Origin of the sequence: Pseudoalteromonas sp. MMG005 (assembly GCF_018101015.1) — a bacterium.
Lineage (GTDB): Bacteria > Pseudomonadota > Gammaproteobacteria > Enterobacterales > Alteromonadaceae > Pseudoalteromonas > Pseudoalteromonas aurantia.
Map to the genome: position 1 here is coordinate 1 of NZ_JAGJEK010000029.1, position 57,671 is coordinate 57,671.

The window sequence follows — 57,671 nt, forward strand, 5'->3', positions numbered from 1 at the left end:
AATTGCTAATAAAGTAAATTGCGACACGATTAAGAGAAGCCAAAATACTTTCATTTTTCTTAACTCCATATTTATATCTCTCACTTCAACTTATCCAAATCCACCCCAACTGAAATTTTTACAAAAACGGCTGTAACTTCTGTCTTAACTTTATTACCCTCAGCTGCCATTGAGCTATTACCATTGTGAACTTTTACTGCTAATTTCACCCCTGAACTACTATCTGAAGTTTCTTCTACCTTAACAACTTGAGCTTTTTCTTCAATAGATTGCCGATAGAATAACCTAGAGATGACACTGAATAACCTTACTGAGTTAGTTGTAACTTACCGAAATAGCGCGGTGTTTCATAATCGGCTCTATCACTGCAGGTTTGGGTAGATTCAACCCTTAATTTTAAGGTAGACGATTCAGCATGAAGCAAAGCGCGACATAAATCAGGGCCATTTTGAGTGTTTAAAGAAAGCGCCCAAACATTGCTATTGCCTTCTTCCACACATACTGCTGGGGTTTGATTTAAATACGTAAAATATACAATGTCATCGACAATTTTTACATTTGATATATTTGCCAAAGCAGTACTTGAAAAAAGCGCTTAAAATAAGCAATTTTGTAAGCATTACCGCTTTTACTATTGATTTAATAGGTATAATGTAGAGTGCTAAGTTAAAGGGGCCGCATTTTAATCAAAATATCGTTAGGTGTCAAAATAGGTAAATTCATATAACTCAGTCATTTCCAACAACAAAATGAAAAGCATAAAGCGATACAGTAAACTGTACAAATAGCGGAGTTAGCCCCTTTTTGGGCTGCGGGGGCACTGTGCAGCATAACCGCCATATAACCTTAACGTATGAATATATTGAATGTGTGCGCTCAAAACTTCAGCGGCTCAACAACGTTCCTCGATATTTCGCTATTTACCATTTTAGAGGTTTAAGGTGACCTACAGAAACTATTTCATAAAAAAACCCAGCTTATCGCTGGGCTTTTAATGTACATTAATCAACGCGTATTACTATATGCGTTTAGTTAAAATTTATAATTGAACTTAATATACGCTTGTCGTCCTAGTGCACTGTGGGTTTTATTATCTACTCCCATTGACTCTGATGGTGCTTGAGGCGCTTCTTCATTAAATAAGTTGGCTGCACCGACTGTCAGTACCAATTTATCAAAACCGACATAGCTGACTGTGGTATCAACGGTTGTCCATGAGTCAATTTCAAACTTATTGCCATCGCTGTCTTCCAAGTCTTTATATGAATCAATGTGGCTCACACTTAAGGTTGCCACCCAATCGTCACGATTCCAATCTACACCACTGGTCCAACGCAGCTCAGGGTGTTGGTATTCACCGTTACGGTCGTCAATCACGTTAATACGATTACCTGCGTCGTCACTTTCAAACGTTTGCTCTTCAAAATTAAGCGCATACGTTAGGTTATAATTGAATTTAAACTCACCTAAATTGTCGGTCATTAATTTATATTCTAAATTAACGTCAAAGCCATCTGTTTCACGGCCACCAATATTCACAAAGGTGTCGTTAATTTGTAAAATACGACCCAATGTACTGCCCTGATTTGGTGCGCGTACTACAAGGCTTGTATCACTGCCACAACAATCAACCAGTTTTTGTGCGCCAATTTTCTTGATCAGGTTTTCTTGGTCATAATTCCAGTAATCAACACCAATACTGAAGTTATCTGTTGCTTCCCACACCACGCCTAAGTTGAAGTTTTCAGACTCTTCTGGCTGCAAGTTTTTGTTACCCGCCACAACCGCAGTGTACTCTGTTGGTTCACAATCCACTTCAGCACCTGTTTGACGACAACGCTCTTTATCAATCACACTTGGGGATTCATCGGTACGGCCTAAGTGTAACTGAACCAGCGAAGGCGCTCTAAATGCGGTACCCCAAGAACCTCTCACAACAAGCTCATCAATCGGTGACCAACGAAATGCCACTTTTGGGTCGGTAGTTGTACCAAAGTCACTGTAATCTTCATGACGTACGGCCAATTGCAGCTCAAGGGTTTCAAGTACCGGAATACTAAATTCAGCGAACACAGCGGTATTGTCACGGTCGCCATTGGCTTGTGTTGCTTCTGTGCCAAATATCTCGCCACGTAGATACTGGCTATCTGGGTTATCTTCGATTTTCTCATAGCGATGCTCAAAACCAAATGCCGCAGCGATATAGCCCGCATCTAATTCATACAACTCGCCAGAAATAGTACCATCTAAAGATTGCATCGTAGATGATCCATAACGTGTTGTTGTGGTCTCGAAAAATGCTAACCCTTCCGCTGTATTTGTGCTGGGTTCAAACGGGTTCCATAAACCTGTATCGATTGCTTGCTGCGCCCTAACTTTATTCGGGAAACCGTCAAATCCGCGCTCTACCGCACTTGAACGGATCATGGAATAAGCCACTTCCCAATCCCACTCTTGAAAGTTACCACGGGCGCCTAGTACGCCTCGATAATATTCTGAGTCCACATCTTTCTTTCGGTTGCCAATATCAAACGTACGACGGCGCATTGAAATATCAACACCATGTAGGAAATGACTTGGGTCGTTTGCAAGAGGATGATTTGGGTTGGTCCCACTCATTGTTAATTCTGTAAAACTTGGGCTGCCAGCCCCTTGAATAAAAGTTGACGTATGCTGTGCCGAAAACTCTGCGAAGCCTTCAACATCATCCATTATTTCTTGCACACCATTATAGTTAAAGCTATAGCGCTCGGTTGATGGCACTAAACTCATGTGCGGTGCATAATCATATCGGCATATATCACCAATGATCAGCGAAGGGTCACATTTGTCATTCCCCCACACATCTGCAAAAATCGTTTGCCTAACTTGTGTGCCATCATCTTCAACGCGTACCACAGGCAATGCATTCCACTGAGCTTCAGTCAGCATGCTACGCACCACTTCAACGCTACCTGGAATACCTGAAGAACTTAGGGCATTGTTACCACCGCGAAAGCGCTGATCAGCGGTAGCCGCGTAGTCTCTATCTGAATAAAAGATATCGCCGCGTTTGAAATAGTCTAGCGAGAAGTTATGGTTGCCCTTGTCATTTGATGAGCCCCACAAAATAGTGAAATTGTGTTCTTCTCCGCCGCCATCGGCTGTATCAGACACTTTACCCGACACTTCAAACCCTTCAATATCGTCGCGTAAGATAATATTAATTACCCCAGCTACCGCGTCAGAGCCATACGTTGCCGACGCGCCATCTTTTAGAATATCGATACGTTTAACCGATGAAATAGGAATACTGTTTAAATCTACAAATGATGTTTCGATGTCTTTTGCAAACGGGCTCACAGCAACGCGGCGGCCATTAATTAAAACTAACGTAGAAGATGCACCTAAGCCACGCAAAGCAACACTTGATCCCCCATTGGCTGTATCATCACTTGAGTTACCTTGTGTACTAAATGTACCAGCGCCTGATACGGGTAACTTTTGCAGGGCACCGATTAAATCGGTTGAGCCCGTTGCCGCAAGATCCGACGCAGACAATGATTGAACCGGTGATGGGCCTTCCATATCTGTTCGCTTGATATGCGAACCGGTTACTTCAATTCGTTCCACTTGATTTTCTTCTGCAGCAAGCGCTGAACCAGAGTGTGCAAGCAAGATTGCTGCTGACAATGCACTGAACTTAAATGTTGTCTTCATTATGTTTGTCCCTGTTGTAGTGTAAGTTATTGTTTTAATTAATCACATAGAGTTTTATCACAATTTAAAAAGACAAACAAATCAACATATTTACAACAAAAACAAAAACCACGTACACAAAATGACAACAAAAAAACAGTAATTAGCCCTTATAACATGTACCTTTAGTTATTTTATTTAGCTTTACTGAATGGAATGATTAAAAAAACCACACCCCACACAGCATTAAAATTCGCATTTTTTTAACATTAAAGGTACATAGCCGCGCCTGGTGAGTCTCTTGTTACCTTATTTAAAGCACTCTACAGCCTACCTTTTGTCGTGTTTCACAAAACGACTTAAAATTATTTAGATAATTGTAAGTAAATGAGAATACATAATTAGAATCTATATTTGCATTAGATACATTAGCAATATTAATACAAATAGCATGCAATATACATTTCAGTATTGCATTTGATGAAACTCAATTCACTTAAACTCTGATCAAAAGAATAAATAACCCTTGATTTACGATATTTTATGAATAAAATCACCTTCGTTATAAAGTTGTAACTCTATAAACCAAAATAAACCTTAAGGATGAATTATGAAAAAGCTAATCGCTGCATTGATTGCAGCCACGACGTTAACCGTATCTGCGCAATCAGATGAAATTAACACACAATTATTGAGCCAAAAAATAAAAATTGTCGCAATAGGACAAAGTGGTTTTGACCCAAGGTGGCGGGAACCAACCTGCAGTATTACAAAAACAGATAAAGATGAGTTTGGTCAGTCTTATATGATAAGCCATTTTGATATGTGTACCTGCCAAAACAGCTTAAAAGCCAGTTATTTAATCGAAGATACTCAAGATAACCCAGATCAAAAAGCCGTTATTTGTTACATTCCCAACAACTAGCATTATTGTCGGTCGCTTTATTAAGCGGCTGATATAAAATCCCCCTAAACAACCTTATTATCTGTAAAACACTCACAGTTTACCGTATTACTGCATTTATTATTTCTCTTCTAAAATTAGAAATGAACTTCTCTTTGCCTTTTTGTAAACTTTCCCTGATAGAACCTTGTTCAAAAAAACACCTCAACGACTAAATAAAACACACCCGCATACGTTTAAGTAACGTTTTTTACAAAAAAAACATAACCGTTTAAAAATAGGAAAATGACTCTATATGAAATTATTTAAAGGACTAAGCTTTACCATTGCATTATTGCTGAGTGTCTTTGCATTACCGCACAAAAGCTATGCTCACGGATTTATGCTTTCCAACCTCGTGCTAACAGCAACTGTATCCTCAAATAGCAACTATAAAATTTACCCGCATCAATATAATAGTGCGTCGTGTAAAAAGGCCGAAGAGTGGAAGTTCAGTGTACACGATATACTTAATTACGACTGGCTCGAAAATGCCATGTTGATGACCAATGGAGAATGCTACATTAATGGGTTGACGACCAACGATGCTGCCATTGACGGTATGCTTCAAGACATCTATGAACCCGCGATGGACCAATTTTCACTTATTAGACAAAACTTTCAAGAAATAAATACGCAGATCGTGAATAACATCGCCTATGAATCTGATGGAAAAATATCAAAAATAGACACCACCATTGTGGGTGATATTGTCATCTCAATAGACGGTGTGGTTAATTCAAATGGCGATGTACCAGTCAAAATTCATGGCTTTGACGCAGTTACAGTAGGCAAAATCACGAAAAAAATACTTTTCTCTAATGTACACATTTACCCTAAAATCACCTATGCGAGCGTCAATTTAAAAGGTCGATACAACATACATAATCGAACTTTAAATATTGATTCTAATTTATCCAACTTCCGACCCGATGTAGCGGTAGATGTTGATATTCCCTCTTTCTTAGACCTACTTGACAGGCTGACACCTAAAATATTTGAAACACTACAAAGAGAGTTTGGTCGCATCGTTATCGACGTATTTAAATTCGTTGGTGTCGATGTCATAAACAAAGCACCACAAGCAGTACAACATAACGTAACGGTTAGCAACTCTTCAATTGTGCCTATTACACAATTAGATAGTTATCAAAGCGGTGACAGAGTGAAAATGGATATCATTTTATCATGGGGCCAAGTAAGACTGGTTGATGCTCAAAGTGATATTGCCTTACGAATATGGTTGACCTATATATTCTAGTGCGTATTTGGGGTTAAAAAGCGTGCTTTTTAACCCCACTCTTTATGTTAATATACATCAACTGAAATCGCAGCAATCCGCCACTTCTCGGCTTCCAAAAGAGACGCCGATTGCTCTTGAGTTAATATTTGTTCTTGCACTGCCAGCTCTACTTGCTCGATAAATGACAAACTAACAGTATCTACACGACCTTTAACCCATTTATTAAACAGCGCCCTATAATTAAAAGTAGCACGACTCAAGTTGTATGCATGCTCCATAGTATGAATAGCACCTTGATCTCCTATGCGGCATAAATGACTCACTCGCTCTCTAGATGCATCGCTTTGGCGCAATGCTGAACACACTTGTATCACCAATTTATCATTGGGTTGTTTGCAACCATGACCCACAATGTACATTAACCGTTTTAATACGAAGGCAATTGGCATATTGGCAAAGTTATCGATGAACTCATCTAATGCGGTAAATCCCTGCGCCAAATGGTATTCCACTGCGTAGCATACACTTGGCAGGTCACCTTGCTGGCGGCCATCATGTTCATACTTTTTCAATACGCATGACGCTAAGTATAAATGACTCAGCACATCTCCTAATCGCGCTGAAAGCATCTCTTTACGCTTTAACTCACCACCTAACCTCAGCATCGCGAGCTCTGCATTTATCGATAAACAGCTACTCAGCCAGTTTAATTTCTGATAGTACCTTTTTGTGGGCCCCGATACAGGTGAGGCCGAAAATAAAGCGCCGGTTAGTCCATAGCCAATACACTTTATTGCATTGACACCAGCATGCTGTAAATGCGCCATGAGTAGTTTATCAAATGGTTTAACCGCTTCATCTGCGGGTTTATTTTGAATCGTTTGTATCTCTTGAAAAATGTAAGGATGGCAACGTGTTGCACCTTGACCAAAAATCATCAGGTTGCGCGTCAAAATGTTAGCCCCTTCAACCGTAATTGAAATAGGAATGCCCATATAATTATTTGCTAAATAATTGCTTTGTCCTTTTTGGATGCCTTTTCCAGCATGAATGTCTAACGCGTCATTCATTACAACTCGCGACATCTCAGTGAGGTGATACTTGGCAATTGCCGTAATAACCGCCGGGCTTTTCTTCATATCAATAGCCTGCGCCGTTGTTTGCCTACACGCTTCAATACTATAAGTCAGCCCTGCCACTCGAGCTAAGCTTGCTTGAACGCCTTCAAAAGCCCCTATAGGTACACCAAATTGAGACCGAACTTGTGTATATGCAGAGGTCGTTCGCGTGCATAAGTGCGCCGTGCCGGCACTTAATGCCGGTAAAGAGATCCCTCTACCGGCGCTCAAACAAGACACTAACATACGCCACCCTTTGCCTACTCCTGCTTGCGAGCCAATGACCCAATCCAGAGGAATAAATACATCCTCTCCTTGCGTTGTGCCATTCATAAACCCTTGGTTAAGGGGATTATGCCTCTCACCCACTTTGACTCCTGGATGACAGGTTGGGATCAGCGCACATGTGATCCCTAAATCTTCAGTGTCTCCCAATAGCTTATTAGGATCATAGGCCTTAAAAGCCAAGCCTAATACTGTGGCGACCGGTGCTAACGTAATATACCGCTTTGACCATGTAAGACGTAAGCCAAGCGTGCTTTTTCCTTCATACTCTCCTTCACAAATAATGCCAAAATCTTGGATACTACCAGCATCTGAGCCTGCATCTAACGCCGTTAATGCAAAACAAGGTAACGCGTCGCCTGATGCCAGCTTTGGTAACCAATCGGCTTGCTGTGTCTGTGTACCGTAATGTAAAAGCAACTCCGCTGGACCCAAACTATTAGGTACCATAACAGTGACTGCTGTAGAGAGGCTTTTGCTGGCAATCATTGCGACAATGGTCGAGTTAGCTTGTGCACTAAACTCCAACCCCCCAAATTTTTCAGGGATAATAAATGCAAAAAATCCCTCTCTTTTTAAATACGCCCAAACTGCTTCAGGCAAATCTTTATCAGCTTGAATTTGTTCTTCATCGAGCATATCGAGTAGGTGAGCAAGTTTTGTATTAATGAAAGCTTGCTCTTTATCGCTCAGCTTAGGGGCATCTATTTGATGCCACTGTTGCCAGTTAGGCTTACCTGAAAACAACTCCGTATCCCACCAAGTATCTCCGGCTTCCATCGCTTCTTGCTCGGTCTGACTCAAAGTAGGCAGCGCCGATTTAAAGTATTTCATGGTAGGCAGGGTAACCAACTTATATCTAATTGAATGCACCATAAAAATCACACACATAGCGATAATAACCAATACAATAAAGCTCATTTTTGACCTCCTGTTCACAGTTTATGTATTGAATTAAAATATAGCGTAAACTCAATTTAACACTGCATTTATCGTACAGTAATTGTAGCTCATCATCTTCACTGTTATCATTTCCCTGCTTTTACAACAACAAGTGATAATTTCATGAAACCACAATTTAAACTTAGCTTTGGGGCATTGATTGTCGCAAGCACATTAGCTCTGACAGCTTGTAACAATACAGCACCTAAAAACAAACAAGTAACAGAGCAAGATGCTGAGCTATTTCTAGCTCAATCAGAAAAAACCTTAGTTGATTTGTCTGAACGCTCTGGCCGCGCAGAATGGATATACGCAAACTTTGTCACTGAAGATACAGCCAGCCTTGCCGCTGATGTGAACAGAGAACAAACCGATATCATCGTGAAGTTAGCCAGTGATGCAGCCCGGTTTGATAACGTAAAGCTCAGTGACGATAATCGTCGAAAAATGAATAAATTAAAATTAAACCTTACGCTGCCTGCGCCTCAAGACCCAGAAAAGTCAAGAAAGCTTGCCGCACTTAAAGCCGAGTTAGATGGCCTGTATGCAAAAGGTGCCTATTGTAAAACGCCAGACGAGTGTTTAAGTTTAGGTGACATGACGTCAAAAATGGCTTCTAGTCGGAACTATGAAGAATTACTCGATTTATGGCAAGGATGGCGACAAGTTTCACAACCTATGCGCCCTTTATATGCGCAACAAATAACCCTAACAAATGAAGGTGCTAATCAACTAGGTTACGCTGATACCGGCGCTATGTGGCGCAGCAAATATGATATGCCTGCCGACGACTTTGCCACTGAATTAGATCGTATCTGGGGCCAAGTTAAGCCTTTATATAATGCATTACACTGCCATGTTCGTGCAAAACTTGGTGAAAAGTACGGCGAAGACAAAGTACCTCAGAACCAGCCAATTCCTGCGCACTTGTTAGGCAATATGTGGGCGCAAACATGGGGTAATATTTACGATGTTGTTGCACCAGAAAATGCAGATCCCGGCTACGATGTAACTAAATTACTTGCCAAACATAATTATGATGAATTAAAAATGGTGCAAGGTGCAGAAACCTTCTTTACCTCGATGGGTTTTGAAAAGTTGCCAGACACATTTTGGACTCGCTCTTTATTTACCAAGCCAAAAGATCGTGACGTACAATGCCACGCTTCAGCTTGGAATTTAGATAACAAAGATGATTTACGTATCAAAATGTGTATTCAACGCACTGGTGAAGAGTTTTCAGTTATTCACCATGAACTAGGCCATAATTTTTATCAACGTGCCTACAACACCCTACCTTATTATTATCAAGAAAGTGCAAATGACGGTTTTCATGAAGCGATTGGCGATACGATTGCTTTATCCGTTACGCCTGGCTACTTGAAAGAGATTGGATTACTAGAACAGGTTCCTGACGAATCAAAAGACATTGGCTTATTGATGAAAATGGCACTCGACAAAGTCGCATTTATTCCATTTAGTTTATTGGTTGATCAATGGCGCTGGCAGGTATTTTCAGGGGAAATATCACCTGAGCAATACAACCAAGCTTGGTGGGATCTCCGTAAGAAATACCAAGGTGTACAAGCACCTATCGCACGTAACGAAACCCATTTTGATCCAGGTGCCAAATATCACGTACCAGGTAATGTACCCTACACTCGTTATTTCTTAGCCCATATTTTGCAGTTTGAATTTCATCGCTCATTGTGTGAAATTGCCGGAAGCAAAGAGTCAATTCACCGTTGTTCTGTTTACAACTCAAAAGAAGCGGGTAAGCGTTTAAACACCATGTTAGAAATGGGCAGTAGCCGTCCTTGGCAGGAAGCATTAGAAAGTGTCACTGGCAGCAAACAAATGGATGCAACCGCGATGCTTGATTACTTTGCACCACTACAAACTTACTTAGATGAACAAAATAAAGACCGCCAATGCGGGTGGTAATTTAAGTACTGTGAATTAATTTGTCACAATTGCCACACTCTGAAACAGTTTTCTGCTTTAAATTCAGTACACAACAGGGTACTGTTCAAAAAAAGGAGAAATTATGTCGCTATTTAGAGTGTGGCAACTTGCTCAGTTTGAGCTAACACGCCTCTTCGCTACCAAGCGTGGCCTACTTGCACTCAGTGCGTTTGCCATGGTTTGGTTTATGATCCTGAACTATCTAATTGCGCAAGCTGTGCCATTTATCAGTAGCCCTGAGTTTTCTGAGGTTGCACAAGAACTTGCTGGTAACATCGGGCTACAAGAGCTCGTGAGTTGGCCTCAAGCTGAATTAGCGGTATTTTGGTTAATTGCATTATATAGCTTTCCTGGCTTTTGCATTTTCGTCTGTTCAGACCAAACTGTCGGAGACAGGTTAAGAGGGACACTTCGCTTTATCAGCTTACGTTGTACACGTGATGAAATCTTACTGGGTCGCTTTCTCGGGCAATTACTCATTATCGCGATCCTTATCTCGCTCACCGTATTAGCCACATTTCTCGTAATGATTTATCGAGATATGAGCCTATTTGGTTCGGGGCTCGTACTTAGCCTACAGTTAATTCTTCAGCTTGTTATTATTGTTATGCCGTTTATCGCACTCATGTCGCTACTCAACCTTATATCCAGTTCTTCACGCTTAACTGTTGTGTTAGCCATTTTGTTATTCACCTTAGCGAATGCACTCATTGGATACCTAAGTTACTACCTGCCTATTATTTCAGGGTTATTATACGCTTTCCCTGGCGTGCAATTGTTGGATATCGCGCCACAAACCTCAACATCTATGGTCAACTGGCTATTACCTATAGGACAGAGCGCTGGTTTGTTAGCACTTAGTGCATTTACATTTAGAAGGCGCTCACTATGAACTCTTTAATTCAGGTTAATAACCTATCCAAACACTTTGGTGATAAATACGCTCTAAATGATGTCAGTTTTGAGGTGAAGCAAGGGCAAACGGTTGCATTGGTTGGGCCCAATGGCGCAGGTAAAACAACCCTATTCAGTATATTATGTGGGTATCTTCGACCAAGTTCAGGGTCAGTAAGCATTATGGGAAAACCGTTGGGTGATCCCTCACTGTTTGGTACACTCAGCGCCCTACCTCAGGATGCCACCTTAGATCCACGTTTCTCATTACAAAAACAGCTCAGTTTTTATGCTCGACTACAGGGCTTAAGCCTAGCTGATGCTACTAACGAAGCCAGCAGAGTGCTAGAGCTGGTTGGTTTAGCAGATAATCACCACGCTAAAATTAGTGAGCTGTCTCATGGCATGAAAAAACGTGTTTGTATCGCACAAGCGCTTATTGGTGAACCAAAAATAGTTCTGCTAGATGAAGCAACTGCTGGGCTCGATCCGTTAAATGCACGAGAGATACGTCACGTCATTGCCTCATTGAGTGAAGATATTACCTTTATATTAAGCTCTCATGACCTTGCAGAACTAGAAAAGCTATGTGATCACGTTCTATATTTAAATCAGGGACAGCTTACCACGCATGACCGTGATACCAGTACAGGCAGTAGCCAATACGTTACATTAACGCTTATTGATAGTCCCCGTAATGCCATTGAACAATTGAAGCAACTTAATGGTGTTTTACACGTTTCCCAGAGCCAAAACAAAGAATATATTATTGAGTATCAAGCCAACTTTGAACAATTTGATATACACTTGCTTAAATACTGTCACAAATTAAGCTGGCAGTATCGCCAATTAGTTAATGGGCATACTCTTGAAAACCAACTTTTTCAGAAGGATTAGTCATGGGATTATTAAGCGGATTACTCGGCAATGCCAGTGAAGTAGATAACGACAAACTTGATGAGTTGCTCGCTGACACATTAATTGAGTCAGAAGAAATTGAAAAAGCTTACCAAGTAATACGAGATATGTTTGTTTTTACCAACAAGCGTCTGTTACTTATTGATAAACAAGGTGTAACTGGCTCAAAAGTGGAAATACTCTCTATTCCATACAGTAAAATAACCAAGTTTAGCAAAGAAAGCGCCGGTCATTTTGACATGGACTCAGAACTCAAGATTTGGGTAGGCTCTGACGTAGAGCCGCTCACAAAAGAGTTTAAAGCCGGTGATAATATTAACGACGTATATAAGATCATGAGTAGCTATATACTATAGATATTATTTCGTTACAGTGTACGTGTATGAAGTTGTCATTGCTTCATACACGTACAAGTTTAACCAAACAGTGGTGTTACAGTCGCATTTTGTTGCTTTTTGACCATAATGAAATACCTAACCTTTCAATCATCACACTTAAATTAAGGCCTATTTTTTCAGCCAACGGCTTTTTAATTTTATAGCTCACCTTAAATAATTGAAAATGTTCATTGAATGACAGCAGCACATCATCACTGGTTTTTATTTCGTCAACTAGATTAAACGACTGAGCATGAGTTGCAAACCAATGCTCTCCAGTAGCAACCGCTGAAATATCTAATGTAGATCTATGCTCTGCAACGAATGCCTTAAATAACCCATGAGTATGTTCGATTTCTTCCTTAAACTTTTCACGACCTTTATCGGTGTTTTCACCAAACATAGTTAAAGTACGTTTATATTCTCCAGCTGTTATTTGCTCAAAATCTACATCATTCTTTTTTAAGATTTTGCTAAAATTAGGGACTTGGGCAATAACCCCTATCGAACCAACAATCGCAAAAGGTGCTGCAAATATTTTATCTGCTACGCAGGCCATCATATAACCACCGCTTGCCGCAACCTTATCAATACATACAGTCAGAGGTAAGCCATAATCTTTCACGCGGATCAGTTGTGATGCTGCAAGGCCATAACCATGCACCACTCCACCACCACTTTCTAAATTCACTAACACCTGATCTTTTTCTTTATCTGCGATTGTTAATATCGCACTGACTTCTTCACGTAAACTCTCTACTTCATGGGCATCCATACTGCCATTAAAATCGACCACAAAGACCTTTCCTTGCGGCGAAACCTCATCTTGCTTTTTAATGGCTTTTTTATGTGCCTTCAGCGCTTTTTTATCCAATGTTTGCTCAATAAATTGGTTTCGTGTTTCATCAATTTGTTTTGATAGGTCTTTCAGCTCGATTTCTCCAGCTTTTCCTTTTGGCTTTTGGCTTGCACCAATAATCATAACTAATATAACCCCTATTGCAGCAACAATGGTGACTGCCTTAGCTAAAAATAAGCCATACTCAAATAAAAATGCCAACTCGAACTCCTATAAACTTTGCCAATAAAAAAAGCCGCTAAATTTAGCGGCTTTTCATAGTGAACTAATTGTAATTAATTAGCAATAACTGCAGGATTAGTTACTTGTAAAAACAACCCTTTCGATTTTAAATACGACACAAGCTGAGTTTGCATTTCAACTGTTGCCATCGCATGACCTTGCGCTGTACCACCTGCTCCTTCACTGAATGCAGTGGTGATAATTGACCCATGATGACCTTGGCTGAAATTAACCACATAATTTCCTGCTGGTTGTGGTCCAGCTTCTGTCACGGTTTGTAATCCCATAAAGCGTGCCAACGGTGTTGAACCAGACAGTGGATTCGACGTTGTAGGTGGAATAACAGTATCCGGCTTATTACCATCAACACCGCCCGTCACAACATTCATATACACTGGTGTGTTCACCGCTTGCACAAGCCCAGCATAATTTAATGGGTCGGCACTATCTAATGCAGATTGAGCTGCAACCGCAAACTGCTGAATAATCCCATTGATCGCGGCTAATGATGCCGTGTCTCCGGTTTCGGTTAAGTGTTTAATATACGCAGCATAACCACATGGAACTATGTTTTCCGCGGTACAACCAGCTACGCCATCGCTGGCTAAGAATGCCAAGAATGCTTTAGAGGCAACGTTACCCGCTGCGCTCAACACTGAGCCTTGTACAAATGAACCAAATTGTTCTGATGCAATTAAGAAGCTAGCAATCCCGCTACCACCGCTGGCAAGTGCCGCACTTTGAATTTTAAACAACCCATCTACTTGTTCGTTCAAAGGGGAGTTTGTATGTGCAATAAAGCTTGGTGCTACAATAGAACCCAACGAGTGACCGACAAAACTCACATCTGTTGGATTTAAACCAATTGCTGGGGCACCAAAATTAAGTCCTAAACGCAGTGCAAGTAAGTCAGCTGTTGATTGACGTAAGTTATCACGTGCGACTAACAATGATGTTAAATTCATGTATGACAGGATTGACCCTGTCGTGGCATTAAAATCGTCAGAGCCATCGTTATCAACATCAATACCACGTTCACCGTGCATTGGGTGGTCAATAGCAACTGTGGCAAAGCCTTGCGCACTTAATGCTAAAGTTAAACCTAACATGGTCTCTTTATTGGTGGTTATACCATGTTGTAAAATAACAACTGGCCACCCTGTTGCTGGTTGCTCAATACCGAGTAGTTGCGGAATTGGTTTAGTAATTTGCACCGGCACATTAGCTAGCCATTGCTGCTTAGGAATACTGTTAAACTTTGTGACGTGACGGACTGTGTCTAGTCCAAAGTCCCTTAGTAAACCACTCGATAATGCTGCACAAGCCGCATCATTAGTGCCAGCTTCAGGCGCAGGTAACGTACCTCCAATAGCCGCTTTATAACCGGCAACCACTGCACCATTATCACATCTGGCTTGCCAATATGTATCAGCTAAACTCTCTATACCTGTGGCTTGTGGCATACCTGAGTACATAGGCAACTGAATACTGCCTTTCATGTATTGAATGGCTTGAAATGGTGCAACAGCTGCTGCATCTTGACCACCCATAACCAGCACATCTCTTACTGTAATTACAGGCTGTTCGGGTACTGCTAACTTCGGGTTCGATCCCGACGCTAAGCTCGCTGCTAATAAGCCTTTAACCGCACTCATTGCTGGGCCGACCGACTGAATAGTCGCAGCAGCAGAATAAATAATGTCTTCTTTGCTTAGTGCACCCAATGCGTCATCAAAACTCCCGCTGGTCACCGCCGCTTCATAACTATTAATCGCTCCTTGTAACGCAAGCTGAGCTGGTGTTACAAGTGGTGCTGATTGCCTAGCTAATGTATAGGTCGATGACGCTTTCACTGGCCGACCATCCGCCATTTCGATACCAGATGTTAATACCGTAATATAAGTTGAACCGGGTTTAAAAGGTTTTAACGGTTGAATCGCAATTCCATCACCAGAGCTGGTTAGCTGAGCGATAAAGTCCCCCGTCAGCCCATTACTTAACTCGGCAATAGACTTACATGCAGTCCCTACAGGTTTAGTTTCACACTCACTGTCGGCTGAACTGGTCCCCATTATCACTTCGAAAATACGGACTGAGCCAGGGGTTTTTACTGAGTCTCCATTCACACTCATTCCAGCGGCCATATTTAAATCAATAACATAAGGCATTTGTGAAGACCAACCATCCAAGGCCCCTAAAGCCAATGATGGGTTTGCGTAGTGTGCACGTGTGATTGCAGGGTTGCCTTCTGCATCCAGCTCACCGGGTAAATTGAGTGTGCCATCTTTGGTGCCACTCAATAATAAATCATTTGGTATAGATATAACCCCATTTGAGGGATCGAACTTAATTGAAACAGAAGGAAGTACTGGGGTTGTTTCATTTTTGACATCTTCTAATGTTTCACCACCACCACAGCCAGCTAGGACTGAAGTGACTGCGAGTGAGAGTAGCATTTTTTTCATTTTTTAGGCTCCGACAGAATCTTATTATTATTTTGCTGTAATTAGTTAAATTTTTGTAATCGTATTTTTAATAAGACATTAGACCAGTTAAAGTTAACGCAAAGTGTAGCCTTTCGCCACTTATATTTACAATAAATTCGATAACTTGAGTGATTGCTATGATAAAATGTCCAAAAGTTCTAATTTGGGGTCCACGATGCACAACTATCAAGCTGCGGCAAATGCCTTAGAAAATAAAACCATACTTATTACTGGCGCAGGCGACGGAATTGGCCGCGTAGCTGCTATTACTTACGCAAAACACGGCGCTACTGTAATCCTACTGGGCAAAACAACACAAAAACTCGAATGTGTTTACGATGAGATAGTCAATCTTGGCTATCCTAAGCCAGCTATTGTACCTTTAGATATGCGTGGCGCAACAAAACAAAACTACCGGGATCTTGCTGCTACGATTGAGCAGCAATTTGGACAATTAGATGGACTACTCAATAATGCCTCTATTTTAGGTTCACTTGGGCCCCTTGAGCATTTTTGCGTATCTACTTTTGAAAATATTATGAAAGTAAACGTCACTGCGCAAGCTATGATCACTAAATACATGTTCCCATTACTGAGAAAATCTGCTTCTGCATCTGTTGTATTCACTTCTTCTGGAGTTGGGCGTCAAGGTCGTGAATTTTGGGGACCTTATGCGATTTCTAAATTTGCCACTGAAGGCATGATGCAAACTTGGGCTGCTGAAGTCGGTAAAACCAATATCCGCATCAATTGCATTAACCCAGGCGCAACTCGAACCAGCATGCGTGCTTCTGCTTTTCCCGGAGAAGACAAAGACACATTGAAAACAGCTGAAGATTTAATGCCTACTTACCTCTACTTAATGAGTGAAGATTCAGCCACTGTAAATGGTCAATCAATTGATGCTCAACCAAAGTAGCATAAGTTCAATATTGATTCGATGTACAAGTCAGTGATGAAAAAAGCCGCTTAATTAGCGGCTTTTATATCATCTCGAACCATCTCGACTTACGATTGACGACGTTTTGGCTTTTGAGCCCGTTGATTATGTTTTTTAACGGCCTTACGAATTTGATTGATTTTCGCACGCTTATCTTTGCGTTTTTCAGGCATAACAGACAACTTCGTTTGCGTTTCATTAGGCAAACGAACTGACTTTCTTAAGTAATTTACATCCGCCAGCTCAAGCTCTTCCCAGCCACCTTGCGGTAATCGTTTATTTAGCTCTAGTTTTCCATACCGGATGCGGATCAAACGCGATACCTCAACATCTTGAGATTGCCATAAACGTCGTACTTCGCGATTTCGACCTTCGGTCAACATAACATTAAACCACTTATTTATTCCTTCGCCACCCATTGGCTTAATATTAAGGAATTTTGCATGGCCATCTTCTAGCTCTACGCCTTTCGTTAATGTACGTAATGTTTCATTCGTAACTTCACCAAAAACGCGTGCAGAGTATTCTCTTTCTACTTCATACTTGGGGTGCATTAACCGATTTGCTAATTCACCATCGTTCGTAAATAACAATAACCCTGATGTGTTAATATCCAAACGTCCGATCGCAATCCATCGTTCACCATCTATACGAGGGAGCCTATCAAATACAGTACGGCGCCCTTCAGGATCTTTTCGGGTACACAACTCGCCTTCCGGCTTATGATACATAACCACACGACAAATACGATCTACTTCTTGCTCTATTTTAACAATGTGGCCATCGACACGGATCAATGCATCCTCTTCAACTCGGTCACCTAGCTTTGCAACCTTGCCATCTACACTGACGCGGTTTGCGTCGATGTACTTTTCCATTTCACGGCGCGAACCCACACCAGCTCGGGCTAATACTTTTTGTAACTTCTCACTCATTCGGATGATTCTCTCACAGAAGGATCGCTTAATATCTGGTCAATTTTAACGTCATGCTGCTCAGGTAAATCAGGCAACATACTTAAACCAGACAACGAAAAATAATCTAAAAATTGGTTGGTCGTTGCGTATAGTGCAGGCTTACCCGGCACTTCTTTATAGCCCACAACTTTAATCCATTCCCGTTCCTGCAAGCTCTTCATTATATTTGAGCTTACTGAAACGCCTCGTACTTGCTCTATTTCACCACGTGTAATCGGCTGTCTATACGCAATTAACGCCAATGTTTCTAAGGTTGCACGTGAGTATTTTGGTGCTTTTTCTTGCCACAAATGACTCAACCAAGGTGTCAACCTTTTACACGCTTGAAAGCGATACCCGCTGCCAACTACTACAAGTTGAATACCGCGAACTTGATAATGCTCTGAAATAGAGTTAATAGCCTCATCAATTCTCATATTTGAGGCTGCAATATCTTTCAATACTGTTTCTTTTAATCGCTTTTTTGACAATGGTTTATCTGAAACAAAAATGGCAGCTTCTATTAGCTCTACTAACTGCTCATCACTAACACGCCGCATTCTTTACACCAAAAGCAAAACACAATCCCCTATTATGACAGAGGAAAGACTACTCTTGTAGTTGTAAACTTAAATAAATCTGACTTGAAGGTGAAACTTGCAAACAATCTATTAATTGTTCCTTAATCAACTCCAAAATTGCAATAAATGTGACAACAACCCCACTTCGCCCCTCGTCTATACTAAATAAATTAGTAAAAGCACACGGCCCGTCATGATCTGATAAATACTGTAAAATGTCACTCATTCGCTCTCTTGTAGAAAGCGACTCGGCACTCACTTGATGATGATCAAAAGTTCGTGCACGTGCCATGACCTCAGTTAATGCCAATAATAATTCCTTTACGTCAATATCAGGGCGCTCTGAAATCGACGCGTCACTGTCATCAAATAAAGCATGCGCAACAAAAATATCTCGCTCAACTCTGGGAAGTTCGTCTAAATTTTCTGCGGCAACTTTAAATTGCTCATACTCTTGTAACCTGCGTACCAACTCAGCCCTAGGATCTTCCTCCTCCTCAAGCTCTTCGTGTACAGGCAGCAGCATTCTCGATTTAATTTGGGCTAGCAAGGCTGCCATGACTAAATATTCACCAGCCAGCTCAAGTCGAAACTCTGTCATCAACTCAACATAAGCCACATATTGTTGCGTGATACTTAGAATCGGTAACTCTAAAATATCGAGTTTATGCCGCTTGATTAAATATAATAGTAAGTCCAGCGGACCTTCGAATGTCTCAAGAATAATCTCTAATGCATCGGGCGGAATATATAAATCTTCTGGCTTTTCAATAACCGCTTGCCCATTTAAAAAAGCAAACGGTTGGGGGGTGTCTGATACAACGGTCATTATTGAGTATCAAGAAAAGGGTGCGGTATCACCACACCCTACACGTAAAATATCGATTTCATCTTCCGATAAATCAATCACCGTGGTCGCTTGTTCGATCAGGTAGCCACCATGAATGATCAAGTCAACTTGCTTTTCAATTCGCAATCGAATTTCATCTGGATCTGACTCCGTGAACTGCTCGTCGGGTAAAATTAATGAACATGACATCATTGGTTCAGCCAGCTCTTCTAACAAAGCAGCAGTAATTGGATGATCGGTAACCCTAATACCTATCGTCTTTTTCTTATCATTTAACAAACGTTTAGGAACTTCTTTCGTACCTTTAAAAATAAAAGTATAAGGGCCTGGCGTATTATTTTTGATAAGTCTGAACATCTGATTATCCACTCGCGCATAAGTCGCAAGCTCAGATAAATCTCGGCACATTAAAGTAAAGTTATGGTGTTTTTCAATGCCACGAAGGCGCTCAATGCGCTCCTTTGCTTGCTTGTTACCAATACTACAGCCTATGGCGTACCCTGAATCAGTCGGATATACAACAACCCCACCTTGCTGAATAACCTCCACGGCCTGTTTTATTAGGCGAGCTTGGGGGTTATCTGGATGAATATGAAAAAATTGGCTCATACTAACATTCCTCGTTTTCTTCCCAAAACTGCCAAACACCTTGGCAATCTTTTGGTAAGTATAGGTTTTTCCCTAATTCTAGCCAAGGCATTGGATAATGAAAGTCTGAACCTTGGCTTGCAAGCAACCCATATTCACGACTCAATAGTCCCAAAAACTGCCGCTCGCTTGGCGCTTGTTGTGGTTGAGCCACTTCCATAGCCTGACCACCTGCGTCTGAAAATTCCTGCAACAATTTGCGTAACCATTTATTAGACATTTGATAACGAGCAGGATGGGCTACAACACTTATGCCACCAGCAGCTCTAATCGCCTTAATTGCTGTTGCCATATCACACCACGTACTTGGGACATACCCAGTTTTATTGCGCGCTAAAAACTTCTTAAACACACCTTGAATGTTATTTGCAACACCTCTTTCAACCAATGCTGCCGCAAAATGAGCGCGCGTTATCTCAGCATCACCAGCGAGGAGTTTTGCTTGCTCATAAACCCCTTCGTAGCCTCTTTTCGCCAGTCTAAAACCAATCTCTTTCGCCCGTTCTTCTCGTTTAGATTGTTGCTCGTTCAGTAACTCCATCAAGTCCGTTGAGCTTGTATCAACTGCAAGCCCCACTATATGAATTTCAAAACTTTCCCACCGCGTAGAAATTTCAACACCTGGGATGAGCTTTAATGGCAGTGCATGTTGCTCAATATAGGCCTGAGCTGGCAATATTGCTGCAGTTGTATCATGGTCGGTAATTGCCAATACATCTACGCCTTTTTCCGTTGCGCGCTCTAAAAGTTGTGGAACCGTTAAACGTCCATCAGAAAAAGTGGTATGGCTGTGTAAATCATATTTAATCAAACTAACTCTTTTATATCTGGTAGCTTTTTATTAGAAGCTAAGTATAACACCGCTTAGTGCTACGAACTTTGTATATTTTTTATATTTTTCTGTCACTATCGCTGTTTTGCCCTTGACAGTATTATACCTAGTAGGGTTTACTGTGTGCATTAAAGATACATAATGATGATTAACCACATGCTTAACTTAACAACAACAAAAAATTGGTGGTGGCGCTCGTAAAGTCGGGTGTTTCGTTGTATCTAACGAAAGTTTAAACCCGCATCTTACGCGGGTTTTTTTATATCTAAATAATTGTTAAAAGTTGGAATTATATATGTTAAATAACAATGCAATGACACATTCTTGGTGGTGGAGCTTAATATAGCGGGACGGCATTGTTATAAGTATTTAATCGCCCCGCTCAGTAAATTACTAGCGGGGTTTTTTGTTTTAGGGGAATGAGGTTTGATTTTTAGTCATATAACAACAACACCTGGTGAGGTGACCAGTATACGACAACGGCGCGACTATATAAGTAGCCCACTGTCGTTATATGCAACACTAGATAAAAGTAACTCGCTACTTTTAGAGTCAGCTGAAATTGATTCAAAAGACAATGTAAAAAGCCTGATCCTCGTTGATGCGGCATTACGGATTGAATGCCAGAGTAAGCAAGTTCAAGTCACTGCGTTATCAAATAATGGTAAGCAATTATTGGCACATTTGGCTGCTAATGTTCAGAACTGTAACGCCCAATTGGAGGGTCCATTACTTACCTTAGAGTATCGCTGCAATGATGCTCAGCTTGACGAATATAGTAAATTAAAAGCTGATAATGCATTTAGTGCGTTAAGAACCTGTATCAATGAAATAAAAAGTAACTCAGATACGCCGTTTTCTGTGTTTCTAGGAGGCGTTTTTGCTTATGATATGGTGGCTAATTTTGAACAGTTATCCGATGTAGATAACGATAAAAACACCTGCCCTGATTACGTTTTTTACCTAGCCGAAACATTGGTTGTTATTGATCACCAAGAAAAAACTACCGAACTGATTGGCAATGTATTTAATGGCCCTGACGTACATGCAAACTGCTTTGAGATCGGAAAACAATTAGAAACATTAAATGCACAGTGTGATGCAGCAATACCCTATACTCCTTCATTAATTTCAGGTGAGTCTAAAGTTGCAGTAAACATTGACGACAAAACTTTTTGTGACCAAGTTAGTAAGCTCAAACAGAACATTATTGACGGCGATATTTTTCAAGTTGTACCTTCACGTACTTTCTCATTGCCGTGCGAACAACCACTATCTGCATATCAACAGCTTAAAATTCAAAATCCCAGCCCATATATGTTTTATATGCGTGACCAAAACTTTATTCTATTCGGTGCTTCACCTGAGTCAGCATTAAAGTACAGTGTAGATAGTAACCAAGTTGAGGTATACCCAATTGCAGGCACAAGGCAACGCGGTAAATTTGCCGATGGTACGATTAACCCAGACTTAGATAGTCGCATAGAACTCGAATTGCGAGATGATAAAAAAGAACGCGCGGAACACCTAATGCTCGTTGATTTGGCACGAAACGATGTCGCTCGAATTAGTGTCGCGGGGACTCGTCATGCCAAAGAACTGTTAAAAGTTGATCGTTATTCTCAAGTGATGCACTTAGTTTCTCGTGTCGTTGGACAGCTAAAGCCTGACCTTGATGCATTACACGCCTATCAAGCATGTATGAACATGGGGACTTTGGTTGGTGCACCTAAAGTAAAAGCAGCAGAACTCGTACGTCAAACAGAACAGCATAGAAGAGGAAGCTATGGTGGAGCGGTAGGTTACCTAACTGGAGATGGCACTATGGATAGTTGTATAGTGATACGATCAGCATTTGTTAAAGATAATATCGCATACGTACAAGCGGGTGCAGGAGTTGTTTATGATTCTGTTCCGCAAGCTGAAGCGGATGAAACACGCGCAAAAGCTCAAGCAGTGATCAAAGCTGTGCAATCAACATATCAAGGAGATGCACATGCGTAATATTAAAGTCTATTTCCTCGACAACTTCGACTCGTTCAGTTACAACTTGGTCGATGAACTGACCTTGTTAGGCAACGAGCTGGTCATTTACCGAAATAATATCAGCGCACAAAGAATATTCTCTGAAATGAATAAAGAAACGCAGCCGGTAATGTTGGTGCTATCTCCTGGTCCTGGTAACCCAGCCCACGCTGGTTGTTTATTGGAATTAATAGCATTGTGTAAAGGTAAGTTCCCAATGCTTGGCATTTGTTTGGGCCAACAAGCATTAACGCAAAGCTACGGTGGCACCATTGGTCACGCCGGTGAAACGGTACATGGTAAGTCTTCTATTATTCAGGTAGAAGATCACCCTGTATTTGCGGGTTTGGGCGCACAATTCCCTGTAGCGCGTTATCACTCACTTATGGCAACATCAGTTCCTGACACACTCACAGTTATTGCCCAGTATGAAAATATTCCAATGGCTATTTATCATGTAGAAGATAGAGTGATCGGATATCAATTTCACCCTGAATCTATTTTAACCCCTGATGGTGCCAAATTGCTTAAGCAAACCATCGACTATCTCACTCGTTAGGAGCCAACATGGATAGTTTAAAAAAATTACTCGACCAACACTCTCTGAACTTTTCAGAAGCTCGTGCACTGTTTGATCAAATCATGTTAGGCAATATCTCTGACATCGAATTGACTGCCGCACTCGTGTCTTTAAAATTCAAAGGTGAAACAGTAGATGAAATTGCAGGTGCAGCACAATCTATGCGCAGTAACGCACTCGCATTTGATAACCAAGGTTTACATTGCTCTGATAGCTGCGGTACTGGAGGTGATGGGTCTAATACCATTAATGTCAGCACAACCGCAGCCATTGTTGCTGCCGCATGTGGCATAAATATGATCAAGCATGGCAACCGCAGTGTGTCTAGTAAATCAGGGTCAGCTGACTTGCTTAAAACCTTAGGTATTAATTTAGAAATGACGCCGGCACAAGCCAGTAAATGCTTACACAGTACCGGTTTTACATTTTTATTCGCGCCTCAATATCATCAAGGGGTGAAGCACGCAATGCCAGTACGAGGCGCATTGAAAACCCGCACTATTTTTAATATTCTTGGCCCGCTGGCTAACCCTGGTGCGCCACAAACGCAATTACTGGGTGTTTATGACCCTGCTTTGTGTAAGCCTATGGCTGAAACATTAAAGACTTTAGGAACCCAACGAGCGATGATAATACATGGCAGTGGTACTGATGAAATTGCCCTGCATGGCACAACAGATGTTACAGAACTGAATAATGGCCACATTACACAATACACATTATCTCCAGAAGACTTTGGGGTAGCACATTTCCCACTTACAGATATTGCTGGGGACTCACCTGAATATAATGCTAAAGCCAGTCTCGCAATTTTAAACGGTCAGGCACCAACAGCTCATAACGCCGCAATTGCTGTGAATGTTGCAGCGCTATTAGTCATGAATAACAAAGCAGATAACTTTAAAGATGCGACTCAACAAGTCCTTGACGTACTCACATCTGGATCAGCTGCTTCAAAACTTGCTGAAATTGTAGAGGTAAGCAATGGCTAACGTATTAGAAAAAATTGTCGCTGACAAACGCAATGAATTAATCACGCGCAAAGCGGAGTGTGCACTAGCTGATTTTATTGAAAAAGTGCAGCCCACGAAAAGAGATTTCTATGCTGCACTCGCCAAGAAAGGGACGCAATTTATTCTAGAGTGTAAGAAGGCATCACCATCTAAAGGGTTGATACGTGAAACATTTGATTTAGACGAAATTACATCTGTCTATAAAAATCACGCGAGTTGTATCAGCGTGTTAACCGATGAAAAGTACTTTCAAGGCAGCTACGATTACCTTGCCTACGTGCGCGAAAAAGTAAACCAACCACTTATTTGCAAGGACTTCTTCATTGATGAGTACCAAGTTTACCTAGCACGGCTACATGGTGGAGATGCCATCTTATTAATGTTATCTGTATTAGACGACGCACAGTATAAGACACTGGCTAAAGTGGCTCACAGTTTAAACATGGCGATACTAACAGAGGTCAGTAACGAAGACGAAGTCATCAGAGCACTCGAGTTACAAGCCAATATTATTGGTATTAACAACCGTGATTTACGAGATTTAAGTACCGATTTAGCGACGACTGAACGATTAAGAGCATTGATCCCTGATGATAAAGTTGTTATTTCAGAATCAGGAATTTATACCCACCAAGACGTGAAAAGACTCGCACCATTATGTGATGGCTTTTTAGTAGGTAGTTCACTGATGAGTGAACAAAACCTCGACGAGGCCTGCCGCAAATTGATCTTAGGTGAAAACAAGGTCTGTGGCTTAACACGCACCCAAGATGTCGTGTCAGCCTATGAAGCCGGCGCCGTGTATGGAGGGCTCATTTTCTATTCTAAGTCTCCCCGTTTTGTTGACTTAGACTGCGCTAAAGCATTAGTTGACAGTGCCCCACTTCGATATGTCGGAGTGTTTGTTGATGCTGATATAAACACCGTTGCCGATCACGCTTTAACCTTAAAGCTCAGTGCTGTACAGCTACATGGTTCGGAAGACGAGCAATATATTCGTTCTTTACGTGATAACTTACCTATCACTTGTCAAATTTGGAAAGCGCAAGGTATAGAAAGCAACTTACCCTCTCCTCTTGACGGGGTTGATAAGCACCTATATGACACGAAAACAGCCAACGGTTTTGGCGGGACTGGGGTGACATTTGATTGGCAGTTATTAACTAGCCACCCAGTGCGCAATTTTATGCTGGCCGGTGGGTTAACACCTGAGAATGTTGAAACCGCGGCACACTATGGAGCACAAGGCTTAGACTTAAATTCAGGGGTGGAATCAAGCCCTGGCAAAAAGTGTCAGTTCAAACTGAAAGACGCTTTTACTAACATTAGAAATTACTGAGGTGGAAATGAATAATGCAGCCTATTTTGGTGACTTTGGTGGCATGTATGTCCCAGAGTTACTTGTTCCAGCACTTAAACAGCTAGAGCAAGAGTTTAATAACGCACAACAAGATGCCGGTTTTTTACAAGAGTTTCAGCAACTTCTTAATGAATATGCAGGACGCCCGACACCGTTAACCCTAACGCGAAACCTAGTGAAAAACCCAAAAGTAAAATTATATTTAAAACGCGAAGATCTATTACATGGTGGAGCGCATAAAACGAACCAAGTGCTTGGTCAAGCGTTATTAACCAAGCGTATGGGGAAAAAAGAAGTCATTGCTGAAACAGGTGCAGGACAGCACGGCGTTGCTACAGCGCTTGCATGCGCATTGCTTGATTTAAAGTGTCGTGTATACATGGGCGCAAAAGATATTGAAAGGCAACAACCTAACGTCTTTAGAATGAAATTGATGGGTGCTGAAGTGATCCCTGTTACAGCTGGGTCAGGTACCTTAAAAGACGCAGTAAATGAAGCGATGCGTGACTGGTCTGCAAATTATCAAACGGCACACTACCTGTTAGGTACAGCTGCCGGCCCTCACCCATTCCCAACCCTCGTCCGTGAGTTTCAAAAAATGATCGGTGAAGAGGCCAAACAACAAGTACTCGAAAATGAAGGTCGTTTGCCTGATGCTGTCATCGCCTGTGTTGGCGGCGGCTCTAATGCGATAGGTATGTTTAGTGACTTTATTGATGAACCAAGTGTTAAGTTGATTGGGGTTGAACCAGCCGGAAAAGGGCTCGAAACTGATGAGCATGGCGCTGCATTATGTAAAGGGACTAAAGGTATACTGCACGGCGCTTATACCTATATTATGCAAAACAGCGATGGTCAAATTGAAGAGTCATATTCCGTTTCTGCAGGACTTGATTATCCGGCTGTAGGCCCACAACACGCTTTCTTACATGAAACCGGCCGAGCGCAATATGTTGGAATTTCAGATACTGAAGCACTTGACGCGTTTCAAGCACTTGCCAAATATGAAGGGATCATCCCTGCGTTAGAATCTAGCCATGCACTGGCTTACGGATTGAAGTATGCAGAAAACCAAACTGATGAAACGGTTATCGTGGTAAACCTCAGTGGTCGTGGTGACAAAGACTTAGCCCACGTACACCAAGTACTGAATGAACGAGGAGCACTATAATGAGCCGCTATGCTAAAACATTCGACCAATTGGCGACACAGAACCAAGGGGCGTTTGTGCCATTCGTCACCATAGGTGATCCAAACAAGGCACTAAGCTTAGATATTATTAAAAGCTTAATTGACGCAGGCGCAGATGCTTTAGAACTCGGGATCCCATTTTCAGATCCAATCGCAGACGGGCCTGTAATACAATCTGCTAATATTCGTGCCCTTGCAGCAAACGTTAACACCGAAGCGTGCTTCGACATTATTAAACAAGTGAGGGAATATAACCAAACTATCCCTATTGGCTTACTTTTGTATTCTAATTTGATTTTTGCGCGTGGTATTAGTGCCTTTTACCAGCAAGCACACGCTGCGGGTGTAGACTCTATTCTCGTTGCTGATGTACCGCTTCACGAATCAAAAATGTTCCGCCAAGCAGCCCAGCAAGCGCAGATTGACCCCATATTTATTGCGACACCGAATGCAAACGATGACACATTACGCGCATGTGCAAGCTATGGAAGAGGCTACACATATCTACTATCACGAGCTGGTGTTACTGGTACAGAATCAACGGTACAAATGCCCGCTGATTCAATCGTCACGCAACTCAAAGAGTTCCACGCTGCCCCAGCACTACTGGGGTTTGGTGTTTCCAGCCCTGAACATGTTAAGGCCGCTTTAGACTCTGGGGCTGCCGGAGCAATATCTGGTTCAGCGGTTGTAAAAATTATCGAACACAATTTAGATGATCCAACAACGATGCTAAGTGAGCTAAAAGCCTTTGTTAGCAAAATGAAAGCTGCGACCCAAAAATAACCATTTCTATCAATATTCAGCTAAGGCAGACTTTAATGCCTTGGCTGGCTTAAATTGCACTTTATTCGCTCCTTCGATCATAATCTCTTCCCCCGTTTGTGGATTTCGACCACTCTTTGCGGGGTGATAACTCAGTGCAAATGTACCAAAACCAGATAATGGAACCTGATCCCCTTCGGAAAGGCGTTTAGTAATGCTGGATAAAATACAATTTAACACCACTTGTGACGACTTTTTTGTTAAGTCGCTGTGTTGTGCCATTGCTGCAATCAGTTCCGTTTTGTTCATTATATATTCTCTTTTTCTTTAATCATAAGCGCCAGTATAGAGCACATTAACTGAAGGGTTGCTGAGGCTAAGGATTTAAGTAATAAATGTCAATCTTGAACTTATGCCCAGTTCTTGGTAAAACCATGGTAGAGAATTCAAAAAGGTAAACATAAATGGTAGCATTGCTAGAGTATCTTCCGTTAATTTTGTTTTTTGCGGTCTATAAATTTGTCGATATTTATTGGGCGACGGGTGTTTTAATTGTCACTTCATCAATTCAACTTGGTTACCATCATTTTGTGCATGGAAAAATAGCAACTCGGCATTGGATATTCTTTGCCATCGCTTTGGTTCTTGGTGGCCTCACTATTTTATTTCAAGATGAGCAATTCATAAAGTGGAAGGCAACGGTCATATACGCAGTACTGGCAGTCAGTTTAATCATCTCTAGATATATTTTTAAAAAGAATCTCGTAGAAAAGGCGCTTATTGGCGTACTGAAATCAGCCAATGAAAAAGGCGATACCGATGCACCGCTCAATATTGAGTTACCTAAGCACATATGTGAACAACTGAACCTAATGTGGGTCGCTATTTTGGCTTTTATTGCAGGCCTTAATATATATATAGCGTACAATTTTTCGCTTGACTTTTGGGTCAACTTCAAAGTATTTGGTTTAATGGGGATCACGTTCGTCGCCATACTGATTACCATGGCAAAAATATACAAATACTTACCAGAAGACCAAAGTTAAATTGTCATAATTGCAGGCGCTTTTTACTGCTATAGTTTTTTTAAACTATACAACTAAGTGAGAAGCGTCTTTGAATGCAAGTCAATATCGTTGGTGTGAACTCTTCCTCGTTTTCTTTTGTTTACCCATTTTAGCTTACTTTTTTCGCTATCATCTCTCAAACTGGTTGTTCCCTGCTCTGATTATTCTTATGACGGTGTGTACATTCTTACTGCTCACCGATCCACATTTTAAACGTTTTCGCTTAACCAGTTTAGGGCAATTCTCTACTGTGAAAAAACGCATATTCACCAGCTTTTTTGCCGGTGCATTATTTTCAGCCATGTTGTATGGATTATTAAACCAAGGTAATTGGTTTAGTTTCCCGCTCAATTCAACCACACAGTGGCTCATACTCCTAATTGCTTACCCTTTGCTGTCAGTATTGCCACAAGAACTTATTTTTCGCAGCTACTTTTTTCACCGTTACAAACGAATATTACCAAATAAAACCACGCGCATTATCCTCAGCGCCAGCGTATTCGCGTTAGCCCATTGTGTATATGATAACTGGGTTGCAATTGCGCTCTCATTTGGTGGGGGTTTACTATTTTCCTATACATACGCGCACAGTCGCTCACTCCTAGTATGTGTCCTTGAACATAGTTTATGGGGATTATGGATATTTACACTCGGTATTGGGCATTATTTAGACTCTGGGGTATCTTTTTAGTGGTACTAAAAATGTGTATTACCAAGATGCTTAGCATACGCCAGCCATAGACCCTATTAAAATCACGATTCTGGTTATCGAGGAAATAATACAATGCATTGCTGGCGCATGTTATAAATGTATCTGCGTTGTGTAACGCTTACAGTAACTTACTTAAATGAACCAAATGCATCATCTTCCCCATACACTTCTTGGCTATGCTCTATAGCTAGCTTAAATGTATGATCCGTCAGATCATTTAAACAATCCGTATTCGGTTTTGTCCAAGGGTTCTCCATAAAACTCTCCATAATATCAACACCACAAATACCTTCGCCCGCCGTTTTAACCCCCGTATTAAACACCACGCCATGTGGCGCATAAGGCACTTCTATAAACCGTTGATTTATATTGGTGAAAGATGACTCAATCGCCTTTGCGTGAAATATAGGTGTGGCGTGATCTAATGTGCCATTGAAGGCTATAAGTGGCATATAGTGCCTCATGCGTTTATAAATATATTCTCCTATATATCGCTCTGACCATGTACTTTGGTATTTGGCCGATAATGCATGATCTGCTAAGGTGAAACATACAACAGCATTCGTACAAAATAAGCGTCGTTGGTCTACACTTCTTTTTACTAAGTTTATCTCATTCATTGATATAAGGTCATATAAAGGGCCAGAAAAAGTTGCCTTAAACTCATCAGGCACATTATTTTCTTGACGTAAAATAAAAGTACTTCCACCCAATTTATAAAATGTTACAGCCTTCTTTAGCGCAACGATATCATCTGCGTTACAACGAGCTAAACGACTATAAAATGGTAAAAGTGCCCGTTTATCATTTCGTGATATTTGCTCCATAGACCACAACTGCAACTTTTCACGGTCAATCGACACGTCTGAGCAATGTTGACCAGCAAAATGGTCTGTAAGTGTGGTTCGAATTGTCTGGTTAACTGGTGAAACAAACTTGCTACGGCAATATTCATCAAGGTCACAATAGTCGGCGAGTTGTGTAAAAACCTTGTCCGCATTTTCCTCATACATGTCAGCGCCAAAATTCGTAGTCGGTAACACTGAATCTAAAATTATCCCTTGTGCACCATTGGGGGCTATTTGTGTAAAACGCTGCACAAGCATAGTACCGTAAGATACCCCGTAAATATAACTCGGTAACCAGTTCAATGCCCGACTCTTTGATATCACATATTCTAAATCTCGTGCAGCATTGGTCGTATTAAATTCAAATAGACCATCACCCCAGATTTCATGCTGGGCGTCAAAACATGCTTGAGGATTAAAATAATCACGCCAGTCACACTGTAACTCTGTTGACCAACCTATTCCTCGATGTTCTATTATATAAACGTCATGATCTTCAACGATGTCAGCCATGTCATATTCAATTACATGTGGGAAAGCAATAGAAGCAGAGGCACCAGGCCCTCCACTTATCATCCATAGCTGGCCTTTACTCACTCCACCTCTTGCCGGGTATTTTGCAACGAGTACTTCAATTTTTTTGCCTATAGGGTCAGCCCAATCTAATGGTACTTCAGCAAAAGAGCACTTATTTTGTTTATCTGTTGTATTAAACTGGGCTGGACACTGCCCCCAATTAAACTCTTGGTATTGATTATATTCTGATATTTGTTTATTAAAGTGAGTGCTAGCAAATGATGTAGATGAAAGGCTCATTAATGCCACTAATATCAGTGACAAAAATACATTTCCTTTAAATGTCATATTAATTCCTTAAATAGGTAAAAACACAACGTACGACAAAAAAACAAAATGCAAAAATGAAATATATTCATAATAAAAAATTATATAATATCAAGGTTCAGCTAAGTAATAAAAACATCTCTACATTCGCTATTCTAATCATAAAAAATTTGAATTTTTTTACATATATCAAGTGAACTGTCAAAGTCGAAGTTCTCCAAAGAAAGTCTTAGCTCTTGAATTAGCTCAACTTTATCCTCCTTTAAGTTCCGCTCTAATCGGTTAATATCCTCTGTGAGATCAAACTCCTGATTTTCTATTCTTTTAGTTAAACTGCTTATTATAGCTGATGTTGAATTTAGGCGATTAAAACCACTCGTATTATCATTTACTAGTGACTTATCCAGCCTATCTTTCACCTGCGATAATGTCCGTTCAATGCCAGCTTCAAGTGCCTTAGGAACCGCTGTTAAGGTCAAAAATTCGATGTCACTGTCAGACAGTATTACACTTTCATACAACTCATTCGCACCAATTGCAGCACTACACCCTGCAAGGCTGTGTAAAGTATCATGCCAACGCGTTATATCACCACGCTGGATGATACTCTCTAATTCATCAACAATGCCTTGGAAATCTTCGGCAAATGCTGTGAGCATAGCGGTATTTTGTGTAATTTCACCCGTAGCCCCTACGCCATTACTGGCGGCGCCCAGCCCTACTGTTAACTGGGTTACATCAATATCACACCACCTCGTCAGTAAATGATACAACGCGATTGGATCAACAGGCTTTGATACATGAGCAGTCATCCCAGCAACAAATGCTTTCTCCCTATCCGCATCAAATGCACTGGCAGTGACCGCTATTATTGGCGTATCATGATAGCTTGGCAGCGCTCTTATTTTCGCCGTGACTTGATACCCATCTAGATTTGGCATGTGCACATCCATTAAAATCACGTGAAATTGATGTATTCTACACAGATTGATTGCGTCTACCCCATTGTCAGACTCCACCACAATTAGCCCTGCCTCATCTAAAAGTGCTTTCAATAACATACGGTTAGTTTTATGATCATCGACAATCAATACCTGTGCATTTGTGACTTTTTGATTTTCTTCGTGACTCTCAGGTTGAGGGAGACTGTTTTCTTCGCGTTCCGTACTCTCTTTTACAACAACATTAAAACTGAATTCACTTCCTTTGCCCAACGCACTTTTTATTTCTATGCTGCTGCCCATCAAACGGAGTAATTGGCTGGTTATTCGTAAACCTAACCCTGTACCTTCCGTTACTCTCGTTCGACTATCATCCACCTGTACAAAAGCATTACAGATCTCTGAAATATTTTTATCGTCAATCCCCTGTCCGGTGTCTTTAACTACGATGCTGATCTGGCATTCACCATTAGGGAGCGCAACGCAATTGCCAATCACCTCCACACCACCTGCATGGGTGAATTTAACGGCATTGGCAATCAAGTTGACCAAAATCTGCTTTAGCTTTCCTTTGTCTGCACAAATATATTCAGGGAAATCATCGCTGAGTATTGCTCTTAGAAATAAACCTTTAGAAGAGGCCATATAGTGTAAAACACTGATACTTTCATGTAACAACCGCCTTATCGAAAAAACAGAAACATGCAGCTCCATTGCGTCAGCCTCTATTTTTGACAAAGTTAATACATCATTAATAACACTTAATAGCCCATCTGCTGATGACTGTATACTCTTCAAATAACTTTGCTGGTGTTGCGTTAATACCGTTCTGGACATTAAATACGCCATACCAATCACCGCATTCATGGGTGTACGGATCTCATGACTCATATTCGCCAAAAACCGACTTTTGGCAAGCGTAGCACGCTCCGCCTTTTTCTTTTGCTCTTCAAGGGCTAAGTTAGATTCTGCAAGGATGGACTCAGATCTAATTCTTTCTTCTAATTGTTGTTCAATATTTTGAAGTCGCTGCACTTCAAGCTTGCGTGTAAATAAACTTTGGCTTTGCGCTAATACTTGATTTAGTTTCCATCGATAAGCAAGATAAATAAGCAAACAGGTCAAAATAAAGCCGGTAATTAAAAACCACGTTTTTTCATAATATTTTGGGGTAACTTCGATATGTAACTTTATATTATGCCCCCCCCACTGATTTAATCTATTGGCAGCTTGAACTTCTAGCGTGTGTTTGCCAATAGGTAAATTAGTAAAACTGATAAGCCTATTTCCGGATTTTAAGTCGCGCCATTTATCACTCTCACTAAACATCCGATATCGGTATTTAGTTTCTACCGGTTGATTGTAATCTAACAGTGCAACCTCAATGGAAAGCCGTCGCTCACTCTCAGTTAAACGTATATCTGTACCACTAACCAAGCGTTTTTCCCCTTCAATTTCAATATCTGTGACCCGCAACTTTGATGCGCCTGAGTCTACATGGAAAAACTCGGGCCAAACCATGAGCAAACCAGTCGTTCCTCCAAAAAGCAGCGTTTCATCGCGCATTTTGAAAGATGTTCCGATCCAATCGTTACCAATATCTACCCCATCAGATGATTCTAATTCAAACACGACATTGTCATCAGGCGAAAACATGAGATTTGACTCCCATAAACGCTCTTGATTATCCGTTAATAGATTAGTAAATGCTTTTTTCTCCGAATGCTCGCCTGACGAAGCAAACCATGTAAAATCAATACTCTGATTGTTCTGTTTCGAGACTAAACTTACCCCCTCTAAGCCAGAGAACCATATCTGACCTGCGTCTGATTGGGTAACCGCGGTAATTAAATTTGAAGGCATGTCAATAGTGTGCTCAGATTGGCGTACAAACCGATATGCTTGTCTATTTCCACTATTATGCTCAACCCATAAAAAACCATTGTTAAGTGTAAATATGATATCTTTACTTTCAAGAACTTGGTGGTCAGTCACGCGAACAAATGTATCAGACAGCGCCCCGTTTATAATTGTCGGATCTAAAAATGCGCCGCGCTTAGGCGTTAAGTATTGGATCCCTTCAAACGAGCCAACCCACACGCCACCTCCTTCAACAGGCACCACATGACGAATTTTTTTATTTCTCAACCCTAGCTCTGTTGAGTACCAACCTAGCGTCTTTCTACTCGCCAGATCAATACGGTATAGCCCGTCTACACTTGACCCAACCCAAACATCACCATTTAGTCCTTGCGCTATTGCAGAAACAGACAAAGATTGAACTGAGTTTGTCTCCTGACTCTTCTGGGGCACTAATGTGTGTATGCGCTTGCCCAAATGGTTAATAATATCAATCCCTGCACTATGCCCAAGCCAAAGTTCGCCATTTGACATCTCCGCGACGCTATATATTTCTGGGTTTGATAAGCTCGTTGAGTCATTCTCTACTTGCCTCAGCGTTGCAAATGATTGATTTTTTGTTGAGAATTTTTGTAACCCTTTGCCATTAGTCACAATCCACAGCTGTTTATCTTGATCAATGAACAACTTTTGAATGGTATTACTGAGTAAGCCACCAACCGCATTTTCATCTTGTTGTAAATGTCGTGTGACCTTTAAAGTGGTTAAGTCTATCGTCACAATGCCGTTAAAGTTATAAGCTACCCACAGTTCATTATTGTTGGGCTGGACTATCGATGTGATTATGCCTTGAGGTAGGCGACTGGACTCAATATGCTGATTATCGCGGATCTTGAGCAATGTGGCATCGTCGGTCGCAAGCCAAAGATCACCATTATCAGCTTCATAAATATGGTTCACTTTACGATCTAAAAGCTTATGAAATCTATAGTTATTACTAGATAAGCGCCAAACATCTTTACTGCCCGCAACAATAAGATCACCGTTATTTAAGGTAATGATATGTCGGATCACTCCATGCTTTAAAGACTCAGGTAGTTGTATGTCTTTGTGGTTATTCGTGAAAGCACCCACTGAAAAATCAAAAAATGCCAAACCATTATTAGTGGCAAGCCAAAACCCTTGCTGTTGCCAAGCAGCAAACGTAGATACATAGGAAAATGGGAGTGGTACGGCAAGGTTATCATACTCAAAATTAGTAAAAAGCTCTGTCGTGGGGTCCAGTTGTGATAAACCATGTATCGTCGATACCCATATTTTCTCATGTATATCTATAAATAACTCAATGGCTATATCACTAATCAGGCTCGCTTCATTGGCAATATCCTTACGAAACTGCTTAAATTTATACCCATCGTATCGCACCAATCCACGCTGACTTGCAATCCACATAAAGCCATGTTTGTCTTGCGTTAAGTCTGACAACAAGCCATTGGCATATTGATCTTTATCAACCACAGTTTCTAAATATAAAGGGGCGTTAACGAACAGTGGATGCGTATTGGGTGATTTATTCGCCATACTTGCATAAGCAGAAAAACAACAAAAAGCACTCACAAGCCCCCATACAAACATGCAAGTAAATTGACCGATAAATAAAATCATAAAATCTATAAAGTATCCATATTTCAGCGGTATGGTTGAGAATATACCAAGTGTTTCTAATTATCATTTACGTTAAATTAGTTCACAAGTGCAATGTTACAACAATTCTTACCTAGAGAAAAAACACGTATGCAAAAGAATTTAGCAAGGATATTGGTCATTGATGACGAAAGAACAAATATTAATGCCTTAGGTACCATACTCTCCCCCAATTATATTGTCAGCGTTGCACTGAGCGCACAGCAAGCAATCAAATACCTTGGTAGTACATCATGTTTACCTGACTTAATTTTACTAGATGTTGTGATGCCACAGGTGAGTGGATTTGACTTATGCCAACAACTAAAAAAAGACCATCGATTTCAGCATATTCCTATTATATTCATCAGCGCCATCACCGATCCTATGGAGAAGGTTAAAGGTCTACAAGCTGGCGCGATCGACTTTATCTGTAAGCCCTTTAATACTTTTGAAGTAGAAGCAAGAATTGAAACACATTTAAAAATTACAACAAAGCAGCAAGCACTAGAAGCCCATAACCAGAAATTACAAGCCATTAATTCAAGTTTAACTTTAGGCCCTCAGTCCCTTATTATTGACGAACATACGCTTAGAATCGTTTATAAGAAAAAATCTGTAGAGCTCACTAAATTAGAATTCAAGTTATTTCAACTTCTGTACGCTCAACCAGAGCGAGTATATTCTCGTATGCAGATTTTAGATCTTGCTTATCCTGATCTAAGAGATATTTCTGACCGCAGTATTGATGCTCACGTTAAGAATATTCGTAAGAAAATAAAAACACTTGGGATTGAGCACGCAATTATCCAATCAGTTTATGGCGCTGGGTATCGTTACTCTTCGCAAAAATTAACGTAGTAATGGTTATGATATCACCCCTTTAATCGGCATCGAATACCAACAAAAAATATCAAACTAAAAAGAGCTTATTGTTCGTGTCTTCCTTTAATACACGGTTATGTTACCTGACTATCTAAGTTACTCTGTAACTTCAGTTCGGTTTTACATCCTATGAACCAAATTTTAGGCATTAAAAAAGGCAGCTAAAGCTGCCTTTTTCTTCATTTCACTTTAAAATTAAAGTGCGATGATGTTGTCCGCTTGAGGACCTTTTTGACCTTGTGAAAGAGTGAACTCTACACGTTGGCCTTCAGCTAAAGTTTTGAAACCTTCGCTTTTGATTGCGCTGAAATGAGCAAAAACATCTGCGCCATTTTCTTGAGCGATGAAACCGAAGCCTTTAGACTCGTTGAACCATTTTACTGTACCAGTAACTGTATTAGACATAATGTATATCCTGTATATGAAGAAAAATTGCTGACTATCATCAGAGTCAGACGTAATAGCACAAAAAATAAATGATATTTAAAAACTACAGGACGAGATACTAATAAAGCTTCGAAATGGAGTGTATAAAAGGTATTACTTTTAAGCTGCGGAACATATTATAGAGTTTTCTGACAAAGTCAAACCTTACTTTTAAGTATTTTATAATTTGTTGTGGTCACGTTTAGTGACTAACAAAGGTTGTCCCTTATTCCCGCTATTTTAAGCACTCTATTTTTGAGCAATTAAACCGTAAAACCCCCAGCTCAAAGCGCGTTCATGCAGGCAAGCATCGCACAGAGCTGACACCTACCCACAAGAAAGCCATGACCTTTACATCATGTTACCGTAAAGAACTAGCTCCCACAGCCTAAACTAAGCCCTTTACATTCATACTCCACTTCACCGGCTTCTAATCCTGTTAGATTCATTAAGTGTACAGCATCATTATTAACGTGAGAAGGATTGCTCACACTGTCGTCACATAAGCCTGTGACGCGCCAATTATTGCTGCTTGCTGTGGGGTTGCTCCCTTTTGACCAATAGTTAGCACGATATATCGTACCTAAATAGGTGATATTTTCCCCACCATCATACGCTTTATTGTAATACCACTCACTCGGGCACTGGCTGATGCTCCCCGCGTTTAAGTACTCTAATGCTTTTGCAAAATCAGGTAGGCCATGACCATACATACCGTCTTTTCCAGCAGCACCTAGGTCATAACTTGCATATTTCAAAGCATTGATGATCTGATCTCGCGTCCATTGCTGATTCTGAGACCATAGCTTGGCAATCCCCCCTGTCATAATCGCCGTTGCCTGAGATGTGCCTGCTCCGACCAAATAACTGCTTTGATAGCTCTTAATTTGTAACTCTACATTAGCAGACTCATCAAACGGCCACTTATGCACTAATAAAGTGGGGAAATCAGTTAAATAATCTAACCCGTACAAGTACCCACTATTTGTATTTGGATATTTTACGAGGAGCACTTTCCCCGCATCTTCTTGGCATTGACGTTCGGTAGCAAATAGCGCTTTGTGTGTATCATTAGGTAAACGCCTAAACTTCGTCAACTCTGTTATATCTTCTTTTGAGAGCGTAAATAAACAAGAAGTCACCAATGGTATGACGCTTTGTGGCATTAAAGTCCCTGTATCTATTTGAGAAAATGGTACTTCAACCTCGTAGCCAGCGATAGATTTTGCTTTAACTTTTTGTACCACAGAGTAATGGCGATTAGCTGTCGACACTATTTTCGTGCCTGGCATGACAAAATCAATTTTATTATGAGTGGGTGAAAATGACGCAGCTTGTCCATTCGTGTTTAGCGCGCCAACAGAAATTACATTATGATATGAAGCAGGGTAATGTAGTGGATCATTATATATTCCAGATTGCTTTTTTTCAGCTGTGCCATGATTCCCCGCTGCACCGACAAAAATAATCCCTCTATCATAAGTAAGCCTGTCGATTACGTTCATAGTCATCGATGAATATTTCGTACCACTTAACGACATATTGATTACTTTAGCACCAGAATTAGCGCAGACTTCTATTGATTCTATTAAATTACTGCCCCAAATGGTTGAATTCTTTCCATTGGCTGTTCTGATTAACTTGCTGATATGTAAGTTAACCGCACCATCACTCAAAGCGCCCTTGACACCCCAGCCATTTTCCTGTGCAGCTATAATACCCGCCATATGAGTACCATGACTTAACGCATCGGAATTCCAAAAGCCCGCATATTGACTATGATAGCCACGCATATTTTGCGGTAAATCTATGTGCTGTTCATCCACGCCTGAGTCAATAACGCAAACAGGCACACTGTCTGATACATTGGGCAATTTATTAATTCCCGTTGTGCGTAACCAATAGGGTTCAAGTTCACTATACTGCAACAAGTCAATGCCATTTTCACTGGTATCTAAATACTCTAAAGAACTGGTGTTTAAAGAAAGCCCATAGTTTCGTTCTATCACAACTCCTGAGAAACTTTCCAACAAAGTGACTTCACTGTCACTCAAAACCGCCTGTGCGATATTACTATTGCCACTGCGGCCTATAATTTTGAATGATTTAATGAGTTGATTATCGATACTACCTGGAGAATATTGTACTAAGTAGAGGTTTTGGGTATTCATTTCATTGGCATAGCCAATACCAGTCAATAAGCCTGCAATAAGATAGCTCGTGATCTTTCTCTTCATTATTTTCCCCTTTAAAAATCATGTAGTTTTTATCTTTGTGTATTTTATTTTTCTTTAGAATCTTCCTGTTTTTGTCAATTTTTTAAATTAACAAATCATGTTCAAGCCATCAGAAGGCTCTATGCCACCTTCTCATATGCAACTAAGGTTTACCTACTCGGACCACTTTTAACGCAAAAGTCATCTCTACTTTCTAAAAAGCCGTTAATATGAACGCCGCAATAGTGTTGTTGTGTATTAGGATTGCTATTTCATCCATAGCGACCAACGCTCTGACCTCAATTATACTGTCATTCCTCAGCTATCACCTTATTGATTATTGAAATTTATTCATTAATAATCTACGTTATTTTCAAGCGCTTTGTGCATGGATAACTAATCAAACGAGAAAATGGTTAAAAAATAACAAGGAGGAGGATACTTATGAGTAATTATGAATAAAAATTCATGTTTAGTGCCTCTCTATTAGGGTTCGACACGCAAAAAAAGTACAACTGGCAAGTCGTCATTAAAACGATGCGAGTATCTCTTGAACAACGAAGCAAAAAAACCAGTTCACTTTCCATTTTGCTTTTATAAATTTATTTTATCTTTCTGTTATTTTTCCGATTAATTATCGTTAGTATCTAACAATTGAATCAATTCTAAGTGACGCACAACAGAAGATTGATATTGACGATGTAACAACGTCGCAAAACACCACGTAATGCCACACGAATAATAAGAGCTAAACGCAATGCATATTCTTTTGTCAGACAAACGCTATACTTATAAACCGACATTTAGGTTCATTACGCCAAAAGACCAACAAAAAGTGAAAGTTAAGTTCTCAAATGACCTTGTACTTTCGCTGGGTTATAGGTTCACCGAGCAAATGAATTATTTTGCAATGGCTGCCGAAGCTGCTTTTATGTCGTTGAATCCGATTGATAGACAAAACAAGCAATTCTTCGTTGAACTCAACCTGGTCAGTCATGATAGTGAGCTTATTAATTTACAACCAGAGAGCACCAGCGTAGGGCTTGGATATGCATTAGGAGCAGCGCTCGCTTATCGTCAACAGTTAAATAAAAAAGCACCAGTACTAGAGCATGTTTTTTCAACAGGTGAAGTATCTCCAAGCGGTAATGTACACAGTATTGGCCATATCAACACTAAGATAGAAGGTGCATTACATGCAATGGCAAGTCACCCTGACATGCCATTTGCAATATTTTATCCTAAAGCAAACCTTCATGATATTACACCAACTCTCATCGATGAAGTGCAGCATTTAGGGGGGGCTCTTCATCCTGTAGAGCATATTAATCAAGCTTTAGAAATATTGTTAGGCCCTGATTTTGATGGTTCTCAAGTCGGTGGAACCCTTACATTTAAAGGGCTTTGCAGTTTTGACCCATATGATGAATATTATTTTTTTGGAAGAGAGCAACAAACTTCGGAACTTCTTGCTCTTTTCCAAGAAGATACACCTTTAATAAAAGTCCATGGTGTATCTGGTAGTGGTAAATCGAGCTTAGTAAAAGCCGGTCTGCTGCCTGCGATAGCCAAACAATATGATAGCGTAAAGTGGCACATAGCCCTACCAAAGCAATTCGAAGATAGTACCGCTTTGTTAACAGACTTTATTACGTCGGCGGAGGTTGGCTTTGACATAATACTGAAAATGCTCGACGTCTCTGTCGAAAGCTTCATTGAGGGACTATTAGAGCAAAAAACACAATATCTTGATGAGCTATCTGCACACTTAACTGCACATAAAACAAAATATATCTGGTTTATTGATCAATTTGAAGAGCTTTATGACGCACAACCAAGTAGCCAGCTTCTGCAAAGCCTTGTGCTCATTGGTGAAATTACCCCCATATCCATAATTGTTAGCATTCGCAGCGAATACCTTCATTACACAGGTATGCAAGGCCATGATTTCTACGTTCCACACAGCTTATCTGCCGAAAATTGGATTGATATCATTGAAAACCAAGCAATTGCTCTTGGAATATCACTGGAGACAGGCTTAGCTCAGACGATACAAACCGAAGCGCTTAAACTGTCTCATGCACTTCCTGCGGTAGAATATTTACTCGCACAAATGCACACTCTTGCTAACAAAAGTGATCATCCAAAGGTATTAACTTATGCACAATACAAACAATTAAATAAATTAACTGGTGTAATTTACAGACAAGCGGAAAAAATATTCGGACAATTTGAGCCACTCACTGAGCAGTTTTTTGAATTATTTGTTGGGGTTAATATTAATGGTAATTGCTATGCAAAACATGTTGATTTTTTAGCACTGGGCCAACAATATCCACAACTCAGTAACTTGGTTGATGAGCTTATAGAAAAACAACTCATTATCAGGCACCAAATATACAAATCACCTCCTTATGTAAAATTAACACACGACTGCCTGATCACCGTTGTTGAAGACCTATCACTGGACCAACAAATTTGGCCTCGGTTCTATATTTGGCTAAACGATCGTAAAGAATACTTACAATGGTTTCATGGGGTTGAAACTAAATATACGCAGTGGATAAGGCATCACGATAATATAGAAGAACAAAAACATTACGCCTTAAGCAAACATGAGCTTAATGAAGGGAGCAGATTTTTAAGCCAGCCAAATACGATTTGCTTACAAGAAGTCCGTAATTACATAATGCAATCTCAGCATGACTATCAATCATCGTTAGAATTACAAAATAAACAGCAAAAACGCCGCTTATTTACAACGGGCATGCTATTTTTGTGTACACTCATTGCGGGCTCATTTGCTTATGTACAAAAACAGCAAATAATTGCAGAACAGATAAAAACCACCGAAGCACTTACGCACTTAAAAGATAACGTATTGGTCAATATTGATTCGTTAGAGCCAATACTTGCCGATTACTTGCCCACTTTTCAAAGGAAACAACTAAATAAGCACTTATCAAACCTAATAGACAGCGTGGATGGTATCCCACTTGCTGATATTGATAAGCTCAGGCTTTTATTAATACAGGTAAAAATTCTTCGTCAAGATGACTCGACACACCGCAGTGAAATTAAGCAGGTTTTGGAGCAAATCCAACGTAAAGTATCGACATTTCCAAAAGTGCAATCTCCAGAGCTTGCTCACAAAAAAGTAGTCGCTCAATTCAACTATGAATTAGGCATATTATTGTTAAAACAAGGCTTTTCGTCAGATGCGAAAGTGTATTTTGAAGAAGCGATCAGTTTGTTAACCGATATACCTGAGAGTCATCATGAATTGGCATTACTCAATGCGCAACTCACCACCCGTGTTGCCACAATATCACTTGAATCAGGTAACACTGATTTAGCGACCAGTCAGCTGGAAAAGGTGCTGCTCACTTTAAACTCACATAAGCAACCCACACACTTAACGCAATCATTCAACAATTTGCGTGTGGATATTTATCGCAACCTGGCTAAAGCTGCTCCATCAAATACAATCGCCAAGGACATGTTGGTTCAAGCTGAAACCTTATTAAACCAGCTACTTGATAAAGACCCCAACCACCTTATATCACAATACAATTTATTAAAAACGTATATCAACTTAGCTGAAAAAAGTGCATCAAAATCGATTGCATCTCGATACTATAAAAAAGCAGATGAGTTGGCTCGAATATACGCTATAAAAGATCCCGACAATGTACATGTGCAAGTAGCACAGCTGCTATTAGCCACTAGGCTCGGCAAGGAGTACTTAGCTAACAAACAAATGCCCGAATCACAAAAGTACTTTTTATCGGGAGTGGAAATTGCCAATAAATTACAACGTTTAGATATTTCTAATATTGATTGGCAAGGTCATACCATTGAGCTGTATGCCGCTTTTGCCAATTACTACTCAGCAACTAATTTAGATGCGCAAAGCAAAGAATATCATCAACTTGCTCTCACATCGGCACAACGCCTTGCCGCGACTGATGAAAACAACTTGAACTTTGCCTATTTACTACAAAGCGTTCATGCCCAAGTAGCAAACAACTTTTATGACTTAGGGGAGAAGTTACAAGCACTGGCACACTTTGAAAAAGCAAAAGAGACTTTACTTACCTTAATCGAAAAAAACACCAGCAGTTTTAAGTATAAGAATAGCTATCGAAGAACATTATTTAATCTTGGTTATATCGCCACCGAGCTCGGTGACAATACACAAGCTTGTCAATACTTTTTGTCTGGCAAGCACTTTGTTGAAAAATACTCAAATGAACAAACGCACTTGGCTTTTAATAAATCAGCTAAGAAATTCGACCATTATATCGAATTACTTTCATGTAAACGTGTTGCAATACAACCGTGACGTGTGCAAACAATGAAAAGGAGGTGGGAATGTGGTTTAGCAAAAAAGACTCTGTAGAAGAAGCTTACCGATACATCAAATACTTAACTAAAAAAAAGTCAATCTCTGACCATCGTATCGATACTGAGGCACTCATTCAAGAAACCTTACTCAAGGTTATCAAGGCAACTCAAAGCGAAATAACCTCTGATAAAGAGCGTCCCGCAGCCCAACGCTTGAGTGCTCAAACTGATTTTAATCATTTATTAAAAGCTTACACATACCGGTCTTTCGAAAGTGTTTTTCTTGACATGAGCGCCAATGTGACATTTCGCCGTAAATCTTCGAGTGAACAAACTCATTCACGTGACCAAATTAATTCAGTTCAATTAATACATGTATACGAACATACCCATGGTCCTGAGAAGGTAACTAATATCTATGAGATGCTTCCAAGCAAGCAGCCAAAACCAGAACAAGCTGCCGCTATAGATAAAAATGCGACTCTTTTTATCAACTTATTACTAGAAACCATCGGACAAGAACCTGACAATAAGAAACGCGCACTATTTTACGATTTCTTTTCTCTGTCTTATCGAAAAACAGGCCATACCCAGAAACAATTAGGAGAGCTTCATGGCTTTCAAGGGAACACCGCCATTACACATATTTCGCGCTTTGTGAACAAACTTGCACAGCGCGTTGAAGCGTCTGAACTCAGCTTAGAACTTAGTAGCTCACAGCTAGCAGAATTAGACATTTACTTTCTCAATCACAGTAATAAATTAAATGAGACGATATCAGTATGAACAAGGTTAAGATCACAGACAAGGTGTATAAGTCGCTTGAAGATCACCTAATTGCACAATCTATTAGCGAATTTGAACGTGAAAAGCAGGTAGGCCTCACAGTTCACGATATGCATATCATTAACTCTATTTTTACGCAATATGTTGAGGAAGAGCATAAAACACCGAGCATACATTTTGAAGTGCCTTTGCTCGCGGCAAGCCCTGAAACGAGCAATTTAAACAAGCCTTGGTGGGACTTCGACACTATCATTAACGACACCTTTCAATTGGCTGTTTTTAGCTCGACAGATCAGAACATTGAAGATCAAGTCGATTTCGAGCTAAACCCAATTAAAGGAAAAGAACGAGAATTTGATGATTACTTTGCCACTTTCAGGGGGTCTAAACAAGGGATCCGCATTTATTGGGCTAAAAACAAGCAGCAAGTGATTATGGAAGGAGAGCTCGTCCACTCTTTTGAAGGTGACTATGTTAGTGGCCACGGTAAAGTACTTTCTAATGAATACTTAGGGAGCGGCCACTTTAAGTTAATGCTGGAATTCTTTTCTCTAGCAGCACCAGAGTAAGCCACTGCCCAGAATTTAAACCAGCATGAGTCTTAAAAAGCCGCTTTTGCGGCTTCCACGCTATTTTTTATACTTTTCAAACCACGCTAACGTATGTTCAATTTTGCTGATCATACGAGACGGCCGTCCTGCAATTCCATGCGGTGCACCTGGAATTTTTATTAGTACGGTATCAACTTTCCTAAGTTTCAATGCTTGATAGTATTGCTCCGTTTCTGCCATTGGTGTACGTAAGTCTTCCTCGCCAGTCATTAGCATTGTCGGCGTGCTCACATTGCCAACCAGTGACATAGGTGAACGCTGCCAATAGTGTTCAACATGATCCCACGGCATCCCTGGAAATTGCGTTGGAATTTGCAATAAGCCACTATCAGCTGTTAACACTTTACTAAGCCAATTAATGACCGGTTTGACGACGACAGCAGCATTAAAGCGATCAGATAAACCTATCGCATAAGCTGTGGCAATTCCTCCTGCAGATCCACCAGCAATAAATACGTTCTCTTTGTCAACAAACCCAGTCTGGATCATCGCATCAACACCCGAGTTATGGTCCGCGAAATCTTCTTTCGAACTATATTTATACTTCAGAAGCATAGCGAATCGCTCACCATATGAGCTACTTCCTCTGTGATTATCATAGAATACAACATAGCCTTCGGCTGCATATCGCTGTAGTTCAGCTGAAAAATGCGGACCATATGCTAAGTGTGGCCCACCATGGATCTCAAGTAACAGCGGATATTTTTTGGTCGGATCGAAATTAGGAGGTGTAATGTACCAACCTTGAATTGATTCACCATCAAATGATGATTTGTAGTTAATTTCATGGACTTTACCTAACGTCTTATGGGCCAGTAGATCCTCATTTAACGTGGTGAGTTGCTTTTGCTTTCCTCTTTTACTAATGATAGCAACATCAGCTGGCCTTTCACTGCTCCCGTGAGTAAAAGCAATTTTACCTGAATAATTACCACTGAACGCCCCACTTAAATAAGGGCGACCTAAAGTAGTACCTGAAAGCGAATCGGTCAGATCTGTGATTTTCCCTTTTGTGGTGATCGTGGCCAGTTTTCTTTTACCAAAATCATCATACGAAATCGCCAGCTTAGAGTCACTGATCCATGTCGGACTGCTAATCGAACGATCGAATTCACCAGCTATCATTTTTGTGGTCTTGTTTTGCCACTTCATGATGTTAAGCTTTTGATTGCGATATGGGTTTAGTGCATTAGATGCACTTAAATACGCCAGCTTCTTACCGTCGTTTGAAAAACTTGGCGTATGTTCACGTCCAGGTGCAGACGTCAGTTGCTGCAAATTATTGTTTAAATCAACCTCAAACAAATCACCTTCTAATCGCTTATATTCCCAGTCTTTTATTCTATTTGCTGAAAATATAATGCTTTTTGAGTCGCGTCGCCAAGATAGCTTTCCACTATGGTGATACTCACCCGAGGTTAATTGTCGCGCTGTACCACCATCACTTGGCAACACGAATATCTGCCGATATCCTGGCTTCACTAACCCTCGTCCATCGGCTTGATAATATGCTTTATCAATAACTATCGCAGGTTCCGACCATGTAGCCCCTTTTGGTTTAGCTGGCATTGCCGCAATGACCGAAGGCTTTTCGTTAACTAATTGACTAAACGCTAGCCACTTACCGTCTGGTGACCAAGTTAGATTGCTCACACCAGACTGTAACTGAGTTAACAATGCCGTTTTGTTTTCAGCGATATAATGCACATGAATTTGCGAACTACCGGACATATTGCTAACAAATGCTATTTTTTTACCGTCTTCTGACCATCTGGGTTGACTATATTGACTTTCGCCTGAAAACAGCGGGCTTTGTTCGCCCGATTTAGTGTCTACTAGCCATAAGTTACGCCTTTTGCTGTCGCGCATCACATCATTTGAATTACGTACATAGATGACACTGTCACCATTTGGTGACAATTGAACATCGCTTGCATATTCAAGAGAAAATATATCTTTTGAATCAAAAACAGTACTTGCATGAGTAACAGCCGGCACAATAGCACAAGCCATAACTGCACATCGAATTATATGAGACATGAGTGTTTCCCAAAAAGTCATTAAAATGATAGGTAATCATTATGAAACAAAGGCACAAAGTCGTCACTCCATACTCGATGAACTATCAATAAATTAGGGGCTGTTGATCTTTCATGTTCATTTTTTAAGCAGTTTGATTGGCTTTTATACAAGGAAGAGGCTGCGTAGCATGGCTATTCCATGTGAGTCAGCCGATAACATAGTAGAAAAGCCAATCAAACGCTGCCTACTGGTTCTTTTGAGCGCCCTTTTCTCTTTGTTGCTTAATATTCGCTTAGATCACTAAGCCACACATTAAGCGCCGCGATAAAAGCACGCTCAAAGAGAACAAAAATAGAACGGCAAAGATCAACAGCCCCTAGGCTCTTCATATTAAAAGTACATTTCACATAGGTAATTAGACTAAAAAACAGACATTCCTTCTCGTCACAAAGTGGAGATAACGCTCAGCTGTAAATAAATTAATAATATCTATCCATCAATAAGGAAATGAAAATGAAATACGCAGTCATGGCATTGTTATTGGCATCCCCCCTCTTATTTGCCAATAGCTCGACCAATGATCTAGATACCCAACAGTCATCATCGACCTTTGTTAGTAGTTCAACAACTGGCTCCTCGATGCATGATCTAATTTATACTAATAATTCAGCTTCATGTATTGAAGTGCAAGAAACGGCATTCGACCCAGGGGATCCTATTTTCATGTTCCCCTATTTTCACCCTTTAGTGATTAATAATGGCGAGTGCTACATCCGAGGACTTACGACAAGTGATCAATCCATAGATGATATGTACAACGCGGTACACCCAATAGCACGCACACAGGTGTCGATTATTGAAACCAACTTCAAAGAAATTGGCACTCAAATCGTTAACAATGTGTCTGCACAAACAGGCGCGCGCGTCAAAGGTATCGATGCTAAATTTATCGGTGAAGCGACCATTCGTATTCAAGGGCGAGTAGATAGCCAAGGCAATGTTCCTGTCACTGCTTCAGGGTTTGAAGTGCTCACTCAGGGCAAATTAAAAAAGTACCAATTAGGATTACCAGTACGTTTTACCGTCAACATTAAATACTCAAACATTCTATTGAAAGGTCAGTACAACATCTATAGTCGGAACCTGAGTATTGATCCTGCCAAATCTAGCTTTCAACCGAAAGTAGACGTTGATGTTAACCTGCCATTTTTATTCGAACTATTTGAGCAGCTAACCCCTAAAATATTCGATAAACTATATGAAGAGTTTGGCCGTATTGTAATTGATGTCTTTGAGTTCCTTGGGGTAGATATGACCCAAGACATCCCTGATGCCATTCAACATCATGCCAACCTAAGTACGGTTAACTTTGTGCCTATCACAGCGTTAGATAACAAGCGTGTTGGTGATGCAGTGCAATACACCATGAAGTTTTCCAAAGCGGGTGTTCAGTTCAAAGATGCAAACTCTCAAATTACGTTTTTAAATATGTGGTTATACGCGCCTTTTTATTAAAATAACGGTTACTGTCACTCAACAACAAAAAAGCCAGCACGATGTGCTGGCTTTCCTTTTATCTATCGTAAATTAAAAGCCAAACAAGCTCACTGCGAAAAACTTCGTTGCAACGGTATTCACAAAAATGATCAGTAACACAACTGGAATGAACGTCGATAGTGAAAAGTTCACGTATTTCTCAGTAAAGCTCCCTTCATATCCTTCACAGCCTTGAGATAACTCTTCAGATAAACGTACTTTCTTCCAACGATATATCACAAATAAACACACCATTAAGCCGTTGAGAGGCAAGATCGTATCGTAAAAAACATCATATACCAGATCAAATAAGCTCTTACTTGCGCCACCATAATTTATAAATTGGGTTAACCAATCAACCATACCAAATGACATCGTTGAGAGTATCGTTAATATACCCGTTGCACCTGCAAGTATGATTAATGCAGCCTTACGACTCACATTCTTCTCTTCCATTAACGCTGCGGTCGGCACTTCAATAATAGAGACCAAAGACGTGATTGCCGCAAAAAATACCAGCAAGAAAAACACAAAAGCCACAATCGAAGCGCCGGTGTATCCAATATCTGATTGAATGGCAAGTAGGATTTTAGGTAAGTATACAAAAATCATTGATACTGACGATTCAGATAATTCATCAGGGTTGGTTGCTGGGTTGAAGCTAAATATGGCTGGTAACACCATAAGACCCGCTATAAATGCGACCAAAGAATCAGTAAGCGCAACCATCTTTGCACCACCAACAATATCTTCCTTTTTAGAAATATAAGAGGCATAAGTCATTAAAATACCCATCCCCAAAGACAATGAAAAGAACGCCTGAGATAACGCACCATTTAATACACTGGCATTCATTTTAGAAAAGTCGGGAATCACATAATAGCGCACACCAGCCATCGCATTATCTAATGTTAGCACATAGGCAACAAGCCCTATCAATAGCACAAACAACGCAGGCATCAAAAACTTGGCCGCTTTTTCAATCCCTTGCTTTACGCCCCCCACTAAAATTAAATTAACGATAATACCAACCAGCAACATATACCAAAAAACACTAGATTGATTAATAAACTCACCAAAGTGCGCCGGATCCGCTAATGCATCTAGGTTCCCCATGGCTGTCTGTGCTAAGTATCCAAAAATCCAAACGGTGATAACCATATAAAATACAGCGATCATAAAAGGCGTTAAAACCGCTAACATGCCTGCAAACGACCACTTTTTGTCACTGCCAGAGAGCGTTTTATACGCACCGTATGGGTCTTTTTGTGCTTTTCGGCCCATGGCCATTTCAGCCATCATAACGGGCAAACAAATAAAAGCGACGAACAAAGCATAAACGAGTAAAAATGCACCACCACCATTTTTAGTAGCAGATACTGGGAAGCCAACTAAGTTACCAATCCCGACAGCAGAACCTGCTGCAGCTAAGATGAAACCTAGTCGGGAGCTAAAATGCTCACGATTTGCACTCATGCAGACAACCTTATTATTATTTTAAAATATCCGAGCGACTCTACCAGCCTTCACGGCCTATTTTCAAGTTTTTAACGTTAAAGGCCCAGACAAATCTGATCATCGTTTACAAGCTAGTGCAAATCAGACTACTATATGGAAAATTTATCTTACTGATTAGCATAGCTATGTTATATATGATCCATTCTACAGACGTAGAAAACTCTTTAGAAAAGCGCTTAGCTGCCCGACCCGCGCATATAGCGCGCATTACCGAGCTACAAGAACAAGGTCGTGTTGTTGCGGCGGGCCCATTACCGGCGATTGATTCTAATGATCCTGGAAATGCGGGTTTTACTGGCTCATTGATCATCGCTGAATTCGATTCATTAGCACAAGCACAAGCTTGGGCTGATGATGACCCTTATATTCACGCGGGTGTTTACGCTGGTAGTATCGTAAAACCATTTAAAAAAGTATTTTAATCTGATGTAAGTTCAGGAAAGGTTAATCACCTGTGTTCTAATCTTACATACTCTTGTTTAGTAACTTTAAGATCGTGGAGCTTTGTAAAATGCGATTGATAGTTTGTCTGTTTCTTTCTGGGTTGTTGTTACTGTCAAGTAACGCCTCAAGTGCTGAAAAGCAGACAATAACCAAAAAACAGGCTGTCGAACTTGCCTTAGCAGATTTTTCTGGTAGAACCTTGAAAATAACCGAGCAAGGTGACTATTTCATCGTACGTATATTGCAAAGCAACGGTCGTATTGTAGATCTCAAAGTTAATAAAGTGACTGGAGAGGTCAAAAAGGATTAGAAATGCGAATTTTAGTAATTGAAGATGATATTCAACTGGCCGAAAACCTGCGTAGCGCACTTGAGAAAGAAAAATACAGTATCGATTTATGCCATGATGGTGAGTCTGGTTTGTTTCATCTGAAAGAATATCCGTTAGATATGGCGGTTATCGATTTGGGGCTCCCGAAATTAAATGGTATCGAAATTATTCGTCAAGCCAGAGCTGCTGGAATAGACATTCCTATTCTAATACTCACCGCGCGAGATCGTTGGCAAGATAAAGTTGAAGGACTTGATGCTGGTGCAGATGATTACTTAACCAAACCGTTTCATTTAGAAGAACTCATCGCTCGCTGTAATGCCCTAATTCGTAGAAGTGCAGGTCAAGCAAATCCCGAAATCAGTATTGGGCCAATAAAAATTCATACCCGTTCTCAGCAGGTATGGGTTAACGAAAGAGAACTCTCATTAACAGCTTATGAGTATAAAGTACTCGAGTATTTAATGGTTAACCCCCAAAAAGTGATATCAAAATCAGAACTTACAGAACATATTTATGATCAAGATTTTGATTTAGATTCAAACGTCATTGAAGTCTTTGTTTTACGATTGCGGAAGAAGCTCGATCCCGATGGTACGCTTAATCCTGTCGAAACATTACGAGGAAGAGGCTACAGGTTTAAAAACCAGTGGTAAACGCTGCACAAATCTCTTTAAAAATAAGACAAGGATTCATTCTTGTCTTTGTGCTTATAGTTGCACTTCCGGCCTTGTTTTTCTCCATTGGCCGTGCCTATCATGCCTCTTTAGTTGAAGCAACAGAGAAAACCTTAGAAGCGCATTTATACTCCCTAATATCTGAAGTCGAATTTGTCACTGATGGCATTGAAATGCCTCGAACCATTTTGGCACCTGAGCTAAACCGGTTAAATTCAGATACCTTTGCAATGGTTTATCAAGATCAAACGCTTGTTTGGTATTCGGAGTCAGCGGTTAACCTGTCTGTCACACCCGAATTTGTAAACGGAGAAGCTGGCGCAGCTGAATTTGAGTTAGTGAAATACAATCAAGCAAAGTACTGGCAATTAAGCTTAACTGTTATTTTAGGTAACGCAGAACAATCGCAACATGCACGGTTTATTTTATTAAAACGCAACGATGCACTCGTAGAACAAATGTCGGGGTTTCGCAATACGCTTGTAAATTGGATGTTAGTCATGGGGGTACTTATTGCAGCGCTCATGGCTGTGGGCTTTATTTGGAATGCCAGACCTTTGCAACGGCTTGATAAAGAAATTAAAGAAGTGGAAGCCGGTGAAAGAGATAAAATCAGTGGCCTCTACCCTGTTGAACTACAAACAATTAAGGCTGACCTGAATTTATTACTTGATTCTCAACGCCGCCAAAAAGAGCGTTATAGATCATCCTTAAGTGACTTAGCCCACGCTTTAAAAACCCCCTTAGCAGTATTGAAATCTAGCCCGATGGCATCAGATGAAGACGCACAAGAGCAGCTCGATAGAATAAATGCAATGATAGAGCACCAATTAAAACGGGCTGCGACAGGCGCATCAGATACTTGGAAAAAGCAAACAGTTGTAGAACCTGTGCTAAAATCTATATTGAATGCAATGCGTAAGGTATATCACGACAAAAATATTGACTTCCATTGTCAATGTAGCCCGGATCTTGCTTTCTTAGGCGATAAAACAGACTTAATGGAAATTCTAGGCAATATTATTGATAACGCTTGTAAAGCTTGCCAACACACAGTTGAAATAAACCTACGTGCATTGAATAATAAAGGGATATGTATTGAAGTATCTGACGACGGCCCTGGAATACCCGACCATCAACGGTCTGAACTATTAAAACGCGGTGCGAGATTAGACACATATGAGGCTGGACATGGTGTCGGAATGGCCATTGTATCCGACTTAGTGAACGCATACCATGGGCATATACATATAGATAACTCACCACTTGGTGGAGCTAGGTTTTCGATTGAGTTTAATTATGAAAAAAACTAAAAACATCTTTTATTTTTCATTGCTATTTTGTTCAGCATCGGTCAATGCGAATATCGATATTTTAAAAGACTGTGAGCCATTGGCTGATACGCATCCGTCACGCGCAAAAAATTATATTATTTGTTTAGATGGGAACATTACCAACCTAGAGCGCACCAGAAAAACCTGGATCACCAAACTTAGACTAGACATGAATTTAATCGAACAAGATACAGGCAACTCTCAATTACTACCTATTGTAGAACGCAGCTTTATCAGGCAAGACAAATATATTGAAGACAGCTGTCGCTGGCGATATTTACATCAAATGCCTAACGCGACTAAGGCTGCCATCATCTATAAAAAATGTAAAATTCGCATGTTACAAAGGCACATTGAAGATCTCAAGCTCCCCTTCTAATCTTAACAGCGAGTGGTTTTCGAAGGGTGCCTTTCAATATACTCGTGCGCTTTAAACTGCACGCACCGATTAACTTTGTGATTGAAACGCGGTTAAAGGCAATGACAATAACATGCCGACGGTGCCTAGCCTGCTTATCTGATTCTCATATCAAAACATAGGTGAAAGAGTTTACAGCTTTACATTCTTCCCCAATATTTCTGGCTATCTGACGACTGTTAACCCTGGCTTAACTTTTAAAACGTCCTTGATATCATCAAGCATAATAATTCCTTTTTATAATCCAACACTTCGCTGCATGCTTTGTGTCCAAGATGCTTTAAATGCACTATCTCCAGCAAATAACTTATACAGTTCTAGCTCATCTTTACGTCTTGCTAACATGACTTCTTTAAGCATTTTTTCAAACGCTAATTCTCGGTTATGTGGATCAGGGTTATTTTGGTATTTCGCTTCAAAATCAGGGTGGCTTTTCACACTTTCAGCAATGTTTATAAATTTAACTTTCTGCTCTTCAGGTGTTGCACTCCAACCTTGAAACCATCTTTCGTTAAAGTTTTTAATTATCTCGTCTAGCGGATCTTTTTCATCATCACCGCCATGAGCACCACGAGGGTTTGGGTTTTGAGGATCTAATTCCGTTTCATCATCATCTAAGCCTATGCCATAATTAAGTTTTACACGCTGTAAGCCGTAAGAGCTTAAATCAACGGAATCTAATAATGCATCAAGCTTTTCTGAATCAGGATCTTTAACGATCAATTTTGGAATTAGGAACTTAAGGAACCAAAATAACTTTTCCCACGCAACAATTTCATAAGGCATTATTGAAGCCATTTGCCCATAAATCTTCACAAATTGCTTAGCCTTGATCTTAAAATCGACTTTATCGTCATCTTCTAGCTCTAACTCAAAATTAAATCGATTAGCCGCAGTATCAATTATTGGGCTTAAGGTTTGCGCATCTTCATTATCAAAATAGCGCTTAACAAAATCTTCAACTTCGTACCATTCATAAACGCCAATATCATCCATCGCATCTTTTAGCTCATGCAATACATTTACATCAGTTGCTTCAGATAAAGTCGTTGAAGTATAAAATGGGTCAAATGCCGTTTTGATTTCATCAACACTATTAAAGAAATCGAGTACAAATAAATCCTCAGTTTTCTTACCAAGCTTAGGTGCAGAGCGATTTAAGCGTGATAATGTTTGAACACAAAGCACGCTCGCTAACTTTTTATCTACGTACATAGAACAAAGTTTTGGCTGATCAAAGCCCGTTAGGTATTTATTAGCAACAACCAACAAGCGATACTCATCAGTATCAAACTTATCTTTAGTTTCACTCTCGGCAAAGCCGTTCATTTCGGCTTCAGTATATTCAATGCCATCCACTTCTTTGGTGCCAGAAAATGCTATCGCTATTTTAAATGGGCTACCTTGAGCTTCTATCACTCGCTTTAATGCTTTGTAATAACGAATAGCTGTAACAATATTTTGTGTAACAACCATACCTTTGCCTTTACCACGTAGCTTTTTGGCGTTCACTACTTGTGGAATAAAGTGTTCAAGCATAATTTCAGCTTTGGTGTCTATGGTCTGTTGGCTGGTTTCAACGTAAGCACGTAAGCGTTTTTGCGCCTTTTTAGTATCAAATTCAGGGTTATCTTGAATTGACTTTTCTATCTCGTAATAACTTTTATAGGTGGTGTAATTGGCAATAACATCAAGAATAAAGCCTTCTTCAATGGCTTGTTTCATTGAATATAAATGAAATGGCTTAAAGCTACCGTCTTCTTGTTTTTGACCAAACTTTTCTAAAGTGCTGTTTTTAGGCGTTGCAGTAAAGGCTAAATATGAAGCATTACCTCGCATCTTTCGTGAGCGCATTGCTTGCAATACTTTGTCTTGCGCATCTTCAGCTTCCTCTACTTCAGTTTTACCCATAGCTCTGTTCATATTGTCGTGGGCAGAGCCTGACTGAGAGCTATGTGCCTCATCAATAATCACAGCAAAACGTTTATCACTTAAATCACTGATGCCATCAATAATGAATGGGAACTTTTGAATAGTGGTAATGATAATTTTCTTACCATTTTCCAAGGCAGATTTAAGCTCAGATGACTTAAAGGCAGGAGCAACAATGTTTTTAACTTCAGAGAATTCTTTAATGTTATCTCTAAGTTGTTTATCAAGTAATCGTCTATCAGTAACTACAATCACTGAATCAAATAACGGTTGCTCAATTCCTTTGCTACCTTGAATATCAGGACTAACTGGATACGTTTCTATTAACTGATAAGCCGCCCAAGTGATAGAGTTTGACTTACCAGAACCGGCAGAGTGCTGAATTAAATAAGTGTGACCAACACCGTTAGTTGAAGCATGATCAATTAAGCGGCGAACAACATCCATCTGGTGATAACGAGGAAAAAATAAGGTGCGTTTTTTCAAATCATCTTTACTACTACCATCTAAACGAACAAAGTGCTGGATGATGTTAGCAAGGCTAGTTTTAGTAAAGACCTCTTCCCATAAGTAACTCGTTTTGTGGCCGCCATTTCCTGGCAATGAGCCAAATAAAGAAGTATTTGGTGGGTTACCCTGACCATGATTATTACCTTTGTTAAACGGTAAAAAGAAGGTATTTTTACCGGCTAATTTGGTAGTCATATATACTTCATCAGTATCAACCGCCATATGCACTAAACAGCGCCCAAACTGTAATAACGACTGCGAGGTATCTCTATCATTACGGTACTGCTTTTGACCATGGTAACGCGCATTTTGGCCTGTCCATGCATTTTTCAGCTCTAGTGTTATCAACGGAATACCGTTAATAAACAGCACCATATCAATTTCTTGTAACGGATTAGTTTTAGAATACCTTAATTGGCGAGTTGAGCTGAATATATTGGCATTAAAGTTCTGTTTAACAGAATCACTACTACTCGCTAATGGTGCTGGATACATCAGATTTAAGTGCGCATCTTCAACACTTAAGCCTTTTTTAAGCAAATGCAAAATGCCATGCTTTTTGATCAGTCTATCAAAACGCTCAAGTACTTTACGCTCCCAGTCATTGGGGCTATTTTTCTTAAGCTTTTCTAGCTCGATCTCTTGTGTATTCTGTAAAAACTTCCAGAAGAACTTGGTATCCAAGGCATAATGCATATCAAAATCAGAGGGATAGCCCAGTTGATATCTAGCGTTATTAAAATCAGGTGCAGCTTCCTGCACTCCTGATTTTAAATCTTCTAAACACGAACCCGTTAAGTGTTTTTCAATTGCTGCTTCTAAAGCTTGTTCGTTGGTTTGACTAACCATTCTTAACCTCAATTCCTTTATTATTACTCATCATCATTAGCCCTTAACCACTTTAATTACTCGCCAACTCGGAGTCCCTTTTTTAGGATCTTTATCCCATACCTTTATAGCTTTTATGAACTCGCCATCATTTAGGCCATTTAATAAATATGGGGCGATAAAGGCATCACTCACAAAACCAAACCCTTTAGGGTTAAGCTTTAAATTACCTTCAATTTCTACAACTTTTTCGCTGGTTTGGTCATCAATCTTATGAACTTCTAAAACATCAGACTCTCCTTGGTCTGAAGCGACTTTAACTTCAACCCAACTACCAATATCTGGTAATCCTTTACCATAAAAAAGACCTTTTCTAGCGTTTAGCTTATTACCTAAATCTACATAAATGCTAAAGCCTTTACCTGAGCGGTGATGCGAATCAACAATGCCAGTAACCATTTCTAGCTTTTCTGTCGCGTATTGAAGTGATTTATTCGCAAGGGTTTTTATTTCAGCTTTAAAATCGAGATCATTTATGCACGAAGCATCAAACCATGTTTGTTGAACAAGCTCTTCATGTTCAGGCTTTAAGGCCCAGCCATTCTCATTGTATATTTCAATAAGTTTGCTTAAAGACGCAGATGCCAAATTAAACTCATTACTACTAGAAAATAGCTTAGCGAGGCCGAAGTACATTGGAATACAAAAAGGAGGCTCGTGGGCTTCAACAATGCCTTTACAGTAACAAGCTATTGCAGCTTTAGTATCTTCCACAACATACGTATCGGCTAATGCTCCCCACGCCCATGACTCAGACATTTTCTTACGCAAAACTAGTAGGGCCGCATTTCTAGCTTCATCAAATCGATTAGCGCTTACTAAACATTTTGAAATGTCGAACTGAAGCCAAGTTTTATTCTTATCTAATGCGTTATCTAAGGCATATTGTAAAAGGTTTAAAATACCGTCTAAATTTAATTGCCATTCTTTATGATGCTGTAACCACGCTTTACTTGTTTGCCTCGCTAATCTAACGACCAGGCTAGGATACTCCCCTCGTTCTGTAGGGTATGGTATTAAATCATCAGGTTGATATAAATTTGCGTCATAAAAAGTAAGCATTTGAATGTACGTTTGATAATGCTCACCACACCCCTTAAATAAATTAAAAAACCTGAAATCGAGTTCTTCACAAGGTACTGGTAAATTTAATTGCCCAATGCAA

General features: G+C 40.3%; 45 protein-coding genes (1 of these 45 running past the window's edge). 25 read left to right on the forward strand and 20 right to left on the reverse strand.

Annotated elements, in window-relative coordinates:
• Positions 1-80: 80 nt before the first annotated feature.
• From J8M01_RS24265 to J8M01_RS20590, 3 genes are all read right to left on the reverse strand, one after another.
• Positions 81-209 (reverse strand): hypothetical protein, encoded by a 129-nt coding sequence (locus tag J8M01_RS24265; RefSeq protein WP_282100539.1) that lies wholly within the window; start codon positions 207-209, stop codon positions 81-83.
• A 98-nt stretch (positions 210-307) separates the two neighbouring features.
• Positions 308-574, reverse strand: coding sequence for a hypothetical protein (locus J8M01_RS20585; protein WP_211059175.1), 267 nt, complete (start codon positions 572-574; stop codon positions 308-310).
• Between the two features lie 458 nt (positions 575-1,032).
• Complete coding sequence (locus tag J8M01_RS20590; RefSeq protein ID WP_210996636.1) at positions 1,033-3,699, reverse strand: TonB-dependent receptor; 2,667 nt, start codon at positions 3,697-3,699, stop codon at positions 1,033-1,035.
• A 589-nt stretch (positions 3,700-4,288) separates the two neighbouring features.
• Here J8M01_RS20590 and J8M01_RS20595 point away from each other — a divergent pair.
• Positions 4,289-4,603 carry a hypothetical protein gene (locus J8M01_RS20595; protein WP_192507601.1) on the forward strand — a complete coding sequence of 105 codons (315 nt, stop codon included), beginning with the start codon at positions 4,289-4,291 and terminating at the stop codon, positions 4,601-4,603.
• 274 nt (positions 4,604-4,877) lie between these two features.
• The gene (locus J8M01_RS20600) at positions 4,878-5,882 is read left to right on the forward strand and encodes a hypothetical protein (RefSeq protein ID WP_211059176.1); all 1,005 of its coding nucleotides are present in this window, start codon (positions 4,878-4,880) and stop codon (positions 5,880-5,882) included.
• A 47-nt stretch (positions 5,883-5,929) separates the two neighbouring features.
• Here the strand turns inward: J8M01_RS20600 and J8M01_RS20605 are convergent, their stop codons facing one another.
• On the reverse strand, positions 5,930-8,188 hold the full coding sequence (locus J8M01_RS20605) for an acyl-CoA dehydrogenase (protein WP_211059177.1): 2,259 nt from the start codon (positions 8,186-8,188) through the stop codon (positions 5,930-5,932).
• A gap of 144 nt (positions 8,189-8,332) precedes the next feature.
• Here J8M01_RS20605 and J8M01_RS20610 point away from each other — a divergent pair, with 144 nt between their 5' ends.
• From J8M01_RS20610 to J8M01_RS20625, 4 genes are all read left to right on the forward strand, one after another.
• Positions 8,333-10,153, forward strand: coding sequence for a M2 family metallopeptidase (locus J8M01_RS20610; protein WP_210996639.1), 1,821 nt, complete (start codon positions 8,333-8,335; stop codon positions 10,151-10,153).
• Positions 10,154-10,256: 103 nt separating this feature from the next.
• Positions 10,257-11,066 (forward strand): hypothetical protein, encoded by an 810-nt coding sequence (locus J8M01_RS20615; protein WP_211059178.1) that lies wholly within the window; start codon positions 10,257-10,259, stop codon positions 11,064-11,066.
• Positions 11,063-11,965, forward strand: a complete 903-nt coding sequence (locus J8M01_RS20620; protein WP_210996641.1) for an ABC transporter ATP-binding protein — start codon at positions 11,063-11,065, stop codon at positions 11,963-11,965. The genes J8M01_RS20615 and J8M01_RS20620 overlap by 4 nt, the downstream gene beginning before the upstream one ends.
• 2 nt (positions 11,966-11,967) lie before the next feature.
• Positions 11,968-12,342: a PH domain-containing protein gene (locus J8M01_RS20625; RefSeq protein ID WP_192507607.1), complete on the forward strand. Its 375-nt coding sequence runs from the start codon at positions 11,968-11,970 to the stop codon at positions 12,340-12,342.
• A 76-nt stretch (positions 12,343-12,418) separates the two neighbouring features.
• On the opposite strand, the gene sohB is transcribed toward J8M01_RS20625, so the two are convergent.
• Positions 12,419-13,423, reverse strand: a complete 1,005-nt coding sequence (sohB, locus tag J8M01_RS20630; RefSeq protein ID WP_211059179.1) for a protease SohB — start codon at positions 13,421-13,423, stop codon at positions 12,419-12,421.
• 74 nt (positions 13,424-13,497) lie between these two features.
• Positions 13,498-15,909 carry a VolA/Pla-1 family phospholipase gene (locus J8M01_RS20635; protein ID WP_211059180.1) on the reverse strand — a complete coding sequence of 804 codons (2,412 nt, stop codon included), beginning with the start codon at positions 15,907-15,909 and terminating at the stop codon, positions 13,498-13,500.
• 196 nt (positions 15,910-16,105) lie between these two features.
• Between J8M01_RS20635 and J8M01_RS20640 the strand changes: the two genes are divergently transcribed.
• Positions 16,106-16,849 carry a YciK family oxidoreductase gene (locus J8M01_RS20640; RefSeq protein ID WP_192507610.1) on the forward strand — a complete coding sequence of 248 codons (744 nt, stop codon included), beginning with the start codon at positions 16,106-16,108 and terminating at the stop codon, positions 16,847-16,849.
• An 89-nt stretch (positions 16,850-16,938) separates the two neighbouring features.
• On the opposite strand, the gene rluB is transcribed toward J8M01_RS20640, so the two are convergent.
• From rluB to J8M01_RS20665, 5 genes are read right to left on the reverse strand one after another with little or no spacing between them, the layout of a single operon-like run.
• A complete protein-coding gene (gene rluB / locus J8M01_RS20645) occupies positions 16,939-17,805 on the reverse strand; it encodes a 23S rRNA pseudouridine(2605) synthase RluB (protein ID WP_192507611.1) in 867 nt (288 codons plus the stop codon).
• Positions 17,802-18,386, reverse strand: a complete 585-nt coding sequence (gene scpB, locus J8M01_RS20650; RefSeq protein ID WP_211059181.1) for an SMC-Scp complex subunit ScpB — start codon at positions 18,384-18,386, stop codon at positions 17,802-17,804. The genes rluB and scpB overlap by 4 nt, the downstream gene beginning before the upstream one ends.
• A gap of 49 nt (positions 18,387-18,435) precedes the next feature.
• Positions 18,436-19,236: a ScpA family protein gene (locus J8M01_RS20655; RefSeq protein ID WP_210996675.1), complete on the reverse strand. Its 801-nt coding sequence runs from the start codon at positions 19,234-19,236 to the stop codon at positions 18,436-18,438.
• A gap of 9 nt (positions 19,237-19,245) precedes the next feature.
• Positions 19,246-19,866 (reverse strand): L-threonylcarbamoyladenylate synthase, encoded by a 621-nt coding sequence (locus J8M01_RS20660; RefSeq protein ID WP_211048328.1) that lies wholly within the window; start codon positions 19,864-19,866, stop codon positions 19,246-19,248.
• Position 19,867: 1 nt separating this feature from the next.
• Complete coding sequence (locus J8M01_RS20665) at positions 19,868-20,716, reverse strand: PHP domain-containing protein (protein WP_211059182.1); 849 nt, start codon at positions 20,714-20,716, stop codon at positions 19,868-19,870.
• 447 nt (positions 20,717-21,163) lie between these two features.
• Between J8M01_RS20665 and J8M01_RS20670 the strand changes: the two genes are divergently transcribed.
• The 6 genes from J8M01_RS20670 to trpA are packed head-to-tail and all read left to right on the forward strand — an operon-like array spanning position 21,164 to position 27,692.
• Positions 21,164-22,741 (forward strand): anthranilate synthase component 1, encoded by a 1,578-nt coding sequence (locus tag J8M01_RS20670; protein WP_211059183.1) that lies wholly within the window; start codon positions 21,164-21,166, stop codon positions 22,739-22,741.
• Entirely contained in the window at positions 22,728-23,321 is a 594-nt protein-coding gene (locus J8M01_RS20675; RefSeq protein WP_211059184.1) for an aminodeoxychorismate/anthranilate synthase component II, read from the forward strand. The genes J8M01_RS20670 and J8M01_RS20675 overlap by 14 nt, the downstream gene beginning before the upstream one ends.
• An 8-nt stretch (positions 23,322-23,329) precedes the next feature.
• Positions 23,330-24,334 carry an anthranilate phosphoribosyltransferase gene (gene trpD, locus J8M01_RS20680; RefSeq protein ID WP_211059185.1) on the forward strand — a complete coding sequence of 335 codons (1,005 nt, stop codon included), beginning with the start codon at positions 23,330-23,332 and terminating at the stop codon, positions 24,332-24,334.
• A complete protein-coding gene (trpCF, locus tag J8M01_RS20685) occupies positions 24,327-25,694 on the forward strand; it encodes a bifunctional indole-3-glycerol-phosphate synthase TrpC/phosphoribosylanthranilate isomerase TrpF (protein WP_211048333.1) in 1,368 nt (455 codons plus the stop codon). The genes trpD and trpCF overlap by 8 nt, the downstream gene beginning before the upstream one ends.
• A 7-nt stretch (positions 25,695-25,701) precedes the next feature.
• Positions 25,702-26,886 carry a tryptophan synthase subunit beta gene (gene trpB / locus J8M01_RS20690; protein WP_210996651.1) on the forward strand — a complete coding sequence of 395 codons (1,185 nt, stop codon included), beginning with the start codon at positions 25,702-25,704 and terminating at the stop codon, positions 26,884-26,886.
• Positions 26,886-27,692 (forward strand): tryptophan synthase subunit alpha, encoded by an 807-nt coding sequence (gene trpA, locus J8M01_RS20695; protein ID WP_211059186.1) that lies wholly within the window; start codon positions 26,886-26,888, stop codon positions 27,690-27,692. The genes trpB and trpA overlap by 1 nt, the downstream gene beginning before the upstream one ends.
• Positions 27,693-27,701: 9 nt before the next feature.
• On the opposite strand, the gene J8M01_RS20700 is transcribed toward trpA, so the two are convergent.
• Positions 27,702-27,980, reverse strand: coding sequence for an HU family DNA-binding protein (locus J8M01_RS20700; protein ID WP_210996653.1), 279 nt, complete (start codon positions 27,978-27,980; stop codon positions 27,702-27,704).
• Between the two features lie 155 nt (positions 27,981-28,135).
• Here J8M01_RS20700 and J8M01_RS20705 point away from each other — a divergent pair, with 155 nt between their 5' ends.
• Together J8M01_RS20705 and J8M01_RS20710 are read left to right on the forward strand one after the other, a co-directional pair.
• Positions 28,136-28,717: an inner membrane-spanning protein YciB gene (locus J8M01_RS20705; protein ID WP_211059187.1), complete on the forward strand. Its 582-nt coding sequence runs from the start codon at positions 28,136-28,138 to the stop codon at positions 28,715-28,717.
• A 70-nt stretch (positions 28,718-28,787) separates the two neighbouring features.
• A complete protein-coding gene (locus J8M01_RS20710) occupies positions 28,788-29,429 on the forward strand; it encodes a CPBP family intramembrane glutamic endopeptidase (RefSeq protein ID WP_210996654.1) in 642 nt (213 codons plus the stop codon).
• Between the two features lie 149 nt (positions 29,430-29,578).
• On the opposite strand, the gene J8M01_RS20715 is transcribed toward J8M01_RS20710, so the two are convergent.
• Together J8M01_RS20715 and J8M01_RS20720 are read right to left on the reverse strand one after the other, a co-directional pair.
• On the reverse strand, positions 29,579-31,162 hold the full coding sequence (locus J8M01_RS20715; RefSeq protein ID WP_211059188.1) for an alpha/beta fold hydrolase: 1,584 nt from the start codon (positions 31,160-31,162) through the stop codon (positions 29,579-29,581).
• A 134-nt stretch (positions 31,163-31,296) separates the two neighbouring features.
• Positions 31,297-35,607, reverse strand: a complete 4,311-nt coding sequence (locus J8M01_RS20720; protein ID WP_211059189.1) for a hybrid sensor histidine kinase/response regulator — start codon at positions 35,605-35,607, stop codon at positions 31,297-31,299.
• Positions 35,608-35,736: 129 nt separating this feature from the next.
• Here J8M01_RS20720 and J8M01_RS20725 point away from each other — a divergent pair, with 129 nt between their 5' ends.
• A complete protein-coding gene (locus J8M01_RS20725) occupies positions 35,737-36,486 on the forward strand; it encodes a response regulator transcription factor (protein WP_211059190.1) in 750 nt (249 codons plus the stop codon).
• 219 nt (positions 36,487-36,705) lie between these two features.
• Here the strand turns inward: J8M01_RS20725 and J8M01_RS20730 are convergent, their stop codons facing one another.
• Together J8M01_RS20730 and J8M01_RS20735 are read right to left on the reverse strand one after the other, a co-directional pair.
• Entirely contained in the window at positions 36,706-36,915 is a 210-nt protein-coding gene (locus J8M01_RS20730) for a cold-shock protein (protein WP_192507628.1), read from the reverse strand.
• A gap of 395 nt (positions 36,916-37,310) precedes the next feature.
• Entirely contained in the window at positions 37,311-39,173 is a 1,863-nt protein-coding gene (locus tag J8M01_RS20735; RefSeq protein ID WP_211059191.1) for a S8 family serine peptidase, read from the reverse strand.
• Between the two features lie 736 nt (positions 39,174-39,909).
• Here J8M01_RS20735 and J8M01_RS20740 point away from each other — a divergent pair.
• Genes J8M01_RS20740 through J8M01_RS20750 form a run of 3 tightly spaced genes read left to right on the forward strand, consistent with a single transcriptional unit; the run spans position 39,910 to position 44,854 of the window.
• Positions 39,910-43,497: an ATP-binding protein gene (locus tag J8M01_RS20740; RefSeq protein WP_211059192.1), complete on the forward strand. Its 3,588-nt coding sequence runs from the start codon at positions 39,910-39,912 to the stop codon at positions 43,495-43,497.
• A gap of 29 nt (positions 43,498-43,526) precedes the next feature.
• Positions 43,527-44,285, forward strand: coding sequence for a hypothetical protein (locus tag J8M01_RS20745; protein ID WP_211059193.1), 759 nt, complete (start codon positions 43,527-43,529; stop codon positions 44,283-44,285).
• Entirely contained in the window at positions 44,282-44,854 is a 573-nt protein-coding gene (locus tag J8M01_RS20750; RefSeq protein WP_211059194.1) for a hypothetical protein, read from the forward strand. Before J8M01_RS20745 ends, J8M01_RS20750 begins: the two co-directional genes overlap by 4 nt.
• Positions 44,855-44,914: 60 nt before the next feature.
• On the opposite strand, the gene J8M01_RS20755 is transcribed toward J8M01_RS20750, so the two are convergent.
• Positions 44,915-46,936, reverse strand: coding sequence for a S9 family peptidase (locus J8M01_RS20755; protein WP_211059195.1), 2,022 nt, complete (start codon positions 46,934-46,936; stop codon positions 44,915-44,917).
• 495 nt (positions 46,937-47,431) lie between these two features.
• Between J8M01_RS20755 and J8M01_RS20760 the strand changes: the two genes are divergently transcribed.
• Positions 47,432-48,433, forward strand: coding sequence for a hypothetical protein (locus J8M01_RS20760; RefSeq protein ID WP_211059196.1), 1,002 nt, complete (start codon positions 47,432-47,434; stop codon positions 48,431-48,433).
• Positions 48,434-48,505: 72 nt separating this feature from the next.
• Here the strand turns inward: J8M01_RS20760 and J8M01_RS20765 are convergent, their stop codons facing one another.
• Positions 48,506-49,930: a sodium-dependent transporter gene (locus J8M01_RS20765; protein WP_210996664.1), complete on the reverse strand. Its 1,425-nt coding sequence runs from the start codon at positions 49,928-49,930 to the stop codon at positions 48,506-48,508.
• Positions 49,931-50,097: 167 nt separating this feature from the next.
• Between J8M01_RS20765 and J8M01_RS20770 the strand changes: the two genes are divergently transcribed.
• The 5 genes from J8M01_RS20770 to J8M01_RS20790 all read left to right on the forward strand — a co-directional run bounded on the left by J8M01_RS20770 (position 50,098) and on the right by J8M01_RS20790 (position 53,137).
• Positions 50,098-50,394, forward strand: coding sequence for a YciI family protein (locus tag J8M01_RS20770; RefSeq protein ID WP_211059197.1), 297 nt, complete (start codon positions 50,098-50,100; stop codon positions 50,392-50,394).
• Positions 50,395-50,483: 89 nt separating this feature from the next.
• On the forward strand, positions 50,484-50,726 hold the full coding sequence (locus tag J8M01_RS20775) for a PepSY domain-containing protein (RefSeq protein ID WP_192507637.1): 243 nt from the start codon (positions 50,484-50,486) through the stop codon (positions 50,724-50,726).
• A 2-nt stretch (positions 50,727-50,728) separates the two neighbouring features.
• Positions 50,729-51,403 carry a response regulator transcription factor gene (locus tag J8M01_RS20780; protein WP_192507638.1) on the forward strand — a complete coding sequence of 225 codons (675 nt, stop codon included), beginning with the start codon at positions 50,729-50,731 and terminating at the stop codon, positions 51,401-51,403.
• Positions 51,397-52,737 (forward strand): ATP-binding protein, encoded by a 1,341-nt coding sequence (locus J8M01_RS20785; RefSeq protein ID WP_192507639.1) that lies wholly within the window; start codon positions 51,397-51,399, stop codon positions 52,735-52,737. The genes J8M01_RS20780 and J8M01_RS20785 overlap by 7 nt, the downstream gene beginning before the upstream one ends.
• Positions 52,724-53,137, forward strand: a complete 414-nt coding sequence (locus J8M01_RS20790) for a hypothetical protein (protein ID WP_211059198.1) — start codon at positions 52,724-52,726, stop codon at positions 53,135-53,137. Before J8M01_RS20785 ends, J8M01_RS20790 begins: the two co-directional genes overlap by 14 nt.
• Positions 53,138-53,413: 276 nt before the next feature.
• On the opposite strand, the gene J8M01_RS20795 is transcribed toward J8M01_RS20790, so the two are convergent.
• Both J8M01_RS20795 and J8M01_RS20800 read right to left on the reverse strand, forming a co-directional pair.
• The gene (locus J8M01_RS20795; protein ID WP_211059199.1) at positions 53,414-56,467 is read right to left on the reverse strand and encodes a type I restriction endonuclease subunit R; all 3,054 of its coding nucleotides are present in this window, start codon (positions 56,465-56,467) and stop codon (positions 53,414-53,416) included.
• 36 nt (positions 56,468-56,503) lie between these two features.
• Positions 56,504-57,671, reverse strand: the 3' portion of a protein-coding gene (locus J8M01_RS20800; RefSeq protein ID WP_211059200.1) for a hypothetical protein. Its footprint extends 233 nt past the window's final position; only the last 1,168 of its 1,401 coding nucleotides appear in the window; its start codon lies beyond the right edge, outside the window — the gene reads right to left on this strand; it ends in the stop codon at positions 56,504-56,506.

Excerpts from the sequence above, each read along its gene's own strand:
- J8M01_RS20590 (WP_210996636.1), bottom strand. The coding sequence starts at position 3,699 with ATGAAGACAACATTTAAGTTCAGTGCATTGTCAGCAGCAATCTTGCTT.
- J8M01_RS20595 (WP_192507601.1), top strand. The coding sequence starts at position 4,289 with ATGAAAAAGCTAATCGCTGCATTGATTGCAGCCACGACGTTAACCGTA.
- J8M01_RS20600 (WP_211059176.1), top strand. The coding sequence starts at position 4,878 with ATGAAATTATTTAAAGGACTAAGCTTTACCATTGCATTATTGCTGAGT.
- J8M01_RS20605 (WP_211059177.1), bottom strand. The coding sequence starts at position 8,188 with ATGAGCTTTATTGTATTGGTTATTATCGCTATGTGTGTGATTTTTATG.
- J8M01_RS20610 (WP_210996639.1), top strand. The coding sequence starts at position 8,333 with ATGAAACCACAATTTAAACTTAGCTTTGGGGCATTGATTGTCGCAAGC.
- J8M01_RS20615 (WP_211059178.1), top strand. The coding sequence starts at position 10,257 with ATGTCGCTATTTAGAGTGTGGCAACTTGCTCAGTTTGAGCTAACACGC.
- J8M01_RS20620 (WP_210996641.1), top strand. The coding sequence starts at position 11,063 with ATGAACTCTTTAATTCAGGTTAATAACCTATCCAAACACTTTGGTGAT.
- J8M01_RS20625 (WP_192507607.1), top strand. The coding sequence starts at position 11,968 with ATGGGATTATTAAGCGGATTACTCGGCAATGCCAGTGAAGTAGATAAC.
- J8M01_RS20635 (WP_211059180.1), bottom strand. The coding sequence starts at position 15,909 with ATGAAAAAAATGCTACTCTCACTCGCAGTCACTTCAGTCCTAGCTGGC.
- J8M01_RS20640 (WP_192507610.1), top strand. The coding sequence starts at position 16,106 with ATGCACAACTATCAAGCTGCGGCAAATGCCTTAGAAAATAAAACCATA.
- rluB (WP_192507611.1), bottom strand. The coding sequence starts at position 17,805 with ATGAGTGAGAAGTTACAAAAAGTATTAGCCCGAGCTGGTGTGGGTTCG.
- scpB (WP_211059181.1), bottom strand. The coding sequence starts at position 18,386 with ATGCGGCGTGTTAGTGATGAGCAGTTAGTAGAGCTAATAGAAGCTGCC.
- J8M01_RS20655 (WP_210996675.1), bottom strand. The coding sequence starts at position 19,236 with ATGACCGTTGTATCAGACACCCCCCAACCGTTTGCTTTTTTAAATGGG.
- J8M01_RS20660 (WP_211048328.1), bottom strand. The coding sequence starts at position 19,866 with ATGAGCCAATTTTTTCATATTCATCCAGATAACCCCCAAGCTCGCCTA.
- J8M01_RS20675 (WP_211059184.1), top strand. The coding sequence starts at position 22,728 with ATGCACATGCGTAATATTAAAGTCTATTTCCTCGACAACTTCGACTCG.
- trpD (WP_211059185.1), top strand. The coding sequence starts at position 23,330 with ATGGATAGTTTAAAAAAATTACTCGACCAACACTCTCTGAACTTTTCA.
- trpCF (WP_211048333.1), top strand. The coding sequence starts at position 24,327 with ATGGCTAACGTATTAGAAAAAATTGTCGCTGACAAACGCAATGAATTA.
- trpB (WP_210996651.1), top strand. The coding sequence starts at position 25,702 with ATGAATAATGCAGCCTATTTTGGTGACTTTGGTGGCATGTATGTCCCA.
- trpA (WP_211059186.1), top strand. The coding sequence starts at position 26,886 with ATGAGCCGCTATGCTAAAACATTCGACCAATTGGCGACACAGAACCAA.
- J8M01_RS20700 (WP_210996653.1), bottom strand. The coding sequence starts at position 27,980 with ATGAACAAAACGGAACTGATTGCAGCAATGGCACAACACAGCGACTTA.
- J8M01_RS20705 (WP_211059187.1), top strand. The coding sequence starts at position 28,136 with ATGGTAGCATTGCTAGAGTATCTTCCGTTAATTTTGTTTTTTGCGGTC.
- J8M01_RS20715 (WP_211059188.1), bottom strand. The coding sequence starts at position 31,162 with ATGACATTTAAAGGAAATGTATTTTTGTCACTGATATTAGTGGCATTA.
- J8M01_RS20720 (WP_211059189.1), bottom strand. The coding sequence starts at position 35,607 with ATGATTTTATTTATCGGTCAATTTACTTGCATGTTTGTATGGGGGCTT.
- J8M01_RS20725 (WP_211059190.1), top strand. The coding sequence starts at position 35,737 with ATGCAAAAGAATTTAGCAAGGATATTGGTCATTGATGACGAAAGAACA.
- J8M01_RS20730 (WP_192507628.1), bottom strand. The coding sequence starts at position 36,915 with ATGTCTAATACAGTTACTGGTACAGTAAAATGGTTCAACGAGTCTAAA.
- J8M01_RS20735 (WP_211059191.1), bottom strand. The coding sequence starts at position 39,173 with ATGAAGAGAAAGATCACGAGCTATCTTATTGCAGGCTTATTGACTGGT.
- J8M01_RS20740 (WP_211059192.1), top strand. The coding sequence starts at position 39,910 with ATGCATATTCTTTTGTCAGACAAACGCTATACTTATAAACCGACATTT.
- J8M01_RS20745 (WP_211059193.1), top strand. The coding sequence starts at position 43,527 with ATGTGGTTTAGCAAAAAAGACTCTGTAGAAGAAGCTTACCGATACATC.
- J8M01_RS20750 (WP_211059194.1), top strand. The coding sequence starts at position 44,282 with ATGAACAAGGTTAAGATCACAGACAAGGTGTATAAGTCGCTTGAAGAT.
- J8M01_RS20755 (WP_211059195.1), bottom strand. The coding sequence starts at position 46,936 with ATGTCTCATATAATTCGATGTGCAGTTATGGCTTGTGCTATTGTGCCG.
- J8M01_RS20760 (WP_211059196.1), top strand. The coding sequence starts at position 47,432 with ATGAAATACGCAGTCATGGCATTGTTATTGGCATCCCCCCTCTTATTT.
- J8M01_RS20765 (WP_210996664.1), bottom strand. The coding sequence starts at position 49,930 with ATGAGTGCAAATCGTGAGCATTTTAGCTCCCGACTAGGTTTCATCTTA.
- J8M01_RS20770 (WP_211059197.1), top strand. The coding sequence starts at position 50,098 with ATGTTATATATGATCCATTCTACAGACGTAGAAAACTCTTTAGAAAAG.
- J8M01_RS20775 (WP_192507637.1), top strand. The coding sequence starts at position 50,484 with ATGCGATTGATAGTTTGTCTGTTTCTTTCTGGGTTGTTGTTACTGTCA.
- J8M01_RS20780 (WP_192507638.1), top strand. The coding sequence starts at position 50,729 with ATGCGAATTTTAGTAATTGAAGATGATATTCAACTGGCCGAAAACCTG.
- J8M01_RS20790 (WP_211059198.1), top strand. The coding sequence starts at position 52,724 with ATGAAAAAAACTAAAAACATCTTTTATTTTTCATTGCTATTTTGTTCA.
- J8M01_RS20795 (WP_211059199.1), bottom strand. The coding sequence starts at position 56,467 with ATGGTTAGTCAAACCAACGAACAAGCTTTAGAAGCAGCAATTGAAAAA.